This is a genomic window from Streptobacillus felis (assembly GCF_001559775.1).
Lineage (GTDB): Bacteria > Fusobacteriota > Fusobacteriia > Fusobacteriales > Leptotrichiaceae > Streptobacillus > Streptobacillus felis.
On record NZ_LOHX01000292.1, the window covers coordinates 1 to 57,671 of the forward strand.

Below are 57,671 nucleotides of genomic sequence, written 5' to 3' on the forward strand. Positions count from 1 at the left end.
TAATATTAAATGAAAAACTAGATAAATCATATATTTTTGTAAGACCTATACTACCAAATAGAAAAGCAGTTAAGAGTGTAGATGAATTACTTCCTGGAGAAGAGTTAGAAGAAGTATCTGATAAAAGAAGGTCTAGAAGAAATGAGAATTTAGATATTAATTTATCATTTCCAATAAAGAATAATAAGATATATCTAAAATATAGTAATACAAGATATTTAAGAAGTATAATTACAGATAATGAAAATATCTATGATATATCGGGACTAAGTAATAGATATGAAATAAAGGTTGATAGAAAGCTAAATAAATTTATAGATTTAATTAGTTCATATTCATATATAGATAGAAGATCATATGTAGAAGATGTATTAAGTAGAAGAGATAGTATACATAATTTTAGCATAGGGTTAGATAGTAGGATTAAAGAAGACCATAAACTATCATTAAAATTAAATAATAAGATAGAAAATGGAAGATATATACCATCCTTTAATTTAGATTATGGATATAGAGATGTATTAAGTGTTAGAAATATTATAGAGAATAAAGAAATAGATACTAGTTTAGATATAAACTTAAAGTATAAAAAACTTTATTCAAAGATAGGATTTGATACAGACTATAGGTCATTTAATCCTAGGTTAAAATTTGGAATAAATTTAGACATATCAAGATTAAATATAGATTCGTCTTTAGAATACAATAAAAGATTTAGAGCACTTTTTGCTTTGAAGTTTGATATAGTAAAATAATAGAAAATATTCAAAAAAAAGCTGTAATACACTATTTTAGTGATTACAGCCCATTTTTTATTGTAATTCAAGTTTTTTATCTATTAAATATCCTGCTAAAGTTCCGAATACTAAGTTATAAAATGAAAGTATAAATACATTTAATAGTAAAACTGAAATAGAGGGTTCAGCATCGTTAAAAGGATAAATTAAAATATTTATTTTAAACAAAGCATAAAATGATAAGACCATTATAGATACAAATATCAATACCCATAAAAAATATGTGTTTTTAGATTTAGATAAATAATGTATTAATGTAATGCTAGTATACAATATAACAGTTACATATACTATAATTAGTATTAATAGAATAATCCCTAAAAGTAGTCTTTCATTTGTAAATAAAGAAGGAAATTTTTTTATTAGTAGTATAATATCATCAAATTGGCCCTGCATTATTGCTGTTAATATTGTCATTGGTAATAGTGCAATTGAAAATAATAAATAAAATATTACTTTACCCCAGAAATATGTATAACCAGATATAGGTAATGAAAAAGTTAAATAACCTGTATCTGAGTATAAGTCTTTTGAAAAATTTTTAATGTAATAGTACATTATTGAAAATGATGTAACTGAAGTACTAAGAGCAGTTAAAATTTTGAAAAATATATAATCATCTTCTGGTGTATTATATAATAAATTTGAAATAATAACTAAAATTAATAAAGTTATTGATACTAGAATATTAAATCTCCAATTTCTTTTGAATTCATATTTTAAAAATTTAAGCATTTATATCACCTTCTCCGAATGTTTCTTTGTATAAATCTTCTATAGTTAAGCCAAGATTTTCTCTTAGTTCATCTACAGAATGAACCTTGTCTATTTTACCATCTTTTAAGAAAGCTACTTCATCAAATATTCTTTCTATATCTCTTATTAGATGTGTTGTAACTATGATAGTTGAATTTTCTAAAACATTATCTATTATTAAATTTAGTATTTGATCACGAGTAATCACATCTACTCCAGCAATAGGTTCATCTAAAATAAATATTTTTGCATTTCTTGATAATGTTAATATTAAGAATAGTTTTTCTTTCATTCCTTTAGATAGTGAAGCTATTTCAACATTACTATCAAGTTTCATTTCACCTAATAATCTAATTGCTTTATTTAAATCAAAATCAAAAAAATCATTATATAAATTTATAGCTTGATATACTTTTAGTGAGTTATCTATAAAGTTTTTATCAGATAAGTAGCTTACTATAGCTTTAGTTTTTGTTGAAGGCTTCATACCTTTAATTAATATTTCACCACTATTTTCTTTAGATAGCCCTGCTATAATTTTAAGTAGAGTAGTCTTACCACTACCATTAGGCCCAAGTATTCCAACGATTTTATTTTCTTTTAATGTTAAATTTAAATTATCAAGTACAAGTTTGTTTTTAAATTTTTTATTTAAATTTTTAATTTCTAATACGTTATTCATTTTTTTCTCCCCTTTCATGTATTATACTTATTATTTCATCTTTTTTGTATCCTAAAGAATACATTTTTGATAGAAAATCATCCACTATTTTTTCTGAATGTTTTTTTGTTAAATTATTTAATACTTCTGTATCTTCTGTTACAAAAGTTCCTAATCCCCTTTTAGTTACAGCAATTTTATGTAATTCTAATTCTTTAAAAGCGTTTGTAACTGTATTTGGATTTAAATTATATTTACTTGAAGCTTCTCTGATAGAAATAAATTTATCGCCTGGTTTTAATTTTCCGTTTATTATATCAGATAATAGCATTTCAAATAATTGTCTATATATTGGATATTTATTATCAAATTCCATATAAGCACCTCCCTACTGTTATAGTTATATAATACACTATAATTAATTTTTTGTCAACAAAAAAAGTAGCAATGCTACTTTAATAGTTCTAAAATGAAGGTTTCTACGCCATCTTCTAATGGTAGAAGACCACTTTTTATCTTATTATCTGTTTCAAAAGAAAGATTTAATAATTCTAATATTCTTTTAGAATTATAGTTTTTTAAAAACTGAATTTTTTTGAAAACATAATATGGACTATAGTTTTCAAAAAGAATATGATTAGAATAATTGTTTTTAAAATTATCATAACTAATTCTATCTATACCTAATGTGCTAAGCTTATATAGTATCTCAAGATCATTGGTTAAAGATGCTAAAAGAGCCATATGTTCTTTTAGAGGGAATTCTATATTCTTTTTATTTAAAATATCTTCTGTAAGATTAAAAATAAAAAAATTAGTGTTTTTTGATAAAATAGGTTTTACATCATTAAATGAAAAGTTATCACCATTAAGATAATTTACTATTTTACTAACTTCATTTTTTAAAGCATAATAATCATTACCTATAATATCTAATAGATTATTAGCATCCATATGATTACATTTTAAATTTTCTTGTATATATTTAATTAATAAGTTTTTGTTTTTCTTTTCATCATATACTTCATATATTTCAAAATTTATTAGGCTATCCTTTATTTTTTTGTTTTCCTTATTAGTCTCAAAATCTATAATAACATCTTTATTATTAAAATTATTAGCATTGACATTTTTAATTACATTATTAATGTCCTTAATCTTATTAGCATTTTTAAGTATTAATATAGTTGGTTCACTAAAAAGGGAACCGGCATTTAATTCACTAAGAAAAGAAGAAACTGTATTCTCATCAAAAAATAGTTTGTTTTTACTACTATCATTTAATATTTTATCTATATAAATTTTTCTTGAACTTTGACCTGTAATAAAATAATTCATAATTACCTCCACATACCTAATTATATCATAAAAATAGTTAGCTTGAAAGACCAAAAATAATTGAAAAAACAACCGAAATATGATATTATTTTAAGTAGATGAAAATAAATAAGTATCAAGAAAGTAGGTTGAAAATGGTTACTAAAGAAGAAGTAGTTAAATTAGCTAAACTATCTAAATTATCATTTCAAGAAAATGAATTAGAATCTTTCCAAAAAGACTTAAATGATATATTTAAGTATATGGAAAATTTAAATGAATTAAATTTAGAAAATGTAGAACCTTTATACAATATATTAGAAAATGAAGGTAAAATATATAGACATGAACCAAAAACAGAAATGGATAAAGTAAGATTTTTAAAAAATGCTCCAAAAAGTGATGATAACTTTGTTGCTTTACCTGTAATTGTAGGTGATGGGGATGAATAAAATATATACTTTAAGTGCTACAGAAATAGCAAAATTAATACAAGAAGGTAAATTAACTTCAAAAGAAGCTACTCAAGCTATTTTAGATAGAATAGATGAAGTAGAGGATAAAATAGGTGCTTTTTCATCTGTGAATAGAGAAAATGCACTTAAATCAGCCCAAAAGGCAGATCAAAGTGAAAAAACTAGTTCGTTACATGGAGTACCTATAGCCTTAAAAGATAATATAGTATCTTTAGATGAGCTTACTACTTCAGCATCTAAAATTCTTGATGGATATTATGGGACTTATGATGCGACTGTAGTAAAAAAGTTGAAAGAAGCAAATGTTGTATTAGTTGGTAAAGCTAATATGGATGAATTTGCCATGGGATCTTCCAATGAAAATTCTGGGATCAAACCAGTATCTAATCCTTGGGATTTAGATAGAGTTCCTGGGGGTTCTAGTGGAGGATCTGCTGCAGCTGTAGCTGCACTTCAAGTACCTATAGCTTTAGGTACAGACACAGGTGGTTCTGTAAGACAACCTGCAGCATTAACAGGTACAGTAGGTTTAAAACCTACATATGGTAGAGTATCTAGATATGGTTTAATGGCATTTGGATCATCTTTAGATCAAATAGGAATAATAGCAAGAAATTCTGAAGATGTTGCAAAAACATTAGAAATAATTGCAGGGGAAGATATTTACGATCCAACTACTGCAGATGTACCTGTACCTGAATACTCTAAATTATTAGATAAAGATATAAACGGATTAAGAATAGGTATAGATAAGAAGTTTTATGAAGGTTTATCAATAGAAATTAAAGAATCTACTCAAAAAGCTTTAGAGGTTTTAGTAGGATTGGGAGCAACTATAGTTGATATTAGCCTAGATTATGCTAAATATTCTATTCCAACTTACTATATTATTTCATCAGCAGAAGCATCATCTAATCTTTCAAGATATGATGGAGTCCGTTATGGATATAGGGCAGATGCAGATAATATAGAAGATGTTTATGTAAAATCAAGAACTGAAGGATTTGGTAAGGAAGTTAAAAGAAGAATAATGATAGGTTCATATGTTTTAAGTTCAGGATTTTATGATGCTTACTACAAAAAAGCATCTCAGGTAAGAAGACTTATAAAAAATGATTATCAAAAAGCTTTAGAAAGTGTTGATGTAATAATTACACCTACTACACCTACCACAGCATTTAAAAAAGGTGAAAAATCAAACAATCCTATAGAAATGTATTTATCAGATATTTATACTGTTTCAGTTTCTTTAGCAGGATTACCAGCTATTTCTGTTCCAGTTGGTTTTGTAGATGGATTACCTGTAGGTATGCAAATTATTTCAAATTATTTCAGAGAAGATTTATTATTAAATGTTTCGCATAAATATGAAATGGAAAGAGGAAAAATAGAATATGAAAGAGTATGATATAGTAATAGGTCTAGAAGTTCACTGCCAATTAAAAACTAAAACAAAAATTTGGTGTGATGCAGATGCAAATTATGATGAAAAAGATCCTAATACTTGTATTTCACCAGTTTCAACAGGGCAACCAGGTGCTCTTCCTAGATTAAATGAAGATGTATTAGATTACGCAATTAAAGCTGCACTTGCTTTAAATTGTGATATAAATAAGGTTAGCTATTTTGATAGAAAAAATTATTTCTATCCAGATTCACCTAAAAATTACCAAATTACACAATATTTTAAACCTTATGCAGAAAATGGATATTTAGAATTTAAAAGAAATGATAAGGATGTAAAAGTATTAATAGAAAGAATACAAATAGAAGAAGATACTGCTAAAAGTATACATACAAAACACGAATCTATACTAAACTTTAATAGAGCGAGTATACCATTAATAGAAATAGTAACTAAGCCTTGTATTACTAATCCTCAAGATGCTTATGTATATTTAAATACATTAAAAGAAAGAATAAAATATACAGGAGTAAGTGATGTTAGTATGGAACTTGGTTCACTTAGATGTGATGCCAACGTATCTATTAAAGAAAAAGATTCAGATAAACTTGGAACTAGAACAGAAACAAAAAATTTAAATTCATTTAAAGCTGTTGTTAGAGCTATAGAATATGAAGCAAACAGACAAATGGAATTAATAGAAAAAGGTGAAAGAGTAGTACAGGAAACCAGACTTTGGGATGATGAAAAAGGTATTACAAGACCTATGAGAAACAAGGAAGAAGCTATGGATTATAGATACTTTCCAGAACCAGATTTACCTCCTGTAATAATTACAGAAGATAGAATTAATAATCTAAAGGAAGAAATGCCAGAATTTGCTGATGAAAAGCTTTCTAGATTTATTAAAGATTACAATATGTCAGAAGTTGATGCAGGTAATTTAGTAACATCAATAGAGCTTGCAAACTATTTTGAAGAATTAGTTAAAATATCTGGTGAACCTAAACTTTCTACTAACTGGATGTTAACTGAGGTTTTAAGAGTATTAAAAGAACAATATATTACTATAGAGAAATTTAGTATTAGTAGTGAAAATTTAGGTAAATTAATAATACTTGTAAAACAAGGAACTATTAGTTCAAAAATTGCAAAAGAAGTATTTGAAATTATGCTAAATGAAGAAAAAGATCCAAATGAAATAGTAAAAGAAAAAGGTATGTTACAAATATCTGATGAAGGGGAAATTGAAAATATTGTAAAACAAGTAATACAAGAAAATCCAGAATCAGTACAAGATTACCTAAATGGTAAAGATAGAGCTATTAAAGCTCTTATGGGACAGGCTATGAAGATATCAAAAGGTAAGGCTAATCCAAAACTTGTACAAGATTTATTAATAAAAAATATGAAATAGGGTAAATTATGAGTATTTTAAATAAAGAAAGAAATAGAAAGTTAATATATTATGGAACTTTGATAATAGTTTTAATAGCAATAATATTAAAATTATTCTTTTTCCAAATATTACATAAGGACTTTAAATTTAATGACATAAGTAAAATTAGATCATATAAAAAAGAATTAAAAGCTAAACGTGGTTCTATATTTACTAGTGATGATTTAGAATTAGCACTAGATTTGGAATATCAAGGCATAGTTATAGATCCTACATTACTAAATGATAAAGAAGAAATACATACTTTTGTAAATATAGTAAATAGTGTAATATCTAATGTTAAAGTTGATGAGACTGTAAATAAAATATTAGAATTAAAGGAAAAAAATAAGAAATATTATGAGTTTAAAGATATATTAATAACGGTAGATCAAAAAGATGAAATTAATAAACTAATTAGTGAAAAGAAAAAAGATGGTAAATTACTTTCTAAATTTGTTTACTTTACTAAAAAGTTCAAAAGAGAATATGTAAATAACTCTGTATTTGAAACTATAGTTGGTTTTTTAAATAAAGAAGATAAGGGTGTATATGGAATAGAACATAAGTATGAGGACATGCTTAAAGGTGAAAATGGATTATCTACAGGTACTGCACCATTTTCAGAAAAATATGCTGAATATACTTTACCATACTTAATAGATGAAAAAATAGTAAAAAAAGCAGTAGATGGTAATGATGTAATACTAACTATAGACTCGCTATTACAGTATTCTTTAGATGATATATTAAAAGATGCGCATGAGAAATTTGAAGCTTCAACTACTATGGGTATAGTAATGGAAAGTGATACTGGTAAAATAGTAGCTATGAGTTCATATCCTAAGGCTGCTAATAAGGCTGAGATTAAAAACCATAATATCACATCACTATTTGAGCCAGGTTCAATATTTAAACCACTTACTGTAGCTATGGCTATGAACGAAGGGATAATAAATGAAAATACTTTAATACATTCTGATGGATATATTAAAGTTAAAAATAGAATAATAAGAGATCATGACGATAGTACTAAGGGTACTTTACCTGTATCAAAGATTATGGTACATTCAGGAAACGTAGGTCTAGTTAAAATTTCACAAATGATGAAGTCTGATACTTTCTATAACTATTTACCAAAATTTGGACTAGGTAAGAAAACGGGTATAGATACTTCTTATGAAACTGCAACTGCACTTATGACACCTAAAGAATTTACAGAAGTTAGAAGATCAAATGTATCTTTCGGACAAGGTATAAATATGACACAATTACAAATGCTTGTAGCATTAAATTCAACTATTAATGGTGGAAATTTAATTAAACCACAATTAGTTGAAAAAATTGTAGATAGTGAAGGTAATATAGTTAAAGAATATGAGATACAAAATAAAGGGAAAATATTAAATGATAATGTAAGTTCTAAGATAAGAAATATACTTGAAGAAGTTGTTTCAAGTGGAACTGGACGTGGAATACAACTTGAAGGTTATAGAATAGGTGGTAAAACAGGTACTGCACAAAAAGCCGGACCAAATGGTTATGAAGCTGGAAAATATTTCTCTTCATTCTTTACATTCTTCCCTGCTGATAATCCTAAATACAGTATATTAATTACAGTGGATGAACCACACGGAGCATATTATGGAGCATCAGTTGCACTACCTTTAGCTAAAGATATCTTAGATAAAATAATTAAATACAAAAATATTTTACCTAGTGAACAAATTGTTCAAAATGTATCCGAAGTTGAAGTAGTTGAAAATAAAGAAAATAGAAATAAAAAAATTAAAGAAATAGAAAAAGAATTGAATGCAAATATTATGCCAAATTTAATAGGTATTACTAAGAAAAATCTTTTAGAACTAGGAATAGATAAATATTCAGTTTCTATGAGTGGAAATGGAAAAGTAGTAAAACAATATCCAGAAGCTGGAACAAAAATTAAACCTGGAGATAGAATTAGATTAAATTTAGAATAATTAGAAAGGGGGAAAAATGTTTTATCAAATATATGTTAAAAAACACATAAATACATATACTTATGAATCAGATTTCCCTCTAACTATTGGTTCTTTTGTTGAAATCAATTTTAAAAATAAGGATGTAGTTGGAGTAGTAATTAGAGAAAGTAAAAAAGAAGAAATAGGAAACTTCAAAATAAAAAAAATAAATAGATGTTTAGACGATATAGTTGATGTTCCAGAAAGTATATTGAAAATAGCAAAATTTATTAATTCATACTATATTACAGATTTTCATGCTAGTTTTAAATTATTAGGTCCTTATGAAAAAATGAGTAAGAAAAAATTAGAAGAAATAGAGAAAAAAGAAACTATAATAAAAAATGATGCAATATTAAATAAAGATCAACAAAAAGCATTTGATGAAATTGTAAATAGTGATGAAAAACATTTCCTTTTATATGGTATTACAGGAAGTGGAAAAACTGAAATATATATTAAATTAATAGAAGAAGCATTAATGAAAGATAAATCAAGTATATTTCTTTTACCTGAAATATCTTTAAGTTCTCAAATGGTAAAACGTATAAAAAAAGTTTTTGGAGATAATGTAAGTCTAGTACATAGTAAAATGACTAGTACAAATAAGCTTAAAGAATGGTATAATATATACTCAGGTAATGTGAAAGTAATATTAGGAACAAGGTCTGCATTATTTGCTCCTGTTAAGAATTTAGGATATATAATAATAGATGAAGAACATGAAAATGCATATAAGCAAGAGGATAATGCTAGATATCATGCAAGAAATGTAGCTATAAAAAGAGCTATGGAAGAAGGAGCTAAGGTTGTTTTAGGTAGCGCAACTCCTTCATTTGAAAGCTATTATCTTGCAAAAAATAACTTTTTTAAATTAGTAAAGATTAATAATAGGTATAATAATTCTGAATTACCAGATATAGAAATAGTAGATTTATCAAATGAGAAATCACTATTATCTGAAAAACTATTATTAAATATTAAAGAGGTAATATCAAAGGGAGAACAGGTAATATTAATATTAAATAGAAAGTCTCACTCAGTATTAGTAAAATGTAAAGATTGTTCTACGAAAATTTCTTGTCCTAGATGTAGTCTTAATCTAAGATATTCTAAGTCAAAAAATATTTTAGAATGTTCTCACTGTGAATATAGGAGAAAAATGTATGATGTTTGTCCTAATTGTAAGAGCGAGAAGTTAGAATACTTAGGTATAGGTATAGAAAAAATTGAAGAAGAATTAGCTAACCTTTTTGGAAATGAAAATATTTTAAGAATGGATTCAAGTACTATGACTAGTCAAAAAGATTTTGATAAGGCATATAAGGAATTTAGTGAAAATAAATATCAAATTGCTATAGGTACTCAAATTCTTGCAAAGGGATTTCATTTTCCTAATGTAACTTTAGTTGGAGTTATAAATACTGATCAAATATTATCTTTAAGTGATTTTAGAGTTGGGGAGAAAACTTTTCAACTTGTAACACAATCAGCTGGTAGAGCAGGTAGAGGAGATAAAAAAGGTAAAGTAATTCTACAAAGTTATGTTCCTGATTCTAAATTAATACAATCAATAGTCTCAAATAATTTTGATGAATATTTTCAATATGATTTAGAATTAAGGAGATTTTTGAATTTGCCTCCATTTAGTAGGATGATAAAGATAATAGTATCTGATAAGAAGGAAGCAAGATCATATAAGAAAATTAGTGAAATATATGAAGAATTATTAGGTAATTTTGAAAATATATCTCATATAGAGAAAGCACCTATATATAAATTAAATGATGATTATAGATACAATATATTTATTAAAACTAACAAGGCAGAGATTGATTTAAATAAAAAACTATTAATTAAAATTAAATCATTAAGCACAAGTACAACAAGAGTTTTAGTAGATGTAGACCCTATAACCCTATATTAGAAAGAGTAGTGATAATATGAAAATATATGTATATGAAGCACCTATTTTAAGAAAAAAATCTGAAAATGTAACAGAATTTAATGATGAATTAAGAAAAACTTTAGATGAAATGGTAGAAACTATGAGAAGTGCAAAAGGGATAGGACTTGCTGCCAACCAAGTTGGTATAGATAAGAGATTTTTTGTACTTGAAATTGAAGATGAAATATATAAAGTAGTTAATCCAGAAATAATAAAATTTGGTGATGATATAGTCGAATTTGAAGAAGGATGTTTAAGTATACCAGGTATATATAAGAAGGTATTAAGACCTGATACTATTTTAGTTAGATACCAAGATGAAAATGGTAATTTAATAGAAAAAGAACTAAATGATGTACCTTCTCGTGCTTTTCAACATGAATTTGATCATTTAGAAGGAGTTTTATTTATAGATAAAATAAGTCCTATGAGTAGAAATCTTATAAGAAAAAAATTAGAATTAATGAAAAAAAATAGTAGACCAAGAGAATTTTAGAGGTGATTTAATGAGAACAATTTTTATGGGTACACCAGACTTTGCCTTAGATACATTAAAATACATACATGAAAATACAGATTTATTAGCTGTATTTACAAAAGTGGATAAGGTAAATGCACGTGGAAATAAAATAATTTTTTCTCCAGTTAAACAATATGCATTAGATAACAATATAGAGATAGTCCAACCTAAGAGTCTTAGAACAGATGATGTTTATGAACTATTAAAAGAATATAATGCAGATTTAATTATAGTTGTAGCATATGGAATGATAATACCTAAAAATATTATAGATTTACCAAAATATGGAATAATTAATGTCCACTCTTCTTTATTGCCTAAATACAGAGGAGCTGCCCCTATACATGCAGCTATATTAAATGGTGATGAAAAAACTGGAGTTTCAATAATGTACATAGATGAAAAACTTGATGAAGGTGATGTAATCTGTACTTTAGAAACTGAAATTAAAAAAGAAGATAATTTAGGTACTTTACATGATAGATTAAAAGTTTTAGGTGCAGAGGGTGTAAAACAAGCAGTTGAAATGATGAAAAATGGAACAGTTAAAGCTACAAAACAAGATCATAGTTTAGCAACATTTGTTAAACCAATAAAAAAAGAAGAAACTAAGGTAGATTTTAGCAAAGATAGTTTAAGTATATTTAATAAAATAAGAGGATTAAATCCATTCCCAGAGGCTTATACAACTTTAAATGGTAAGGTGTTAAAACTATATGCTTCAGATATTACTCAATATATTGGAGATGAAGAACCAGGTACTGTAATTGATTTAACTAAAGAAGGAATAGTAGTAAAAACGGGAGATGGTGCAATAATAATAAAAGAATTGAAATTAGAAGGTAAAAAGAAACAAAGTTCATTAGATTTTATTAATGGAAGACAAATAAATAAATTAGATGTGTTGAAATAAGAAGGAGGAATATTAATGACAAAAAAATACAGTCCCAAAGATGTTTCAGGACGTATAGTAGCAAGACTTGCCCTTTATTTGGGTATATTAAAAGACTTAGAAAAGGTACAACCAGAAATTAATTCTATTGAATTAGCACAAAGAATGAATACTACTGCTGTACAAGTAAGAAAAGACTTATCTACTTTCGGTGAATTTGGAGTAAGAGGTAAAGGATATAGTGTTAGTGCATTAATTAGAGAAATAGAATCTATTTTAGGAATAGATAAAGAAAATGAAGTTATATTAATTGGTTATGGACATGTTGGTAAAATGATAGCTTGTAATACTAATGTTTTAGGCAAGGGATTTAAATTAACTGCAGTTTTTGATAAAGATTCAAGAAAGATAGGAAAAGAAATACCTAATTTAAATATAAAAGTTAGTGATGCTTCTAAATGCTTAGAATATATTGAAAAAAATAAAGTACATACAGTTATTTTAGCTATAAATGCTGAATATGCACAAGTTGTAGCTAATCAATTAATACATTCAGGAGTTGAAGCTATACTAAACATGACAGCATCTAAATTAGAATTAAATTCGAATACAGCTGTAGTAAATGCTGATATTTCAGCTAAATTAAAAGAATTAAATTTCTGGAGAATTAATCCAGAATTAAGAGGAGGAATTAATTTTGACTAAAAGTATATTAGATGGTAGATATGTATCGAATATACTGTATGAAAAATTAAAGTTTAAGTATGAAGAATTAGTTAAGATAGTAGGTAGAAAGGCAGGACTAGCTTTCATAAAAGTAGGTAATGATAAAGCTTCTACAATTTATCTTAACACTAAGACTAAAAAATGTAATGAAATTGGAATTTATCAAGAAACTTTTACATTTGACGAAAATATTACAGAAGAAGAATTGATAATAGAAATTAGAAAACTAAATGAAAATAAAAATATAGATGGTATATTAGTACAGTTACCACTGCCATCACATATTAACTATATAAAAATTATGTCAGAGATTAATCCTGATAAAGATGTAGATGGATTTCATCCTGAAAATGTAGGCAATTTATTATTTAATGATAAAGGTATATATTCATGTACACCTCAGGGTATAATGGAACTCCTTAAATTCTATAAAATTAATGTGGGGGGTAAGGATATAGTAATCATAGGAAGATCTAATATAGTTGGTAAACCTATGGCTTTAATGTTAATAAATGAGGGTGCAACAGTACAGGTATGTAACAGTAAAACTAAAGATTTGTTTCATAAAGTAAAACAGGCAGATATTTTAATCAGTGCGACAGGTGTTCCAAGATTAATAAAATCTGATTGTATTAAAGAGGGTGCTGTAATTATAGATGTAGGTATTTCTGAATTTGAAGGAAAATTATCAGGTGATGTGGATTTTGAAGATGTGTACAATAATTCTAGATTATCATACATATCACCAGTACCTGGTGGTGTTGGTCCTATGACTATATATTCGTTAATAAAAAATACTATAAGAGCTTTTGAACTTAATAATATACAATTGAAAAAAAATATGTGATATGATAAAATTAGTTTAGAAAGTTTTCTAAAAAGGAGATGTATTAAGATAAGTATTAATATAATAATTGCTCTTTTAATTAATTTAATATTTTATTATATATTGGGCGCATTTGACACAAGTTTTATGTATATAAATTATATAGAAAAAAATTATTTAAAAGAAACAGAAGAAGAAAATAAAAATAAAGTTGCTAAATTTTTGAATGGATTAATAAGATATAAAGTTACATCAAATATCATGAATCTTTTATTAATAGCAATCTATTTAAAGATATTTAATTTTAATTTTGCAATGTATTTTAAATCGAATATTTTCTCATTCGTATTATCTGTTATCATTTTAATATTATTACAAACTTTTGTTAAAGTGATTGCAAAAAAAAATATATATAAAACATTATTATTTACTATAGATTTTATAGATGTATTATCTCTATTAATATTCCCTATAGTATTAATAGTTGAATTTTTATATAAAAAATTCAATAATATTTTTAATGATGGTGATGATGTAAATGAAAGAGATATTACTGAAGAGGATATTAGAAATATTATTAACTATGCAAATAATAATGAAGTAGAAAAAGAAGAAAAAGAAATGATACATAGTATTTTTACATTTACAGATACTACGGTAAAAGAAATAATGACTCCAAGAACATCTATTATAGCTTATGATAAAGAAGAGACATTAGAAGAAGTATGGAATGATATTATAGAACATGAATTTTCACGTATACCATTATATAATGAAAGTATAGATGATATATGTGGAGTAATGTATACTAAAGATTTACTTAAATTTAAGGATAGAAAAATTAAATTAAAAGAACTGATGAAAAATATAGTATATGTTCCAGAAACAGTAACCTTAACATATATGTTAGAATTCTTTAGACAGAAACAACAACATATGGCAATAATAATTGATGAATATGGAGGTACTTTAGGATTAATAACTATAGAAGATTTACTAGAAGAAATAGTTGGAGAAATTAGAGATGAATATGATATAGAGGAGGAAAACTTTAAATCTATATCAGAAAATGTTTATGAACTATTAGGTGAAACATTAGTTGATGAAATAAATGAAAAATATGGACTATCTATTGAAGAATCTGAAGAATATGATACTATTTCAGGATATATACAATATAAACTTGAGAGAGTAGCAAATGAAAATGATAAGGTTATAAATGATGGATATATTATACAAGTATTAAAAGTTGATAATAAGAAAATAGAAAAAGTAAAACTTATTATTAAAAGATAGGAGATATGATGGAAAAATTACAAATTCAAAAATTAGACGAAATGATCAGAAGCATACCTGATTTTCCTGAACCAGGTATAATTTTTAGAGACATTACTACGGCTTTAAAAGATAAGGAAGGTTTAAAACTTATTATTGATGATTTTACGAATAGATATAAGAATAAAGGTATAGACTATGTATTAGGAGCAGATGCAAGAGGATTTATATTTGGAGCAGCAATAGCATATAACATAGGAGCAGGATTTGTTCCAGCTAGAAAATCAGGCAAATTACCAGCAGAAACTGTTAGAGCAGAATATTCATTAGAATACGGTAAAAATGCAATAGAGATTCATAAAGATGCATTTGAAAAAGATGCTAAAGTATTAATAGTTGATGATTTGTTAGCAACAGGTGGAACTGCTAAAGCTATGGTAGACTTAGTAGAAGAGCTTGGAGCTAAAGTTTATGAATTAGCATTTTTAATAGAATTATCTGATTTAAAAGGAAGAGATGTACTAAAAGGAAAAGACGTATATACGATATTACAATTTTAAATAAAAAAGAGTTTGTTTTATTAGATAAAGCAAACTCTTTTATTCTATTTTATCAATTAAATCAAGATAAGTATAAATTCTATTTTTCTTATTATTTTCTATTTTTTCAAGTATGAATTTTTCTTCTATAATATTTTCCTTTTTTATTTTTTTTATAATCAAGTCTTTTATGAATTTTTCAAAATCTAAATTGTGTATTTTTAGATAAGCCTTAATAATCTTATCATTATCTTTGGATATTTTTACAGGTATTATAATCAAAACTAACCTTTAATCAACTAATTGAGATGTTTTATATAAAGCGTAATATTGTAATATGAATATAAATAATAAAAAGAAAATACCCGTAAAAGATAAATCAATTATAAAGAAAGGTACTAAATTTAATAAAAATGTAAAAGGGAAAATGTTTAGTATTCTTTCTAAAATTTCTTCTGTTCTAATTTTATTAATAATTGCTGTAATCATAATTTCCTCCATTGTTTTATTTTTATAACACTAATATACCATATTTGTTTTAAAATTGCAACAAAAAAAATAAAAAATAAAAAAAATGTTGCTTTTTTTTAACTGTAATGCTATAATGTGTTATATAATTAAAGCTTGGAGGGAAGTTTATGATGGATTTAGGTCAAACTTTAAAAAATGCTAGAGAAAGAAAAGGGTACTCATTAAGGGAAGTTGAGAGTAAATTAAATGAAAAAGGAATAAGCTATGCACATACTAATATTAAAAGAATAGAAGATGGTGAAAGTTCTAAAACACCAATAAAAGTTTTAGCTGGACTTTGTGAAGTTTATTCTTTAGATAAAATAAATATAATGAATTTAGCAGGTGCTAAAATTGAAGAATTTGTAGAATTGAATGATTTAGTTAAAAAAGCAACATTATTTTTTGATGATAAAAGTGTAGATGAAGAAGACAAAAAGAAATTAATAGAAGTAATGAATGAGATGTTCTATAAATCAAAATTTGATAAATAAAATAAAGTCTTAAAAGGTATTATTAGCTTTTAAGACTTTTTATATTTTTATTGAAAAAAAATATAAAAAAAGGTATAATTAAATGATAGAATAATGAAAAGGAGAAGGTGATTTAATGGATAAATTAATTAGATTAAAAGAAATATTAGAAAAGAATAGAGCTTATCAACATGCTATGACTATTTTATCTTGGGATTTAGAGACTGAAGCCCCTGTAAATGCTGCATTAAGTATATCTAAAACTTTAGGAGCTCTGTCTGAGCTTTCTTATTTAACTTTAGTTAATGATGAAGTAAGAGATATAGTATATGGTGTAGATATTAATACACTAAATGAAATTGATAAAAAACTAATATTAAATTTAAGAAAAAATATATTTGATAAGATGAGTAAAATACCAGTAGATGTTTATTCTAAATATTCAGAACTTGGAACTATGTCTACACAAAAATGGGGAGAAGCAAAGAGAACTAATAATTTAGAAATTTATGCTCCTTATCTAGAAGAAGTAATAAAATATAATAAAGATTTTATTAAATATAGAGGTTATGAAGGACATCCATATAATCTATTATTAAGTGATTATGAAAATGAATTAACAGTAGAAATAGTTGATGAATTCTTCAAAAATATAAAAGATGAATTAACACCTTTTATTAAAGAAGTAATAACAAAGAAAAGAGAAGAATTAAAAGATATTAAAGCTAGATTTTTATCTAAACCTTATCCTATAGATAAGCAAAAAGAATTATCAAAAGAAATCTCTGAAATATTAAAATATGACTATAATTCAGGAGTTATAAAAGAAAGTGAACATCCATTTACTACAAGTACTAGTAATAAAGATGTAAGAATAACAACACATTATTATGAAAATGATCCGCTTTCTGCAATTTACTCTACTATACATGAAACAGGACATGCACTTTATGAGCAACAAATCTCAGATGAATATCAAGATAATTTCCTAGGAAATGGAGTATCTATGGGTATACATGAATCTCAATCAAGAATTTTTGAAAACATGTTCTGTAAAAATGATAGCTTCACTAAAGTAATATATGACTTATTAGATAAATACTTTGGTGTTGAAATTACTTTAGATGAATTTAAATTACTATTAAATGAAGTAAATACTTCATTAATAAGAGTAGAAGCTGATGAATTAACTTATCCTATACATGTAATGATAAGATATGAATTAGAAAAAGAAATATTTAGTGATTTAGAAAAAATGGAAAATGCAGAAGAAATTGCTAAAAAATGGGCAGATAAATATGAAGAATATTTAGGTGTAAGACCTAAGACTTATTCTGAAGGAATATTACAAGATGTACATTGGTCTCAAGGTTCATTTGGATATTTCTCATCTTATGCTTTAGGTTCTGCATACTCAGCACAAATATATAAAGCCATGGAAAAAGATGTAGATATAAATAAAGATTTAGCAGATAGTAATTTTGAAAACATAAATAATTGGCTAAAAGAAAAAATTCATCAGTTTGGATCATTTAAAGATCCTAAAGATGTAATTTTAAATGCAACGGGAGAAGAATTTAATTCTAAATATTATGTAGATTATTTAAAAAATAAATTTGCTAAGATTTATGGTGTAGAGGTGAAATAATGAATAATAAAAAGTTAAAAGATGAGTTTCACGATTTAGAAATTAAAAGTTTTGCAAGAGAAATGATAGAATTTATAGATGATTCACCTAGTACATATCATGTTGTAGGTAATTGTTCTACTATACTTACAGAAAATAGTTTTGAAAGACTTGAGCCTACAGAAAAATGGGAATTAAAAAAAGGTGGAAAATATTTTGTCAAAAGATCAAATTCAACTATAGTTGCATTTACTATAGGTGAAAAACTAGATGTAAGTAAAGGATTTAAAATATTTGGCTCTCATACAGATTCTCCAGGATTTAGAATCAAACCTAATCCTGTTATGACAGTAAATGGTGTAATAAGATTAAATACAGAAGTTTATGGAGGACCTATATTAAATACTTAGTTTGATAGACCTTTATCTATAGCAGGTAGAGTAGTAGTAAGAACTAATGATATTTTCAGGCCTAAAACTATGAAAATTAAAATAGATGAACCTATACTTACTATACCTAATTTAGCTATACATCAAAATAGAGAAGTTAATAACGGAGTTAAAATAGATAGACAAAATGATACTTTACCTATAGTAGGTTTAGTAAATGAAAGTTTTGAAAAAGATGAATTCTTATTAAACTTAATTTCTGAAAAATGCAAAATAAAGAAAGAAGATATATTAGATTTTGATCTTTATGTTTATGCAACAGAAAAAGGTAGTTTAGTAGGTTTAAATCAAGAATTTATTTCAGCTCCTAAACTTGATAATTTAGTTTCTGTATATTCTGGATTATTAGGACTTGTTGAAGCTGAAAATGCTGATAACCAGATTAATGTATTTGTAGGATTTGATAATGAAGAAATAGGTTCAGCTACTAAACAAGGAGCAGATTCTAATTATTTATCTAATGTATTAGAAAGAATAATTTATTCTTTAGGAATGGATAGAAATACATTCTTAACTATGCTTTCTTCATCATTTATACTTTCAGCAGATGGTGCACATGCAGCACATCCTGCATACTTAGGTAAAAGTGATCCTACAAATCTAGGAAAACTTAATGATGGAGTTCAAATAAAAATAAGTGCAAATCAAAGATATACATCAGATGGTTTCTCCATATCTGTTGTAAAACAAATTATAGAAGGTACTGATATTAAAATACAATTTTTTGTAAATCAATCAAATGAAGTTGGAGGTTCAACTATAGGACCAATATCGTCAACACACTTAGATATAGATTCAATAGATTTAGGTGTACCAATGTTAGCTATGCATTCGGTAAGAGAATTATGTGGAGTACATGATTTATTTTATCTTAAAGAATTAGCTAAAGAATTTTTCAGTAAAAATTAATATGTAAAGGAGAACGATAATTGGAAAGAAATGATATAATAATAAAAAATGTCTCAAAAAGTTTTGGGGGAGATAAAATATTAAAAGATGTAAGTTTAGAAATTAAAAAGGGAGAATTTTTCTCTATACTTGGACCAAGTGGATGTGGAAAAACTACACTTTTGAGAATGATAGCTGGATTCATATATCCAGATAGCGGAGAGATAATAGTAAATAATGAAAGAATTGATAAATTACCTCCTGAAAAAAGAAATGTTAATACGGTATTTCAAAATTATGCCCTATTTCCAACTATGTCAGTATTTGATAATGTTGCATTTCCTTTAAAACTAAAAGGTATTTCAAAAGAAGAAATAGAAAAAGAAGTAAATAAATATTTAGATTTAGTAGGTTTATTAGAACATAAAAATAAAATGCCTGAAAATCTTTCTGGGGGACAAAAACAAAGGGTTGCAATAGCAAGAGCCTTAATAGGTAAACCTGACGTATTATTATTAGATGAGCCACTTTCAGCATTAGATGCAAAATTAAGACAAAAACTTTTAATTGAACTTGATACTATACATGATGAAGTTGGAATAACATTCGTGTTTGTAACTCATGATCAAGAAGAAGCACTTTCAGTTTCAGATAGAATAGCTGTAATGAATAAAGGTGATATTTTACAAGTAGGAACTCCTAATGAAATATATGAAAAACCAAATGATGAATTTATAGCTGACTTTATAGGTGAAACAAATTTCTTAACTGGAGAAATTACAGAAGTATTTGAAAATTATGCTTTAGCTATTTCAGATGAAATAGGAGAATTTAAAGTTGAACTTGATAAACCAGTAAAAGTAGGAGATAAAGTTAAATTAACTTTAAGACCAGAAAAAATAAAGGTTGATGTAAAAGTTCCTCGTGAAAATCCTAAATATAAGGTACTTAGAGGGGTAGTTGATGAAGTTATTTATTCAGGGTTCCAATCAAAACTATTTATAAAAGTTGAAGGTTCAAATAGAATAATTAGAGCATTTGATCAACATAGGGAATTTTTAGAAGAAGAAGAACTATTTGAATGGAAAGAAAAGGTGTATTTCTACTGGAATTATGAAGATGCATATCTAGTGGAGGTGTTCTAATGGCACGTAAAGACATACTACAAGAAAAATCTACACTAAGATATCTATATTTTTTGCCAATAACTATATGGATGAGCATATTTTTTGCAATTCCTACTGCAATAATAGTATATTTTAGTTTCTTAAAAAAAGGTGCTTATGGAGGTATTTCTAGTTATACTAATTTTACCTTAAAGGCATATAAAGATATATTTGCATCACAAGATATATTTAAAATAGTTTTAAAAACACTAAATTTATCTGTAATTATTACTATTATAACTATACTTATTGCAATACCAACTGCATACTTTATTTCTCGTTCAAAGAGAAAAAACCTATGGTTATTATTAGTTGTAATACCATTTTGGACTAACTTTTTAGTAAGAATATTTTCTATAGTTGCCCTTATAGGTAATAATGGAATATTAAATAGATTTTTAGTTAAAATATTTTTCTTAGATAAACCTTTAGATTTATTATACAATAGAAATGCTGTAATTATTATTTCTGTATATATATTCTTACCTTATGCTATATTACCGCTATATACAGCTATAGAAAAATTCGATTTTTCACTGATAGATGCAGCAAGGGATTTAGGTGCAAGTAATTTTACTGCACATATGAAGATATTTTTACCAGGAATAAAAAATGGAATAATAACAGCTTTAGTATTAACATTTGTACCTGCAATAGGATCATATGCAGTACCAGATTTAGTTGGAGGAACAGATGGAATAATGCTTGGGAATATTATAGCTACAAGAATGTTTAGTTTAAGAGATTGGCCATCAGCATCGGCTATTTCTACTCTATTTATACTTATTACTTCAGTATTTGTATGGATAGGAATAAAAGCAGATAAGGATGGTGATGAATAATGAATGAAAAAAGAAGATTTTCTTTATTCTTTTTCGTATTAGTAATGATTTTTTTCTATTTACCAATAATAATGTTAATATTATTATCTTTTAATTCAAGTAAAGGTTATGAATTTAAATCTTTTTCATTAAGATGGTATATAGATTTATTTACAAAATCACCAAGACTGTGGCAAGCTTTTGGAAGAAGTATAATTATTGCAATATCTTCTTCTGCAGTTTCTGTTGCTATTGCAATACTTGGTGCAATAGGTATAAAATGGTATAACTTTAAAGTTAAATCATATGTTAAGGTATTAAACTATATTCCTTTAGTAATACCAGATTTAATAATAGGGGTTTCATTACTTTTATTCTTTAATATGAATTTTGCTAAAATACCTTTAGGTATGTTTACAATATTTATTGCACATACGACATTTAATATACCTTTTTCTCTATTTATATTAATGTCTAGATTATCTGAATTTGATTTTTCTATAGTAGAAGCGTCAAGAGATCTAGGTGCAACAGAGTTTCAAACTTTAAATAAAGTAATATTACCTACCATGGTTCCAGGTATAATATCAGCCTTTTTAATGTCTCTAACATTATCACTTGATGATTTCGTAATTACAAGTTTTGTTACAGGTACAAATTCTGATACTTTACCAATACAAATATATTCAATGCTTAAATTTGGTGTAAGTCCAACTATTAATGCATTGTCAACTATATTAATACTAGGAACTTTAGTTCTAGCACTTTCGTCAAGAAAATTACAAAAATATATGTTGAGTTAAATATTTAATACTCTCTTTATTGTTTAAACAGTGAAGAGAGTTCTTTATTTCTAAACTTCACTTTTTGTTTTATATAACAATTCCCTTAGAATATCCATAACCATATTGTAAATAATTTTTTCATTTAGTATAATAATCTTATACAAAATATGGAGGGAATTTTATGAAGAAAATTATGTTAACAGTATTATCAATAACAACGCTTTTTGCTTGTAGTAGTATAAAAACTTTAGAAGTTGAGGATAAAGACTTCGTACTTGAGAGCATACAATATACAGAAAATGATAAAATAAATGCTTTAGGTAAAGGAATGACTTTAGAGTTTGAAAATAAAAAACTATCAGGTAAAAGTTCAGTAAACAATTTTTTTGCAGAATATAAGGTGGAAAATAACAAGTTGATAGTAGATGGCTTAGGTATTACAAGAATGGCTGGAGATCCAAAGGATATGGAATTAGAAACAGAATATTTAAATGCTTTACAAACTAATAAACATATTAGTAAAGAAGGAGAAAAATTAGTGCTTGAATCACAAAATGGAATGAAACTTATTTATACTAAAGAAATAGATGATGATGTTTTAGAAAATAAAAGTTTTAAATTAATAAATCCTGAATTTTCAGGTGCAGAAATTACTATAGGGTTTAAAGATGATAATGTATTTGGAAAAAGTGGTGTAAATAACTATTTTACAACATATGAAATTGAAGATAATGTATTAATATTACAAACTATAGGTTCAACATTAATGGCTGGAGATCAAAAAACAATGGATCTTGAATTTAAATACCTAGCTATGTTAAATAATGTGATAGGAATTGAATATGAAAATAACAAATTAACTCTTTATACTAAAGATAATCAAAAATTAATATTTAATGAAGTAAAATAGTACCTAGGTACTATTTTATTTTATTAATAAATATAAGACAATTACAATTATTAATAATATAAATCTATAAATTATTTTTTTGAAAATTGGAAATATTAATGGAAGTCCATTAAGTACTATTAAAAAAGTGATGAAAATAATTAAATCTTTGTGTTCTTTCATGTTTACTCCTTTGAAAAAATATATATTTAATATATATCATTTTTTAATTTACAATTCAATGTTTTTCCTATTTTTTTACATTAATCTATGGTATAATTTAAATAAATCAACTTAAAGGATGTAGATATGGTTAATAAATTTGATGAATTGATTAATGAAAGAAAAGAATTTCAAAGAAAATCAGACGGTGTGTCTGAAGTTAAAATTTTACGTGAAATAGTTAAGATGGCTAAAGATTTTTATGGTGAAATGTCAAATGAGTATATATATTATCTTAATGAATTAGGTGGTTCTGCTAAATATATAGGAGAATATGAATTAGGTATAAAAAGCTTAGAAGAAGCACTTTCTTTAATAGAAAAAAGAGAGGGTAGAAGATCGGTTGCTTATGGTACCTCTCTTTTAAATATAGCTGAAGTATATAGATTTAGAGGAGATTTAGATAAAATAGAAAAAATATATTTAGAAGTTTTATCTGTTTTTGATGAAAACAAGATGCAAAAAGAATATATTTATGCTGGACTTTGTAATAACATTGGTATTTTTTATCAAAATACATCAAGGGTTAGTGAAGCTATATCTTATCATGAAAAAAGTTTAAATATATTAGTTGATATGCCAGAACATTTAGTTGAACTTGCAACTACATATAATAATCTAGTTATGCCATATAAAGAAATAGGAGAAATGAAAAAGGCATATTCAAATTTAGAAAATGCTTTAGAAATTTATGCAGCTACTTTAGGTAAGAATCATTCTATGTATGGAGCAGCATTAAATAATAAGGCTATACTTAAATTTGAAGAAGGAGATTTTGTTAGTGCTTTAAATATATTTGAAACTGCATTAGATATTACAAAAAAATCTTTTGGAGAAAATAGTTTAAATTATCAAAATCTTTTATCTAATGTTGAATATATAAGAGATTTGATTAAGAAAACACAAAAAGAAGTTGATATAGAAGTTACTAGTGATTCAAAACTTATTGATATTTCTAGAGAATATACTAAGAAATATATATTACCAAAAATTAAAGAGAAAAATGAGGAACTATTAAGTAAGATTACCATAGGCCTTATTGGTGAAGGTTCAGAAGTAATAGGATATGATGATGAATATTCAAAAGATCATGATTATACTTTTATGCCCTTATTATTATTAAATAATGAAGATTATGAAAAATATTCTAAGGAATTAGAAGACATTTTACTATCTCTACCTCAGGAATTTTTAGGAATAAAACATGTTAATAATGATGTTATTGCTGAAAGACGTGGAGTAAAAAAAATAGGAGATTATTTATATAAATTTATAGGTAAAGAAGAAGCAAACTTAACTATAGAAGATTATAGAAAAATACCAGAATATGCGTTGTTTGCATTAACTAGTGGAGAAATATTTTATGCAGGTAATGATGAATTTACATCTATAATTCAAACTTTAATATATTATCCAAATATAATTAGAGAAAATAAGATAGCTACAGTATGTACACGTATTGCACAAAGTGGACAATATAACTATTTAAGATTAATGAAAAGAGAGGATAAGATAGCTGCTAATATGGCTAAAAGTGTATTTATAGAAAATGTAATACATTTAGTATACTTATTAAATTCTAAATATATGCCTTTCTATAAATGGTCATCTCGTGGTCTTAAAGATTTACCTATTTTAGGTAAAGATATGGAAAAAAGAATACTTGAATTGATTGACAATACAGTACTTGATAAGCATCAAATGTCTAATAGAATTGAAGAAATATGCTATTTCCTTGTAGAAGAAATTAAAAAACAAGGACTTAGTAAAGAAAAAGGATATTTTATGGTAAATCATGCTGCATATATACAAAAAAATATAGATGATGAATTTTTAAAATTATGGACACCTTTTGAAGATTAGGAGAAGTTATGGAAAGAAATGATTTGATAAAAGAGATTATAGACAGAGAATGGGAAATGTTTACTGTTCTTAAGAATACAGGAGGACCTGCAGAATGTCAAAATAATAAACCTGAATTTATAGTTATGAGAAAAGGACAATGGGATAATTTGCCTATAAATATATTACAAAGTTACTTAATAGATTTAAAAAAAGCAGAAGAAATAGGTAGAAATTTACTTGAAGAAAAATATATAAGAATGATGGAATTTTCAGCTCCTGAAGAATTTGAAGGTGTAAAAGATTTGCTTCCTGCATTATCACCGGGTGTAGAAGTATTGATAAAAAAAATAGAAAAAACATATCTTGCATGGGGAGATGAATTTGAGGCAAAATTCCCTAAATTCTCTAAACTATGTAGACCTTTAAGAAGTGAAGGGGATCAACCTGAAAGAGCTTCAGTTCAAACGTATTTAAGAGGAGAACTTTGTAGTTATTCACTTAAAACAATACTTTTTTACTCAGATTATATAGAAGATTGTGTTAAAAAAGGAATAAATTTAATTTATGAAACACATAGTGAAGTTGTAAAAATGAAAGGATTTGAATCTATAGAAGCAGTAGAAGTGTCGCTTGTAATTTAATATGAAATATGTTAAAATAATACAATAAAATTAATAAATAAAGGTGATTGACATGTTGATTAATTATGAAATTTTTAAACTAAAATTAGAAAATAAAATTAAAAAAAATCAAGAATTTTACAATGAACTACTAATAAACACTTTAGATAATCCCAAAAGATATATTGGGAATTTCAGAATTAGTAGTGCAGAGACTAAATTAATTCAGAATGTCACACAGAGTAATGAAATAAAATTTGGGGATTTTTTGGAGGATATTATTACAGACTATATTTCGATTATGGGATATAATAATTTAGAAAAAAAAATTGGTTTTGGTGAAGACGGAAGTTTTCTTAGTTCAGATCAAATTTTTTTAGATAAAAATTCAATAATATATTTAATAGAACAAAAAGTTAGAGACGATCATGATAGTACAAAGAAAAGAGGGCAGATAAATAACTTTATAAATAAAATTAATACTTTAATAGAAAAGTATCCAAACAATAATATAATTGCAAGTATGTGGTTTATTGATGATATGTTGAAAAAAAATAGAAAATATTACCAAGAGGAAATAGAAAAAATAAATTTAAATAATACAGAAATAAAATTATTCTATGGGAAAGATATTTTCGAATTTTTATTTGATAGGTTGGATGTTTGGGATGAACTTATATCACATATACTTAAATTTAAATTAGAAGAAGAAATAGCTTTAAGTATACCAGATTTTGATATGAGTGAAGAAATTTTTAATGCACTTAAATTTATGAAAAAAATAAGTGAAATGAGTAAAGAAGAAATAAAAAATAATAATAGATATAAGAAGATTAAAAGATTATATAAAAATTTATTTTCAAATAAACCTGATTATGTAGAGTTAAGAAAACTATTATTTAAAAATGGATATAATTTAAATAGAATTGAAAAATTTAAAGTGGAAGTTGATTTAATAAAATAAGGTGAAAATATGAAAAAAAATACATTTCCTATAAATAAAATAAATACAGTAAAATTAGGCGATAGCATTGAAGAATTAAAATTAATTCCGGATAATTCAGTAGATTTAATTTTTGCAGATCCACCCTATAATATGCAATTAGATGGTATATTGAAAAGGGTCGATGGTTCAGAGTTTAAAGGTGTTGAAGGTTCTAAATGGGATGAGTTTGAAAGTATTGAAGATTATAAAAAATTTACATATGAATGGTTAAAAGAAGCTAAGCGTATATTGAAAAAAAATAAGTCTTCTTTATGGGTAATAGGTTCGTTTCAAAATATATATTTGGTTGGAAATATTTTACAAGAATTAGGATTTTGGATAATAAATGATGTTATTTGGTCCAAAACAAACCCAACTCCAAATTTTATGGGTACAAAATTTACTAATAAACAAGAAACATTACTATGGGCAACTCCTTCAAAAAAAACAAAATATACATTTAATTATAAGACTATGAAAGAATTAAATGGTGGGAAACAAATGACTAGTATTTGGGAAATACCAGTTTCTACAGGTAATGAACGCCTTAAGGATAATAATGGAGAAAAGTTACATCCTACACAAAAACCAGAAAAATTATTATACAACATTATTATTTCTTCAACTCAAAAAGGAGATTTAATATTAGATCCTTTTTCAGGCACTGGAACTACAGCGGCTTTAGCTAAAAGATTAGGAAGGAAATATTTTGCAATTGAGAAAGATACAAAATATTATAAATATTCAGTTGAACGTATTAATTTAGAAATAGAAAAAAGTGATGATTATATAAACGCAAAATTTGATATAAAACCACCGATTGTTAAGTTTAAGGAATTAGTAGAGAAACAATATATTTTTAATAATGAAAAAGTATATTTTAAGAAAACAGAACTTTATGCTAATATATCGGAAGAGAAAGAATTATATTATGAGGGTAAACACTATGGTATTTCTAAATTAGGAGGTATTTTGAGTGGAATTGAATCAAATGTTAATGGTTGGGAAGTGTGGTATGTAGAAAGAAATGGGGAAAAAGTATCCATTTCAGATATACGTGATGAATATAGAGATAAAGAATTAAATTTTAAATAATATAGATATGATAAAATTAAATAATTAGGAGGAAAAATGTTAAAGATTACTTTGCCAGATGGAGCGCTTAGAGAAGTAGAAAGCATGAGTGTTATAGAATTTGCAAAAACTATATCAACTAGCTTAGCTAAAAAAACAGTTGGAGCTTTCTTTAATGGCACGCAAGTAGATATTACATATAATTTAGATGAAGATGGTACTTTAGAATTAATAACAACAGATAGTCCTAAGGGATTAGAAATATTAAGACATAGTACAGCACATGTAATGGCAGAAGCTGTTATGAACCTGTTTCCAAGTACTAAAGTTACTATAGGTCCAGCAATAGAAAATGGATTCTATTATGACTTTGATACTGAAAGACCTTTTACTGAAGAGGATTTAGTAAATATAGAAAAAGAAATGAAAAAATTAATTAAACAAAATGAAAAATTCTCAAGAACAGTTTGGTCTAGAGAAGAAGCTAGAAAACATTTTGAAAATGAAGGTCAAAACTATAAAGTAGAAATACTTGATTCACTTGAAGGAGAGGAATTTAGTATATATACACAAGGGAAATTTACAGATTTATGTAGAGGAACTCATTTACCTTCGACAGGATATATTAAAGCATTTAAATTATTAAATTCAGCAGGAGCATATTGGAGAGGTGATTCTAATAATAAAATGCTTCAAAGAATTTATGGAACAGCTTTCTATAGTCAAGATGAATTAGATGCATATATCAAACAAGTTGAAGAAGCAGAAAGAAGAGATCACAGAAAATTAGGTAAACAATTAAACCTATTCTTCTTAGATGAACATGGACCAGGATTCCCTTTCTTTATGCCTAAAGGTACTAGATTATTCAACAGATTACAAGAATTATGGAGAATAGAACATAACAAACAAGGTTATGATGAAATAAAAACTCCTATTATGCTTGATAAAGAATTATGGGAAATCTCAGGACACTGGTTTAACTATAGAGAAAATATGTATACATCAGTTATAGATGAAAAAGTTTATGCGATTAAACCTATGAATTGTCCAGGATCTATAATAGCATATAAGAATAATTTACATTCATATAAAGATTTACCATTAAAATATGCTGAAATGGGACATGTACATAGACATGAATTCTCAGGAGCTTTACATGGATTAATGAGAGTTAGAGCATTTACACAAGATGATGCTCATGTATTCTGTACACCTGATCAAATTAAAGACAGTATAAAAGAAATAGTAAATCTATATGATAAATACTATAAATTATTTGGGTTTGATTTCCACGTAGAACTTTCAACTAAACCTGAAAAAGCAGTTGGAGATGACAAAGTATGGGAAATTTCTGAAAAAGCCTTAGAAGAAACATTGCAAGAATTAGGAATAGAATATAGAATAAATCCAGGAGATGGAGCTTTCTATGGTCCTAAGATAGATTTCAAAATGAAAGATTCTATAGGAAGAATTTGGCAAACAGGAACTATACAACTTGATATGAACTTACCTGCAAGATTTAATATGAGCTATATAGGTAAGGATGGAGAAAAACATGAGCCAGTAATGATACATAGAGCTATGTTTGGATCTCTTGAAAGATTTATGGGAATATTAATAGAACACTATGCTGGAGCATTCCCTGTATGGCTTGCACCAACACAAGTAAAAATAATGACTATTTCAGCTGAACAAGTTGACTATGCAACTAAATTACATAAGAGATTACTTGATTTAGGTATAGGGGCTGAACTTGATATTAGAGATGAAAAAATAGGATATAAGATCAGAGAAGCAAATGGAGATCAAAAAATACCTGTACAATTAGTAATAGGTAAAAATGAAGTATTAGAAAATACAGTAAATGTTAGAAGATTTGGTTCTACTGATAGCACAACTAAAAATGTAGATGAATTCATCAAAGAATTATTAGATGAAATAAATATACAATTTTAGTTCATAAGGAGGAGTTATATGTATAATGATAAAGAATTAAATGGTAGAATAGATTCAGGTATATTTGGTTCATATTTATGGATGGGTATAGGGCTTTTAATTACCTTCGGTATTATGTATGCTTCTATATATAATTTACAATTAGTACAAATTTCTTTTACTCTTAATAGATTTTCTATATTACTTATTCTTGCTATAGCAATAGGTATGAGATTTATAATTGTAAAAGCAAATGCATTTGTATTAAAACTGGTATTTATAGGATATTCAGCATTTTTAGGTATATTATTAATCCCTATAATGTTTGCATATGAAACAGCATCTATTATGACACTATTTGGAGCATCATCTGCAATGTTTATAGGTATGAGTGCTTATGGATATTTTACAGGTTCTAATCTACAAGGTTATTCAAAATATTTATTTGGTGGTATTTTAGGTATAATAGTAATGACATTATTAAATAACTATTTATTTAGAAACAATGCTTTAGATATAGCTATTTCAATTATAGGTTTATTAATATTTATAATTTATACTGCAGTAGATACTCAAAGAATTAAAACTATGTTACTTGAAGCATATTATGAAGGTGAAACAGAATTAGTAGAAAAAGTTAAGATTTTTGGAGCTTTAATGCTATATCTTGACTTCATAAACATGTTCCTATATCTATTATCTTTATTTGGAAAAAGAAGAAATTAATAATTTGTACATGCATCTTTTAGGATGCATGTCTTTTTATTTGTAAAAGCAATAAAAATATGTTAAAATATAGAGTAATAACAAGGGTGGAGTAAGTAATTTTAAAGAACTTTTATACAAGAGTTTTTTAATGTTATTTGCTCACTCTTAAAATAATAAATAGGAGGACATTATGTTTGATAAAAAAACTTACATTTTAAATGTATCAGGAAAAGATGTAAAAGTTGAAACAGGAGAAATTGCAAGACAAGCAGGTGGTTCAGTTGTAGTAACTATGGGTGGAACTACAGTACTTGTAACTACAACTAGAAGTAAGGAAGTAAAAGATGGACAAGATTTCTTTCCATTAACTGTAGACTATATTGAAAAATTTTACGCTACAGGTAAGTTCCCAGGAGGGTTTATTAAAAGAGAATCTAAACCTTCAACAGAAGAAATATTAATTTCAAGACTTATAGATAGACCTATAAGACCTTTATTTCCAGAAGGTTTCTTTAATGCAGTTCATGTAGTAATAAATGTAATTAGTTTTGATGGTATTAATATGCCAGAAGATATAGCTACTATAGGGGTATCTTTTGCATTAGAATTATCAGATATTCCATTTAGTGGGCCTGTAGCTGGTGTTACTGTTGGATATATGAATGGAGAATATATTATTAATCCAGAAAAAGAACAAAGAGATAACATGGATATTTACTTATCAGTTGCTGGTACAAAAAGTGCTATAACTATGGTTGAAGCTGGGGCAAATGAAGTAAGTGAAGAAGAAATGCTTAATGCAATAATGTTGGGGCATGAGGCTATAAAAAATATTTGTGAACAACAAGAAGAAATTTTAAATACTTTAGGTATAGAGAAAATGGAATTTAAAGGTATTGTATATGATGAAAGAGTAACTAATTTCTTAGATTCATATACAGGGGATTTAAAAAATGCTATCTTAGTTCCAGGGAAATTAGAAAAATATGAAGCTATAGATAATTTATGTGATAGTTTATTATCTAAATTTAAATTAGAAATAGCAAAAGAAATGTTATCTAAAGAAAAAACAGAAGAAGAAAGATTATTAGAATTAATAGGTGAAAATAAAACTAAGTCTATGGATGAATTAGTTAAAGAATTTAAAAACTATTATCATGATTTAGAAAAGAAAATTGTAAGAGAATTAATAATATTTGATAAATATAGAGCAGATGGAAGAAAAATTGATGAAATAAGACCACTAAATGCTCAAATAGATGTATTAAAGATGCCACATGGTTCAGCTTTATTTACTCGTGGAGAAACACAAGCTTTAGTTGTGGCAACACTAGGTTCTAAAGAAGATGAACAAATTATAGATGGTATGGAAGGAGAGTATAATAAAAAATTCTTCTTACACTATAACTTCCCTCCATTTTCAGTAGGTGAAGCAGGATTTATGAGAGCACCAGGAAGAAGAGAATTAGGACATGGAAACTTAGCAGAAAGAGCACTTAAAGCTGTAATGCCATCAGTAGATAATTTTCCATATACAGTAAGAGTTGTATCTGAAATAACTGAATCTAATGGTTCTTCATCTCAAGCATCAATTTGTGGAGGATCTCTTGCATTAATGGCTGCGGGTGTACCTATAAGAGGAACTGTTGCAGGTATAGCTATGGGATTAATTAAAGAAGATGAAAACTTTACTGTACTTACAGATATTCAAGGTTTAGAAGATCACTTAGGAGATATGGACTTTAAAGTTGCTGGTACTAAAAAAGGTATAACTGCTATACAAATGGATATTAAAATAGAAGGTATAAATAAAGAAATAATGGAAATAGCTCTTAGTCAAGCACTAAAAGGTAGAATGCATATAATAGAAGTTATGGAAGCTACAATACCAGAACCAAGACCAAACTTACCAGAAAATGCACCTAAGATTATTAACTTAAGAATAGATCCAAGTAAGATTGCTGCATTAATAGGACCAGCAGGTAAAGTAATTAAGTCTATTATTGAAGAAACAGGAGTTAAAATTGATGTTGAAGATGATGGAAGAGTAGCAATATTTGGTATAGATCAAGATATGATGAATAGAGCTTATGAATTAGTTACACAATATACTCTTACAGTTGAATTAGATAAGGTATATAAAGGTAGAATAACTAAACTTGCTAAATTTGGAGCATTTGTTGAATTAGCACCGGGTACTGAAGGATTATTACATATATCAGAAATATCTCATAAGAGAATAAAACAAGTAGAGGACGTACTTAAAGTTGATGATATGGTTGATGTAAAAGTAATAGCTTTAGAGGATAATAATAAATTTAGTTTAAGTATGAAAGCTTTAATTGAAAAAGAGGAAGTTAAAGAAGAAAATAATGAAGGAGAGTAATGGTATGCTTAATAAAATAAATTTACCTAACAAACTAACTTTAATAAGAATAGTATTAACACCTATCTTATTATTACTAATGATATTTAAATATGAAGCAAGTACATTAACAGTAAGTAAAGTATTATTACATATATTAGTAGTTCTACTTTTTGCTTCAATTGCATTAACAGATTTTTTTGATGGATATATTGCAAGAAGAGATAATTTAGTAACAAATTTTGGGAAATTACTTGATCCTATAGCTGATAAAGTATTTGTTTTTTCGGTTTTAATAGTTTTAGTAAAATATAATATGTTATCTATATGGATGGTAATAATACTGCTAGCAAGAGAATTTGTTGTAGTAGCTATTAGAATGTTAATTTTAGAAAATGGTGGAGAAGTTGTTGCTGCAAGTTCTTCAGCAAAACTTAAAACAGCAACTCAAATGATAGCTTTATTATTTGCTTTATTATTCCCTTTTGGTAAAGTTATTAATTCTTTAGTATTATTACCTGCTGTAGTATTTTCAATCATTTCAATGTTGGAGTACTACAACTTAGTTAAAAAATATATTGGGGAGGATATGTAAATTGGAATATAAACAAAGTATTGAGGAAGTATTAAAACAACAAAGTGTAGATAGAAATATTGGTTTAAGTGAAGAAGAAGCTAAAATAAGGCTTGAAAAATATGGAGAAAATAAATTAGAAGAAACTAAGAAAAAATCACTTGTTTCAAGATTTATAGATCAATTAAAAGATGTATTAATTTATGTTCTAATCATAGCTTCTATTTTAAATGTAATTGCACATTATCCTGATGGATTTACAGAAGCTGGAATTATACTAATGGTTGTATTAATAAATGCAGTAGTAGGTGTAGTTCAAGAAGCTAAGGCAGAAAAAACTTTAGAAGCTCTTAAAAAACTTTCTTCTCCTAAAGCATTAGTTAGAAGAGAAGGTAAAGTTTATGAAATTGATTCAAAATATATAGTTCCAGGCGATATATTAGTAATAGATGCTGGAAGATATATACCAGCAGATTTAAGATTAATAGAAACTCAAAATTTACAAGTAGAAGAATCAGCATTTACTGGTGAATCTCATGTAGTTACTAAGGATGCAAATTTCATAACTAATGAAGATAATCTTCCTATGGGGGATAAATTAAATCTAGCTTATTCATCAACTCTTGCAACTTATGGAAGAGGAGAAGGAATAGTAATAACAACAGGTATGAATACTGAAATAGGTAAAATAGCAAAAGCTTTAAATACTGATGAAGACAGTACTACGCCTTTACAAAAAAAATTAGATAAGTTAGGGAAAACTTTAGGATATATAGCTATAGTAGTATGTTTAATAATATTTGGATTAGGTGTAATGCAAGGTAGAGGTCCTGTTGAAATGATGATTACAGCCGTATCACTTGCAGTTGCAGCAATACCAGAAGGTTTAGTTGCTATAGTTGCTATAGTATTATCTACTGGTGTTACAAGAATGACTAAAAATAAGGCTATAGTTAAAAGATTACCTGCTGTTGAAACTTTAGGTTCAGTTAATGTAATATGTTCTGATAAAACGGGTACATTAACACAAAATAAGATGACTGTAGTTAAAGATTATTCTATGGATAATAAGGAATTATTAATGTCAGGTCTTTCATTATGTTCTGATGCTACAACTACTGTAGGAGATCCTACAGAAATAGCATTAGTTGTTTATGCTGAAAAACATGGATTAATGAAGGATGAATTAAATAATAAAAATAAACGTATAAATGAATTTGCATTTGATTCAGATAGAAAATTAATGTCTACACTACATGAAAATGGAGATAAATATATTTCATTTACTAAAGGTGCTATAGATAATATTATTTCATTATGTAAATATATTAAAGTTGGTAATGAAGTAGTTGAAATGACTGAAGAACATAGAAAACACATATTAGAAAAAAGTATAGAGATGTCTAATGAAGCACTAAGAGTTTTAGGGCTTGGATATAAGGAAAGTGATGTATACTTAGAGTGTGAAGATTTAGAAGATAATTTAATATTAGTAGGTATAGTTGGTATGATAGATCCTCCAAGAGAAGAGGTAAAAGATTCTATTTTAACTGCACAAAAAGCAGGAATTAAAGTAGTAATGATTACAGGGGATCATAAAAATACTGCAGTAGCTATAGCTAAAGAATTAAATATAGCTAAGGACATTTCAGAAAGTATTACGGGGCCTGAAATTGATGAATTAGATAAAGAATATTTCTATGAAAATGTAGATAAATATTCTGTTTTTGCAAGAGTTTCTCCTGAACATAAAGTTAATATAGTAGAAGCTTTAAAATTAAAAGGTAACATTGTTTCTATGACAGGAGATGGAGTTAATGATGCACCATCACTTAAAAAAGCTGATATAGGGGTTGCTATGGGTATTACAGGTACTGATGTTTCAAAAGGAGCAGCAGATATGATATTACTTGATGATAATTTTACAACTATAGTTAAGGCAGTAGAGGAAGGAAGAAATATATATAATAATATTAAGAAAACTATTATGTTCTTACTTTCATGTAATTTAGGGGAAGTAATATGTATATTCTTTGCTACATTATTAGGTTTACCTATACCTTTAGTTGCAACACAACTATTATGGATTAACCTTGTTACAGATACATTACCTGCTATTTCATTAGGGTTAGATCCAGGGAATAAATTAGTAATGGATGAAAAACCACGTTCTCCAAAAGAAAGTTTCTTTGCAAGAGGTGCTGCTACACGTGCATTTGTAGGAGGGACTCTAATAGGGTTATTTACATTACTTGCATTCTACATAGGTTTAAGAGAAGAAGGATTTAAAACTATTACTGAAATAAGAAGTTTAACAGAAGGTCATCCAGCTCTTATGCATGCAAGAACTATGGCTTTCATAGTTTTAACTGTTTCTCAGTTATTCTATTCATATACTATGAGGGTAGAGGATACTACTTCATTTAAAATTGGAATATTTAGTAATAAATATTTAAATATTTCTTTTGTTATAGGATTGGTATTACAAATATTATTAATAAATATACCTTTTGTTGCTAAAATATTTAGAGTACAAAGTTTAGGTATATTTGATTGGGATGTTGTAATAATATTAGCACTAATTCCATTTATAGTTAATGAATTAATTAAAGTATTTATTAAATTTAAAAAATAATTAGAAAGGAGCTGAATTTATGAAGAAAACTATTTTACTTTTATCTTTATTATTATTTTCATGTTCAAATAAAAGTGAAGATATAATAAATCAATTAGAAACTGATAAAAATGGTATAGAAGTTGAGATAGTTTCTGTAGATTCAGCTCACTTATCTAAATTACTAGATAGTAAAAATGAGGAAATAGCTAAGTTCTTTTCTGAAACAGATTTAAAAAAGTTTGATGAAAAAAATATAGATGCAAACCAAGTTTTAATATATATTGAAGAAGCTAAAAATGGTGATGCAAATGCTATAAATTCACTTTCATATATATATTTTCTGTTAGGAGATAATTCTAAATTAAAGGAAATATTAGAGCTAGGTTTAAAAAATAATGTGAAGGAAGCAGTATTTAATTTAGCTTTATTAGAAATGGAAGCAAAACATTTTGATAAAGCTCTTTCGTATTTTGAAAGACTACCTAAGGATTATAAGCCTAAGGAAATAGAAAATATTAAGAAGAATATTTATTTAAATATTGCTTCAATTGCATTAAAAGATGAAAATTATGATGATGCGGTTTCAAGTTTAATTAAGGTCTATGAAATGGGAAAAAAAGAATTAGATTATGAAATTGCAAATATATATAGATTAAAAGGAGATAAAGCTAATCTAGAAAAGTGGTTAGTAGTTTCTTCAAAAGCAAAAAATATAAATGCAAAAAAAGATTTAGCTGAGATCTATTATCACAGAGGTGAAATAGAGAAATCACTTAAATTATTCGAAGAATTATATTATCTAGGTGAGATAGAATTTGCTCGTATGCTTTATTTTGTTAACTTACAATTATTAAATAACAATGAAGCACTTAAGTGGTATAAGGTATCAAGAAGTCTAGGTATAGTTGAAAAAAATAATGAAATGGAAAAATTAAAAGGTTTTTACAATTAAAAGAGGTGAACATGAAAAAAATAATAATATATACTATGTTTAGTATTTTGTCTTTTTCTTTTTCTGCAAAATTATCAGAAAATTTAAATGATGAAATGCTTAGTAGTTTATATACTAATCATTTAATGTATAAAAGTATGTATATTGGTGATGAAAATAAAAATACTTACTATAAATATAATGAAACAAGTACAAGACCTCTTGCATCAGTTACAAAATTAATGACAGCAACAATAATTTTTGATGAAATAGAACAAGGGAAATATAGTTTAAATACAAAAGTGAAAGTGGATAAAGAAGCATCTAAAGTTCCATATGGTGTTGTTTTAAAAGAAAATAAAGTATATACTGTAGAAGAATTATTACATTTATTATTGATTAATTCATCAAATTCTTCAGCATATCAACTTGCCTTGTTTTCTTCTAAAGGTAATGTGGATATGTTTATAAAAAAAATGAATGAAAAAGCAAAGGAATTAAACCTTAGATCATTAAGATTTAATACTCCTCATGGACTTCCACCTGTAGATACTAATAGAGGAATGGATGTTGGAAATGCAAGAGATATATATTTATTAGCGCTAAATGCTTTAAGTAATAAAAAACTTTTAGAAATATCTAGTAAATATACATATGAAACTTCTGATGGAATTAAAATTAAATCTACAAATTCATTAGTAAAACTTGATAATGTTTCAGGTTTAAAAACAGGATTTCATAGAAGAGCAGGATATAATATAGTTTATTTAATAAATAATGGCGATGAGAAAATTATACAGGTAATTTTAGGATCAAATACTTCGCAAAACAGAGAAAAATTAGGGCTTAAAACTCTAGAACTTATGAAAGAGAGTGTGGAATAATGAAACCATATTTATTTAAAATTGGTAATTTTGAAATAAGAATTTATTCTCTTATGTATATTATTGCTTTATTTACAGCAATATTTATTGCAAAAAGAGATGAAGTTGCAGAAAAAAGAGGAATAAATAAAAATATAATTGAAGATTATGCATATTTTGCTATAGTTAGTGGTCTTATAGGGGCTAGGATATACTATGTTTTATTAAAATGGGGTTATTATAGCCAAAATGTTTCTGAAATAATAAAAGTATGGCATGGTGGACTAGCAATACATGGAGGAATAATAGGTGGAATTTTAGGAACTATAATTTTTGCTAAAATGAAGAAAGTTAATCCTTTAGTATTAATGGATATGGCTGTAGGACCTTTAATTTTAGGTCAAGGTTTAGGAAGAATAGGAAATTTAGCAAACGGTGAAATACACGGTTTTCCAACTATTACACCTTTTTCTGTAATCTTAAAGGGTAATTTTAATTCTTGGTGGCAAGAATTTCAAAATATGCCTTTAATGAAGCAATTAGAATTTAAAGAATTAGTACCTTGGGGTATAAAATTTCCTTTAGATAGTCCAGCAGGTTCAGAATTTCCTAATATGAAATTACATCCTGCTATGATATATGAATTGATATTTAATTTCATTGCTTTTTATCTAATTTGGTTTGTATTTAGAAAAAAAGAATATTCAAAAGGTATATTAACTATGATATATATAATAATATATGGAATAATTAGAATAATTGTTTCTACATTTAGAGCAGAAGACTTATTAGTATATGGTATAAGAGCTCCATATATTATTAGTTTCTTAATGATAATTATTGGTGTAGTTGGTATATTTATTATTAATAATAAAAAAGAGATAAAATAGAAAGGATATATATGAGAAGTTTATCAGGAATACAACCTAGTGGTGTACTTCATCTAGGTAACTATTTTGGAGCGTTAAAGCAATTTGTAGATTTACAAGATAAATATGAAGGAATATATTTTGTAGCCGATTATCATTCACTTACAAGTCAAATAAATCCAGAAACTTTGAGAACTCAAAGTATAAATGTAGTAATGGATTACATAGCAGCAGGGTTAGATCCTAAAAAGTCAACAATATTTTTACAATCATCTGTACCTTTACATACAGAATTAATGTGGATATTATCTAACTTAACACCTATGGCATTACTTGAGAGAGGACATGCATATAAAGATAAGATAGCTAAGGGAATAAAAGCTAATGTTGGATTATTTAATTACCCAGTATTAATGGCAGCAGATATTTTACTATATGAACCTGATTTTGTACCAGTAGGAAAGGATCAAAAACAACATATAGAATTTACAAGAGATTTTGCAGTGAAATTTAATGAACTATATAACAAAGAAGTATTTAAATTACCTGAACCATTAATACTTGATAGTGTTGCAACTGTAGTAGGAACAGATGGAGAAAAAATGTCTAAGTCTTATGGTAATATAATAAATATGTATGCTCCTGAAAAAGTATTAAAGAAACAAGTTATGAGTATAGTTACTGATTCAGCAGCTTTAGAGGAATCAAAAAATCCAGACAATAATATCACTAAACTTTATTCTTTATTTGCAGATGAAAATGAAATAAAGGCAATGAAGGAAAAATTTATGGCTGGAAATTATGGTTATGGACATGCTAAAAAAGAATTGTTAGAAAGAATACTTGATTATTTCAAAGAACAAAGAGAAAGAAGAACTAAATTAGAAAATAATTTAGATTATGTAAAAGAAGTATTAAGACAAGGTAGAACAAGAGCAAATGAAATAGCTACAGCAAAAATGATAGAAGTTAGAAAAGCAGTAGGGTTAGTGAGTGATGGAATATGAGAAAAATAATAGCAGCAATATTTATGGGGATATTTTTAATGTCGTGTTCTAGTGTAGGGATTCCAAATTCTCTAATAAAAAGTTCTTTATCAAAAAAAGTTGATGGTAAGAAAGAATTCTATTTTTTAAAGGGAGAGACTAAAGTTAATAGAGTTTTTGTGGAAGATAAAAAATTAAATATAGAGATAGAATTAAAATTAGATAATTCTGAAAAACCTATAGTAGCTTTAATAGATACAGAATTAAAATATTATCCACCAAAACTTTATGCTACTAATACTAGAATAAAAAGTATTAGTAATATTGTTTATGAAAAGGTAGCAACAGAAGTATTTACAAGGATAGTACAAACAATATTATTCAATAAAGAAATACTTAATGTAGGTGAAACTATAAATCCAGATAAAATTAAAGATATTTATGTTGGAGATAGTAACGTAGTAGTAGAATTTAAATAATATAATAATAGGAGGAAAAAATGGGATTTTTTTGTAAATTATTCGGAAAATGTAAAAAAGAAGAAGTGAAAAAAAGTGGTGAAATTAAAATAGTTTCTCCTTTAGATGGGAATGTAATAGCGTTAAAGGATGTACCAGATCCAACTTTTGCACAAGAATTATTAGGAAATGGTGTAGGTATAGAACCTTTAAAAAGTGGTGTAGTTAAATCACCTGTAGATGGAACTATTATACAACTTTTTGAAACTAAACATGCATTTGTAGTTGAAACAGAAGATGGAGTCCAAGTATTAACACATTTTGGTTTAAATACAGTAAAATTAAAAGGACAAGGATTTGAAATAATAACTAAAGAAGGTTCTAAAGTAAAAGCTGGAGATCCTATAGTTAAATTTGATTATGACTTTTTAAAAGAAAATGCAGATTCAGTTATTACTCCAGTAGTAATATTAGAAACAGAAGAATATAAAGAAGTTAAGGCAGAAGAAATTGAAACTGCAGTATCAGGTGAAACAGTAATAATTACTATTGTAAAATAAATAAAATAAGTATCTATAATCACTTTAGTATTATAGGTACTTTTTTTTGTTTAAATAATGATATATATTGATTTTTTTATCAAAAAATGATAAAATGTTAACGTAAATAACTGAGAATAATGAAACGGAGGAAACATGAAAAAGATAGCAATCTTAACTAGTGGTGGAGATTCACAAGGTATGAACACTGCTATAAGAGTAGTTGCTAAAACAGCTATGCATAAAGGCATGGAAGTTTATGGTATTAAAAGAGGGTATAAAGGTATTTTAGATAGAGATATTTTTAAAATGTCATTTCTTGATGTAGCAGGTTTAGCTGGAAAATGTGGAACTATGTTATTATCTGCAAGATTACCTGAATTTAAAGACCCTGAAGTTAGAACAAAGGCAGCTAACATTTTAAAAGAATATGGAATTGAAGGTTTAGTAGTAATAGGTGGAGATGGATCATTCCATGGTGCTCACTATCTATATGAAGAACATGGAATTAAAACTGTAGGTATACCTGGTACTATAGATAATGATATAGCGGGTACTGACTACACTATAGGTTATGATACTGCATTAAATATAGTGCTAGAATCATTTAACCAAATTAGAGATACCGCAAAATCACATGATAGAACATTCTTTATAGAAGTAATGGGAAGAAATTGTGGAGATATAGCTTTAAATGCAGGTATAGCTGCAGGAGCTAATGGAATATTAATTCCAGAAGTAGAAACTTCTATTGAAGATATAGTAAATATTATCAAAAGAAGAAGAGAAGCAGGAAAATTTTATGATGTAATAATTATGTCAGAAGGATATAAGAATAAAGACAATGTTGTTAAAGAATTAAAAGAAAGAATGCCAGAATTAGATACTAAACATGTAGTATTATCTCATATTCAAAGAGGTGGGAATCCTACAGCGGCAGACAGATTATTAGCAACAAAATTAGGAGTTAAAGCAGTAGAATTATTAATAGAAGGTCAATCAGGATTAATGGTTGGAGTAGAAAGTTCTAATGTAGTAACACATAAATTATCGTATGCATGGGAAAATTATCATAAAAAATCTCAAGCAGATTATGACATTGCAATGATGTTATCAGTATAAACATAATATATATTTAGGAGGATTTAAATGAAAATTAAAATGACTAAGGTAGTATGTACTATTGGACCAAAAAGTGAAAAGAAAGAAGTATTAAAACAATTAATCTTAAGTGGAATGAATGTTATGAGATTAAACTTCTCACATGGAGATTTTGAAGAACATGGTGCAAGAATTAAAACTATAAGAGAAATATCACAAGAAACAGGAAAACACGTAGCTATATTATTAGATACTAAAGGACCAGAAATTAGAACAGGTTCTCACGCTGAAGGAGACGTTAAATATGATTTAGTTGAAGGTCAAGACTTCGTAGTTACTACAGATTATGAATTCAAAGGAACACCTGAAAAAATTTCAGTTTCTTACCCTAACATGACTAAAGATTTAAAACCTGGAGATACTATCTTAATAGATGATGGATTAATAGGATTAGAAGTTAAAAGAATTGAAGGACAAGAAATTTTCTGTAAAGTTAAAAACTCAGGTGCTTTAGGACAAAAGAAAGGTGTTAACTTACCAGGAGTTTCAGTTTCTTTACCAGCATTAGCTGAAAAAGATAAAGGAGATTTAAAATTTGGATGTGAAGTTGGAGTTGACTTTATAGCTGCATCATTTATAAGAAAAGCTTCAGATGTTGCAGAAGTTAGAAAAGTATTAGATGAAAATGGTGGAGAACACATTAAAATAATTTCTAAGATTGAAAACCAAGAAGGTATAGATAACTTTGATGAAATCTTAGAATTATCTGACGGAATAATGGTTGCAAGAGGAGATTTAGGAGTAGAAATTCCAGTTGAAGAAGTTCCATTTGCACAAAAAATGATGATTAAAAAATGTAATGCAGCTGGTAAACCAGTAATTACAGCTACTCAAATGTTAGATTCAATGCAAAAAAATCCAAGACCTACAAGAGCAGAAGCAGGAGACGTTGCTAATGCGATCTTAGATGGAACAGATGCAGTAATGTTATCAGGAGAATCTGCAAATGGTAAATATCCAGTAGAAGCTGTTAGAACTATGGCAACTATATCAGCTAAAACAGATGCTTATGGAGTACCAAAAATCTACTACAGCCACGATGTAACAATTACAGAAGCTGTATCAAAAGGTGCTGTAGAAGCTGCTGAAAACTTAGGTGCCAAATTAATAGTTTGTTGGACAAAAACTGGAAGAGCAGCTAAGATGATAAGAAAATACAACCCAACAATGCCAATTATTGCTTTAACTGATTCAGATGTTACTGCAAGACAATTAGCATTAGTTAGAGGAGTTAGAGCAGTAGTTGCTACAGACTTAGATAACGCAGAACACTTCTTTGCTAAAGCTTTAGAAGTTGCAGCATCAAATGCATCAACAACTGAAGATGAAGCATACACAGGATTCAAAAAAGGTGATTTAGTAGTATTAGTTACAGGTATATCTGAAACAGGAACTACAAACACTTTCAAAGTTGCAAGAATAGGATAATTAAATATTAAATAGAAAAAGAACTGATATTTCAGTTCTTTTTCTATGAAAGGTAATGTTATGAAAAAAATTGACGAATTAGTGCAAGTATTATCTAATTTAAAAGGTATAGGAAAGAAAAATGCTACAAGAATAGCCTTTGATCTATTATCTAAAGATGAAGATGATGTTAATTATCTAATATATACTATTAAAAGCTCTTATGATACTATAAAACCATGTAATGTATGTCATAATCTTACTGATTTAGGTACTTGTGATATTTGTACTTCTAGTAATAGAAATAGGAGTATAATTTGTGTAGTTGAAGATACTAGGGATATTTATGCATTTAATAAAGCTAGTTCATATAACGGACTTTTTCATGTACTAGGTGGTAAAATAGATCCTTTAAATGGTATAGGAATAGATGAATTAAATATAGATAGTTTACTAAAAAGAATAGATGAAAATGTAAATGAGGTAATTCTTGCACTAAACCCCGATTTAGAAGGAGAGACTACTATATTATATTTAACTAAATTATTAAATAATATGAATGTTAAAGTAAGTAGAATAGCAAGTGGTATTCCTATAGGTGGGAATATAGAATATTCTGATAGTGCAACTCTTATTAAGTCATTAGAGGGAAGAATAATAATAAATGAAGGAGAAAAAGAATAATGGAAAAAATATATTTTACATCAGAATTTGTATCACCAGGTCATCCAGATAAAATTTGTGATCAAATTTCAGATGCTGTACTTGATGCTTGTTTAGCAGAAGATGAAAATTCTAGAGTAGCATGTGAAACATTTGCTACTACAGGCTTTGTTTTAGTAGGTGGTGAAATTACAACAAATACTTATGTAGATGTACAAAAATTAGCTAGAGATAAAATTAAAGAAATAGGATATATACCAGGATTAGGGTTTGACTATGATTGTGGAGTAGTAAATATGATACATTCACAATCACCTGACATAGCACAAGGTGTTGATGTTGGAGGAGCAGGGGATCAAGGGATTATGTTTGGTGGTGCAGTAGATGAAACACCAGAACTTATGCCTCTTGCTTTAACTTTAGCAAGAAATATAATATTCAAGTTAACAACTTTAACTAGAAATAATACTTTAGCTTGGGCAAGACCTGATGCTAAGGCTCAAGTAACTTTAGAATATGATAAAAATGGTGTAGTACAAAAAGTTAATTCAGTTGTATTATCTGTACAACATGATGAAGAAGTAACTCTTGATACTATAAAAAAAGATTTAAAAGAGTTAGTAATAAAACCTGCTTTAGAAGAATATGGAAGAGATATATCAGAAGTAGAACATTTCTATATTAATCCAACAGGACGTTTTGTTATAGGTGGTCCACATGGAGATACAGGACTTACAGGAAGAAAAATTATAGTTGATACATATGGTGGATACTTTAGACATGGTGGTGGAGCTTTCTCAGGAAAAGATAGTTCTAAAGTTGATAGATCAGCAGCTTATGCAGCAAGATGGATAGCTAAAAATATAGTAGCATCTGGTATAGCCAAAAAATGTGAAGTACAATTATCTTATGCTATAGGTGTTGTTGAACCAACTTCTATTTTAGTGGATACTTTTGGTACTTCAAATATAGATGATGTTAAAATTGCAGAAGTTGTAAAAGAAATATTTGATTTAACTCCACGTGGTATAGAAAACTCTTTATCTTTAAGAAAACCATCTTTTAGATATCAAGATTTAGCTGCATTTGGTCATATAGGTAGAAAAGATATAGATTTACCTTGGGAAAGATTAGATAAGGTAGAAGAAATAAAAAATAAATTAAAAGGTTAAGGTAAATATGAAAAAAATAGTAAGAAGTATTATATATGTTTTTGTATTTATTTCTTTCTTTATATCTTGTGGTAAAGAAAAAATAAATGATGAAGATAAGGTATTAGTATATAACCTATTTTCAGCTCCAAGAACATTAGATCCACATAAATATAATGATAATATATCTATGCAGATATCTAATTCAATTTATGAAGGATTATTAAGATTTGATGATAAAGGCGAAATAATAGGAGGATTAGCAAAAAGCTATCTTAAAGAAGGTAATAAATATTCATTTGAATTAAGAGATAATTTAAAATATTCAGATGGTAGTGATATAAAAGTAGAAGATGTAGAAGCGTCTTTATTAAGAGCACTTGATAAAGAATTTCTTTCTCAATTTGCCTCACAACTTTTTGTAATAAAAAATGCAAAAGAATATTATGAAGGGAAAGTCTCAAGAAAAGATTTAGGTATTAAAGTTGAAAATAATTTATTAGTAATAGAATTAGAAAAAGACTATAACTATTTCCCATATTTAATGACTTTACCCATTACAGCACCTTTTAAAGAAGGTAAGTATAATGGACCATATAAGTTAGAATTACAAACAGAACAAGAAGTATTAGTATCTAAAAATGATAATTATTGGAGAAGTTCAGAAGTGCATGTAGATAGAATTAAGTATGTGTATTTTAAAGATTTTTCTGTAGTAAATAATTTAATTAAAAATGAAGATATAGATATCTCAAGAGTAGATGTAGAGTTATTAAATAAGAATATTAACTCATATTTTGATGGAAGAATATGGTATTTAGATTACAATTTAATAAATAATGAAATGTTAAAAAATATACATTTAAGAAAAGCTATTTCATTGGCTATAGATAGAAATATATATATGAAGATAAAAAATGATGGTTCAAAAGTGGCACTTAATTTAATTAATGAAATTTTTGAGTATATTCCTACATATACTATAGAAGATGTTAATGTTGAACTTGCAAATTTTGAATTAGAACTTGCAAAAAAAGAATTGGGTGTAGAAAAATTTAATATAGAATTATTATCTGGAAACACGCCTATAGAAGTTAAAGAAATTCAATTTATACAAGAACAATTAAAACAAAACTTAGGTATAGAGGTTAGTGTTAAGACAGTTCCTTATAGTGATAGATTAGCATTAATTAAGGATAATAAATATGATATAGCTTTAAATACTTGGTCAGCAAAGTATAAAGATCCATTAGCTATATTAGATAGATTCCAATTTAAAAATAAGAAAATAGAGGTATTTGAATTAGAAAAATATAAGGAAATATTAGAAGAAGCAAGAATCTTTACTTTAGATAGAAAAGAAAAGATTGCCTTAGCAGAACAGATGTTACTTGAAAACTTAATAGTTTCACCACTTTATTTTTCTATAGAAAATAAGTTTGTAAGTGATAGAGTAACAAGTATAGTAAATAATCCTATAGGAAATGTAACAGACCTGTCATATGCAAGATGGAAATAAAATAACGAGTAGTTTTTTGACTACTCGTTTATATTTTTCCTCTATATTTGTCTAAAAAGTTTTGTAATATTATTTGAGCTGCGACCATGTCTACAACTTTTCTTCTTTCTTTTCCATTTTTTTTAGAAAAGTTTTTTAAATAATATTCTGCTTCTTTAGTTGTATATCTTTCATCTATATAGAATATAGGAAATTTTTCAGATATGAAAGGTTTTAATTCTTCTACAAATTTTTCTATTTTTTCAACCTGTATAGCATTTTGACCATCTTTAGTTTTTGGTTGTCCTATTACTAGGCCAACTATTTTTTCCTCATCTATAATTTTTTTTATTCTCTCAAAAGGATTAGTAATATTTCTGTCTATAACTTCATAACTAGATGCAAACATTCCTAACCCATCAGATTTTGCAACTCCTATTCTTACATCACCTATATCAAGGCCTAAGTATATTTTCATACTATATTCCTTTTATAAATTCTAAAGTTTTTTCTAATGCTTCTTTTACTTTGCTACCATCTTTTCCACCAGCTTGAGCAAAATCAGGTCTTCCTCCACCATTACCATCAGCAATAGTAGCAGCGTTCTTAACTATATTACCCGCATGATATTTAGATGTTAAATCCTTAGTTACTCCTGAAACAAATACTGCTTTTTCGTTATTTGAACCAAATAGTATTACACAAGATTTAAGTATGTCTTTAGCTCTATCCACTAAATCTTTTAATTCATTTACATCTTTATCTTTAAAAGATTTAACTAATACTTTTACTCCATTTATCTCTATAGCTTCATTAGTTAGAACATTAATTTCAAATTTAACTAATCTTCTTTGTAAATCTTTAATAGTATTTTCTTGTACTTTTACTTCTTCTCTAAATTTATTAATTGCTGGTAATAAGTTAGCTGGAGAAGTTTTAAATTTATTAGATATGTCGTTTATATCTTTTTCTAGACTATGTACATATTCTAAACTCTTATATCCAGTAATAGCTTCTATTCTTCTTACACCAGATGCCTTTCCTTGTTCTGATTTAATTTTAAATAAACCTATTTCTCCAGTTGAAGAAACATGTATTCCTCCACAAAGTTCTAAAGATACACCTGAGATATCTACAACTCTGACTACATCTCCATATTTATCACTAAATAATGCCATAGCACCTTTACTTATAGCATCATTAATATTTTCATAATTAATAAATACAGGTAAGTTTTCAAGTATTAACTCATTTACTCTATTTTCTATTTTTTCTACTTGTTCAGGACTTACTTGTTCATAATATGAGAAGTCAAATCTAAGACCTTCTTCGTTTACTAAAGATCCAGCTTGTTCTACAGTAGTTCCTAAAATTTCTCTTAATGCCTTATGTAGTAAATGTGTTGCAGTATGATTTTTCTTTATATCATTTCTAATTTTCTTATTAACCTCTAGTGTGTATTCTTTATTTAATTCTAGTTTATCACCAGAAATGTAGTGTATGAATACATCTGATTTTTTAGCTACATCTTTAACTTCTGCAACTATTTTATCATCTAATTTAATTACACCTCTATCAGCAACTTGTCCTCCACCTTCTGCATAAAATGGAGTTCTATCAAATATTACTTCATATAGTCCATTTTCTAAATCTTTGAAGTGTAAAACTTTACCATAATCGTTTAAAGTATCATAACCAGTAAATAAAGTTTTACCATTTTCTTTATAGAACTTATCTACAAATTCATCTTTAATCATATCAGAATTTTTAACTCTTGAGTCTTGAGATCTTTTTACTTGTTCTTCAAGTTTAATGTTAAATTCTTCTTCAGATACTTCCATTTGATTGTTTTCTACTATTAACTTAGTAAATTCAAATGGGAATCCATATGTATCATATAGTTTAAATGATACTTCACTAGATAATTTAGTTTTATTTTCTTTTTTACATTTTTCTATTTCTTCAAATAAGATTTCAGTACCAGATTTTAAAGTTCTAGAGAATTTATCTTCTTCAGATTTAATGATGTTTTTAATATATTCTCTTTTTTGCTCTAATTCTGGATATGCTTCCTTCATATTTTCAATAACAGCATCTACTATTTCATGTAAGAAAGTAAGAGAGTTATCAAAAATATCACGGTTTTCAACTGCACCTGCACCGTATGCTCTTCTAATTAATTTTTTAAGGATGTATCCACGTCCTTCATTTGATGGTAAAACACCATCACAAATTAAAAATGTTGATGCTCTAAGATGGTCTGCAATTATTTTTACTGATACAGAAATTTTCTCTTCTTTAATATCTAATGTTTTTTTAATATTTTCAATAATTGGAGTAAATAAGTCAGTTTCAAAGTTATTTACTTTGTTTTGTACTACAGATGCTATTCTTTCAAGTCCTGCACCAGTATCTATATTTTTTTCTGGAAGTGGAACTAAAGATCCGTCCTCTAATCTATTCCATTCAGTAAATACAAGATTCCAAATTTCTAGGAATCTATTTCCTTCATCACCAGGTTTAGAGTTAATTTCTTCATTATTTTCACCCATAATTTGAGTATCGTAATATATTTCAGAACAAGGACCACATGAACCTATAGGACCTGCTGACCACCAGTTATCGTCATCTCCTAGTCTTACCATATGATCTTCAGGTACTCCAACTTCTTTAGTCCATATGTCATATGCTTCATCATCTGTTAAATATACAGATACATATAGTCTATTAGAATCTAATTTTAATACTTCTGTAATATATTCCCATGACCATTTAATAGATTCTCTTTTGAAATAATCTCCAAATGAAAAGTTACCTAACATTTCAAAGAAAGTATGATGTCTTGGAGTAACTCCAACATTTTCTAAGTCATTAGTTCTAATACATTTTTGATATGTTGTTATTCTACTATATGGTGCTTTTTTTTCTCCTAAAAAGAAAGATTTGAAAGGTACCATTCCTGCTACTGTTAAAAGTAAAGTTTTATCATCAGGGATTAATGAAGCACTTTCAAAATGTTTATGTTCTTTAGATTTGAAAAATTCTATAAAGCTTTTTCTTAATTCATTTCCAGTCATTTTTTATCACCTTTATTTAATATTTTTATTCTAAAATTATATCATAAAAATGTATTTATTTCAATAAATTTGGAACATGTGAAATAAATAAAAATATGATAATTTCAAGACTTATATACAATGTTTAAGTATATATGAAAAAAACTATGCAATTTTTTTGCATAAATGGTATTGAAAAAAGTAATAAATGGTAGTATACTTTTTATTGAAAATGCTTGCACAAAAAAGGAGTATGTATGAAAAAGATTACAATAAAAGATGTAGCAAAAAAGGCAAATGTAAGTGAAGCAACAGTTTCAAGGGTTATGTCAAATAGTCCATTAATTAGTGATAAAACAAAAAGAAAGGTTTTAAAAGTTATTAAAGAGTTAGATTATTTTCCTAATTCAGCTGCAGTTTCTCTTACTAAGAGTAGTAGTAGAATTTTAGGTATAGTAATTGAAGATCAAAATGACAATCCTTTACAAAATGATTTCTTTACAGAAACATTATCATATATTAGTGCATATGCATTAGAAAGAGGATATTACATATTATATATTCATTCTAAGGATAATGAAGAATTACATGAAAATATTGAAAGATTAATTAAGACAAATAGGATAGATGGACTTGTATTTTTAAACTTAGTTGAAAATGATAGAAATATTAATTATTTAAAAGAGATTAAATTTCCATATGTAGTATTAGGTACACCAAAAGAGCTTGATAAAGGTTTATGGGTAGATAATGATAATATTAAAGCAACAAGAGAAGTTACAAAAAGAATGATACAAAAGGGTTATACTAATTTTACATTCCTTTCTGGACCTACAAATTTAACTGTGTCTAATTATAGGAAAGAAGGATACACTATTGCTTTAAAAGAAGCTAAAATAAAAAGTATGTATCAAATATCTTCTGATTTTGATTCTTATGAAGCTTATCATACTACTAAGGAATTACTGATGCAAAATAATCAGATAGAAGTTATAATAACTACAGATGATATTTTAGCTATAGGTGCTATAAGAGCTATAGAAGAACTTGGTAAAAAAGTTGAAGTTACTGGATTTAATAATTCTAAATTAAGAAGATACCTTAAACTTAACTTTACAACAGTAGATATTCGTTATGAAGAACTAGCGAATAAGTCTGTAAATATATTAATAGATAATATAGAAAATGTAAAAAGAGAAAAGAACTTTGTAATAGTTCAAGCTGATATTATAGAAGGAGAAAAAAATGGAACAAAACTTTGATTATAAACACATTAATAAAAATAGAAAAAGCGCAATAATAATGCATATTTCTTCTTTATGGAGCGAATATGGGATAGGTAATTTAGGTAAAGAAGCATATGAATTTGCTGATTTTTTAAAGGAATCAGGACAATTTTATTGGCAAATACTGCCTACAGGACCAACAGGTTATGGGGATTCACCTTATCAAGCGTTTTCATCATTTGCAGGTAATCCATATTTTATAGACTTTAGAATATTAAAAGAAGAAGGATTATTAAAAGAAGAAGATTATTCTAATTTAGATTATGGGAATAATCCAGATAGAGTAGACTTTGGTAAAATATATGTTACTAGAAAAGAAGTATTATCTAAAGCTTTTGAAAACTTTAAATTAATAAAAGATGAAAAATTTGAAGAATTCTTAGATGAAAATTCTGATTGGATTAATGATTATGCTTTATTTATGTCTTTAAAAGAACATTTTGGTAATATATCTTGGGAAGATTTTCCTGAAAATATTAAAAATAGGGATACAGATGAATTGGAAAAATTTGAAGTATTACTTAAAAATAAAATAGATTATCAAAAATTTATACAATATAAGTTTTTTGAACAGTATAAAAAATGGAAAGAATATGTTAATTCATTAGGAATAAAAATTATAGGTGATATGCCTATTTATGTTTCTCCAGATAGTTTGGAAGTTTGGAAAGATAGAGAGCTATTCTTAGATGACATAGTAGGAGGTTGCCCACCAGATGGATTTAGTGCAGGAGGACAAAAATGGGGAAATCCTGTATATAATTGGGAAAAACATCAAGAAACTGGATTTAAATGGTGGATAAATAGAATAGAAAAAACTATGAAATATATAGATGTATTAAGAATAGATCATTTTAGAGGTTTTGAATCATATTGGGCAGTACCAAAATTTGATGAAGATGCAAGTAATGGTAAGTGGGTTAAAGCACCTGGAATAAAACTTTTTGAAGCAGTTAAAGAAGCTTTAGGAGAAATTGATATAGTAGCTGAAGACTTAGGTTATACTACTATAGATGTTGTAGAATTTAGAGAAAAAACAGGTTTTCCAGGTATGAAGATGTTACAATTTGCATTTAATCCTGATAATGAAAGTGATTTTTTACCACATCAAACAGAAAGAAACTGGGCAGTATATACTGGTACACACGATAGTGATACAGTTAAAACATGGTTTGAAAAAGCAAATCCTGTGGAAGTTGAATTTGCTAAAAAATACTTACATTTAATAGATCCAAAAGATTATGTTAAAGGATTTATTAGAGCTGCTTGGTCATCAGTTGCAAATCTTGCAGTTGCACAAATTCAAGATTTCCTAGAATTAGGTGATGAAGGTAGAATGAATACACCTTCAACTTTAGGTAATTGGTCTTGGAGAGTAAGAAAAGAAATGTTAACTAAAGAATTAAGCGATGAAATTTATGATTTAACAAAAATATATTTTAGATTAAATAAATAAGGAAGTATATATGATAACTAGAAAAATAGATAATGATTTAAGAAATTTAGGTTTAGATTTAAGATATAGATATGATGGAAAATTAGGAATAGAATACTCAAAAGATGCTACTATTTTTAGAGTATTCGCTCCTACAGCTACTAGAGTTCAATTATTAATTAATAATGAAAATTTAGAGATGATAAAAGATGAGTCTAAAGGTATTTTTGAATTAAAAGTAGATGGAGATTTAGATAAAGTAGGATATATGTATAAAACTTTTTTTGAAGGTGAAGTTTTTGAAACAGTAGATCCTTATGCTATAGCAAGTGAAGCTAATTCAGGAAAGTCTGTAGTTGTAGATTTATCTAAAACAATTAAAGGTGAAAGAATGCCTAAATTTAATATGCTAGATTCAGTTATATATGAACTACATATTAGAGATTTTACATTAAAAGCTAAAAATAAAGGTAAATATTTAGGGGTTGTAGAGGAAGAACAATTAAATTATTTAAAAAAATTAGGAATAACACATGTACAATTACTACCTATTTATGATTATTCTACTGATTCAGTTGATGAATTAAATCCTGATTTAAGATATAACTGGGGTTATGATCCTGTAAACTATAACGTACCTGAGGGTTCATATTCATCTGACCCTAAAAATCCTTATTCAAGAATTAATGAATTAAAACAAATGATAGAAGTATTACATGAAAATGGAATAAGAGTAATTATGGACGTTGTGTATAACCATGTTTATGATGCTTTAGCACACTCTTTATCTAAAACTATACCAAACTATGCATTTAGAAAAACTGAGTATTTCCATTTTAGTAATGGAACTGGTTGTGGAAATGACGTTGCTAGTGAAAGATATATGATAAGAAAATATATAGTAGATAGCGTTAAATATTGGGCTAGTGAATTTAATTTAGATGGATTTAGATTTGATCTTATGGGTATATTAGATGTTGAAACTATGAATGAGATTAGAACTGAACTAGATAAAATTGATAAGAGTATAATAGTATTGGGAGAAGGTTGGGATCTTGCGACTTCTTTAAGTGATGATTTAAAAGCAAATCAGCTTAATGCAAATAAAATGCCTAATATAGCTTTCTTTAATGATGACATTAGAGATAGTCTAAGAGGTTCAACATTTGAGAAATTAGGAAATGGATATGTTAGTGGTGGAGAACTTGAAGAAAGATTATTGCTAAGTATACAAGGTGGTAAAGGGTTAAAAACATATATTTCACCTAATCAGTTAATACAATATATTGAAGCACATGATAACAATACTGTATATGATCATATTGAAATTACTAATAATGAAGAAAATGTAGAAAATAGAATTAGAATGCAATCTATAGCAACAAGTATAGTTATGCTTTCTCAAGGTGTACCATTTATACATGCTGGACAAGAATTTTTTAGAACTAAAGATGGTGTAGAAAATTCATATAAGTCTAGTGAAGAAATAAATAAATTTGATTTTGAAAGAGCGAAGCAATATGAGAAATATGTAAATTATTTATCAGATTTAATTAAATATAGAAAAGAAAATAAAGTGTTAAGATTAGAAACATTTGAAGAAATAAAAAATGTATTTAACTTAATACATGCAGATGATGATACTTTAGTTTACTCTTTTGATAATATATATATTTGTGCTAATGTAAGTAAAGAAGAAAAAAATATATTATTAAGTGAAGGTCAATATTGCATAAAATTTGACGATTTTTCTAAAGTTGAAGATAAAAAAATTAATATTGTAAATGAATATAAAATGAATCCATTAAATATTTTAATATTAGAAAAAATAAATAGATAATAGTAAAATAAACATGAATATAGTAAAATCGATATTTTAATATAAAGGTATGAAGTCAAGGTTAATAAAATACTAAAAAAAATATATATTTGTGTATTGACTTTATAGATTATTGAGGTATAATAATAATGTAAATTGCAAACGATTGCATAAATACAAATAAATTAAAGAAGTAGGAGTGAAAGAATTATGAATTTCAAAAAACTTGCGACAAGTGCATTTTTAATGTTCTCTTTATTGCTTTCTTGTGGAGCTAAAGAAGAAGCAAAAGCTGAAACTGGAGAAGCTTTAACTGGTCATATAGTTGTACAAGCTGAAGAAACTTGGGTACCTTATTATGAAGCTGCAATAGCTAGAGTTAAAGAAAAAAATCCTGAAGCTACAATTGATTTAAAAGTTATAGGAGCTTTCGATCATATGAAAGTTATCGAAGAAACTAATGCTGAAAATGAAGATGTTGCTGACGTATTCACTATTCCATTAGACAGAATTGAATCATTACATGGAAAAGATTTATTAGCTTCATTTGATGCAAAAGCATTAGGTGAAAAAATTGGAGGATTTGGAGATTTTGATAAAGGTCTTGGAGGACAATTAATGTTCGATGGATCATACTTTGGATTCCCTTTCAATATTGAAACTTTATTCTTAGGAATAAACACTAAAAACGTTGAAGCAAATGGTGTAGATTTAGCTAATTTAGATTTCGCTGAATTAGGACCAGAAGTTGCAATGATACCTGTATTCAATGCATGGTGGGGTGTTGCAATAACTAATGCTTTCGGTTTTGAGTTATTAGCTAAAGATGGAGATAAATTTGTTTCTGATTTAACTAAAGAATGGGCAGAATTATCACCTGAAGTTCAAAATATGTTTGCTGGATTACATAAATATTGGCAAGCTTCAAATGAGAAAAAACTTCCTATGTTTGACTCATCTGCAGTTTATGGATTTATGGATGACAACTTCAAAACTGGAAACAAAGGTTCTGTAAGAATTTCTGGACCTTGGGACTTAACTGCTTGGTCAGGATTAGTTGGAGAAGATTTAGAAGTTGCTGGATTAAATCAAGCTAAATTTGCTGGACAAGAATTAAAACACTGGAAAGGTGGATGGGCTTTAGTAGTTAATGTAAGAAATGAAGAAGCTGCTGATAAATTAGCTTTATCTGAAGCTGTTATTGCTGAAATTATGAACCCTGCATACGCAGCAGATTTCTATAAATTAACAAGTAAAATCATGCCTAACGTTTCTAAAGAAGAATATGCTAAACTTGATTTATCTGACTTAGATAAAAAAGCTATTACTTCAGTAATCGAAGGTTATGAAGGAGCAGTTTCTAGACCATTATTCCAAGAATGGGGACAAGTATGGGGAACATGGGAAAATGCTTTACTTTCATGGGAAGCTAAAAAACCTGCAACTCCAGAAGATGCATATAAAGAAATACAAGCAAGCTTTAAAGCACTGTTAACAAATTTAGGACAATAATAAAATTGAGTAAGTGTTAAAAGCACTTACTCTTTTTTTAAAAAAAGAGGTTTTATGAAACTAGATAAAGTAACATTAAATAAATATTTACTTATGGTTTTGTTTATAATGATATTTGAGAGTTTAAGCAGTATGTATGCTGTAAAAAGTATAGATATTTTTAATAAGGTACATATTGAAACAGGAATATCACTGAATGATTATATCACTATTGAAATGATAAAATATTTTAGTTCAGTATCAATATTTATTATTTTTTCAATATATACATATATTACTTATAAACATTATAAAATAAATAGTTTATATAAGGGAGTATGGACGTTATTTATTATTGCAAATATACTTTTTAAAATATTTGTATTTAAGCAAGACACGATATTTTACTATTTAAGTATAATAGTGCAATTTATCTTGGTTGTTTATATTATTAAATTTAAAGAAAAAGAAAGAGAGGAATGATCATGAATCATAAAGTCTATGATAGTTTAGATAATCCTCATGCAAGGAAAAATCTTTATTTAAAAGATGTAGCTGATGGTATTACTACAAACAAAGCTTCACATGCATATAATGTGGAAATGAAAAAGTTACTTGAAGAAGAAAAAATATACCTTTCTGCATTAAATAAATTAAAAGCATCTGAGAAAACTACTTTATTATCAAAATATGATAAAAAAGAAGCAAGTTTAAGATTAGAATTATTTGAAGCAGAAAAAATAGGTACTTTTTATGTAGGTAAAGAGGATAAAAGTTATGACTTTGAATTAGAATCAAAGAAAAACAAAATAAAAATAGATAGATTACCTAGTATAATAGAATTATACAGTGATTCAATTAGAGAAAAGAAAGACTTACAACTAAAGTTATCAACTCTTTCAAAACAAGATGACGAATTAAAAGTCAAAGAGTTTGAATCTAAAAAGTCAAAATTGACTGAAGAATTTAAATCTAATGTTGACAAATTAAAAAATAGTCATAGTGAAGGTTTAATTTCTAAAAAAGCATTAAAAACTCAAATAGAACAATTGAAAATGGAATTAAAAGATAAGCTAGAAGTATTAAAACTTGATATTCCTAGTGAAGCAATAAAAAGTAGAATAAGTGTTTTAAATTATTTATCTACTGTAGAAGTTAAATCAAGATATAAGATTATGCAACAAGATATTGCAGATTTATATAGAAAAATACCAGTAGAAATAGAATCAATTAATAAAACACCTGCACTATTATCAATATTATTCCCAGGACTAGGACAATATCATAATAAACAATACTTTAAGGCAGCATTATTCTTTATAGGATTATTATTTATATATTTTGTTGCTATTCCTTATACTCTAGGATATGGAAACTATAGAGGTGAGGGAATAAGAGGTTTAATGACACTAGCAAAAAATGGTAAAAAATTAGATAAATCTATCATATTCATGATAGAAGGTATAATTTCAATTATTTTAATATTATTTACTATAACTATTTCTTTATTATCATATAAAGATGCAAAAGATGTAATGGTAGATAAATTAAGAGGAGTTAGACCAAGAACAGCATTTGAAACTATAGAATCATTAAAAGAAGATGGATTCCCTTACATAGTTTCTATAAGTTCATTTATATTATTAATATTTGTTGTTATTTTACCTATAATGACTACAATATTACTTTCATTTGCAGGTATGGATCCTAATAATCAATCTAAATTTAGTTGGATAGGACTTGAAAACTATAAACTATTACTTACAGGAACAGGTATAGCAGGAGGACCTTTCTGGTTAATCTTAGGATGGACATTAATTTGGACATTATTTGCAACAACACTTGCAATTACTGTAGGATTTGGTCTTGCATTACTTGCAAATAACGAAAGAATTAAAGGTAAAACATTATATAGAACTATTT

52 protein-coding genes and 1 pseudogene (1 of these 53 running past the window's edge) are annotated in these 57,671 nt (G+C 26.6%); 45 read left to right on the forward strand and 8 right to left on the reverse strand.

Annotation, left to right across the window (positions count from 1 at the left end; genetic code table 11):
* A partial coding sequence (locus AYC60_RS09115) for a hypothetical protein (RefSeq protein ID WP_197416986.1) occupies positions 1–755 on the forward strand: 755 nt, incomplete at its 5' end.
* A 57-nt stretch (positions 756–812) separates the two neighbouring features.
* Here the strand turns inward: AYC60_RS09115 and AYC60_RS05515 are convergent.
* The 4 genes from AYC60_RS05515 to holA form a co-directional block, all read right to left on the reverse strand.
* Entirely contained in the window at positions 813–1,532 is a 720-nt protein-coding gene (locus AYC60_RS05515) for a hypothetical protein (protein WP_067322191.1), read from the reverse strand.
* Positions 1,525–2,235 (reverse strand): ABC transporter ATP-binding protein, encoded by a 711-nt coding sequence (locus AYC60_RS05520; RefSeq protein WP_067322194.1) that lies wholly within the window; start codon positions 2,233–2,235, stop codon positions 1,525–1,527. The genes AYC60_RS05515 and AYC60_RS05520 overlap by 8 nt, the downstream gene beginning before the upstream one ends.
* Positions 2,228–2,590 carry a GntR family transcriptional regulator gene (locus tag AYC60_RS05525; protein WP_067322197.1) on the reverse strand — a complete coding sequence of 121 codons (363 nt, stop codon included), beginning with the start codon at positions 2,588–2,590 and terminating at the stop codon, positions 2,228–2,230. Before AYC60_RS05525 ends, AYC60_RS05520 begins: the two co-directional genes overlap by 8 nt.
* Before the next feature lie 74 nt (positions 2,591–2,664).
* Complete coding sequence (gene holA / locus AYC60_RS05530) at positions 2,665–3,552, reverse strand: DNA polymerase III subunit delta (protein ID WP_067322198.1); 888 nt, start codon at positions 3,550–3,552, stop codon at positions 2,665–2,667.
* A gap of 134 nt (positions 3,553–3,686) precedes the next feature.
* Between holA and gatC the strand changes: the two genes are divergently transcribed.
* From gatC to AYC60_RS05585, 11 genes are all read left to right on the forward strand, one after another.
* Positions 3,687–3,983, forward strand: coding sequence for an Asp-tRNA(Asn)/Glu-tRNA(Gln) amidotransferase subunit GatC (gene gatC / locus AYC60_RS05535; protein ID WP_067322201.1), 297 nt, complete (start codon positions 3,687–3,689; stop codon positions 3,981–3,983).
* Positions 3,976–5,415 (forward strand): Asp-tRNA(Asn)/Glu-tRNA(Gln) amidotransferase subunit GatA, encoded by a 1,440-nt coding sequence (gene gatA / locus AYC60_RS05540; RefSeq protein ID WP_067322203.1) that lies wholly within the window; start codon positions 3,976–3,978, stop codon positions 5,413–5,415. The genes gatC and gatA overlap by 8 nt, the downstream gene beginning before the upstream one ends.
* Complete coding sequence (gene gatB, locus AYC60_RS05545; protein ID WP_067322206.1) at positions 5,402–6,829, forward strand: Asp-tRNA(Asn)/Glu-tRNA(Gln) amidotransferase subunit GatB; 1,428 nt, start codon at positions 5,402–5,404, stop codon at positions 6,827–6,829. Before gatA ends, gatB begins: the two co-directional genes overlap by 14 nt.
* 8 nt (positions 6,830–6,837) lie before the next feature.
* Positions 6,838–8,832 carry a penicillin-binding protein gene (locus AYC60_RS05550; protein WP_067322208.1) on the forward strand — a complete coding sequence of 665 codons (1,995 nt, stop codon included), beginning with the start codon at positions 6,838–6,840 and terminating at the stop codon, positions 8,830–8,832.
* A 16-nt stretch (positions 8,833–8,848) separates the two neighbouring features.
* Entirely contained in the window at positions 8,849–10,780 is a 1,932-nt protein-coding gene (gene priA, locus AYC60_RS05555; RefSeq protein WP_067322210.1) for a replication restart helicase PriA, read from the forward strand.
* Positions 10,781–10,796: 16 nt separating this feature from the next.
* A complete protein-coding gene (gene def, locus AYC60_RS05560) occupies positions 10,797–11,297 on the forward strand; it encodes a peptide deformylase (RefSeq protein WP_067322213.1) in 501 nt (166 codons plus the stop codon).
* 10 nt (positions 11,298–11,307) lie between these two features.
* Positions 11,308–12,234 carry a methionyl-tRNA formyltransferase gene (fmt, locus tag AYC60_RS05565; protein ID WP_067322216.1) on the forward strand — a complete coding sequence of 309 codons (927 nt, stop codon included), beginning with the start codon at positions 11,308–11,310 and terminating at the stop codon, positions 12,232–12,234.
* Between the two features lie 15 nt (positions 12,235–12,249).
* Positions 12,250–12,918 carry a redox-sensing transcriptional repressor Rex gene (locus AYC60_RS05570; RefSeq protein WP_067322218.1) on the forward strand — a complete coding sequence of 223 codons (669 nt, stop codon included), beginning with the start codon at positions 12,250–12,252 and terminating at the stop codon, positions 12,916–12,918.
* A complete protein-coding gene (locus AYC60_RS05575) occupies positions 12,911–13,786 on the forward strand; it encodes a bifunctional 5,10-methylenetetrahydrofolate dehydrogenase/5,10-methenyltetrahydrofolate cyclohydrolase (protein ID WP_067322220.1) in 876 nt (291 codons plus the stop codon). The genes AYC60_RS05570 and AYC60_RS05575 overlap by 8 nt, the downstream gene beginning before the upstream one ends.
* Before the next feature lie 78 nt (positions 13,787–13,864).
* Positions 13,865–15,061: a hemolysin family protein gene (locus AYC60_RS05580; protein WP_269146652.1), complete on the forward strand. Its 1,197-nt coding sequence runs from the start codon at positions 13,865–13,867 to the stop codon at positions 15,059–15,061.
* An 8-nt stretch (positions 15,062–15,069) separates the two neighbouring features.
* Positions 15,070–15,600, forward strand: coding sequence for an adenine phosphoribosyltransferase (locus AYC60_RS05585; RefSeq protein ID WP_067322224.1), 531 nt, complete (start codon positions 15,070–15,072; stop codon positions 15,598–15,600).
* A 39-nt stretch (positions 15,601–15,639) separates the two neighbouring features.
* Here the strand turns inward: AYC60_RS05585 and AYC60_RS05590 are convergent, their stop codons facing one another.
* Positions 15,640–15,861 (reverse strand): hypothetical protein, encoded by a 222-nt coding sequence (locus tag AYC60_RS05590; protein WP_067322227.1) that lies wholly within the window; start codon positions 15,859–15,861, stop codon positions 15,640–15,642.
* A 9-nt stretch (positions 15,862–15,870) separates the two neighbouring features.
* The gene (locus AYC60_RS05595; protein WP_067322231.1) at positions 15,871–16,068 is read right to left on the reverse strand and encodes a hypothetical protein; all 198 of its coding nucleotides are present in this window, start codon (positions 16,066–16,068) and stop codon (positions 15,871–15,873) included.
* Positions 16,069–16,217: 149 nt separating this feature from the next.
* On the opposite strand from AYC60_RS05595, the gene AYC60_RS05600 reads away from it, so the two are divergent.
* The 27 genes and pseudogenes from AYC60_RS05600 (at position 16,218) to AYC60_RS05730 (ending at position 46,682) form a co-directional block, all read left to right on the forward strand.
* Entirely contained in the window at positions 16,218–16,583 is a 366-nt protein-coding gene (locus tag AYC60_RS05600) for a helix-turn-helix domain-containing protein (protein ID WP_067322234.1), read from the forward strand.
* Positions 16,584–16,698: 115 nt separating this feature from the next.
* A complete protein-coding gene (locus AYC60_RS05605) occupies positions 16,699–18,210 on the forward strand; it encodes a carboxypeptidase M32 (RefSeq protein WP_067322237.1) in 1,512 nt (503 codons plus the stop codon).
* A 62-nt stretch (positions 18,211–18,272) separates the two neighbouring features.
* A pseudogene (locus tag AYC60_RS05610) lies at positions 18,273–19,547 on the forward strand (M18 family aminopeptidase).
* A 20-nt stretch (positions 19,548–19,567) separates the two neighbouring features.
* On the forward strand, positions 19,568–20,671 hold the full coding sequence (locus tag AYC60_RS05615) for an ABC transporter ATP-binding protein (protein WP_067322240.1): 1,104 nt from the start codon (positions 19,568–19,570) through the stop codon (positions 20,669–20,671).
* Positions 20,671–21,534, forward strand: coding sequence for an ABC transporter permease (locus AYC60_RS05620; RefSeq protein WP_067322242.1), 864 nt, complete (start codon positions 20,671–20,673; stop codon positions 21,532–21,534). The genes AYC60_RS05615 and AYC60_RS05620 overlap by 1 nt, the downstream gene beginning before the upstream one ends.
* Positions 21,534–22,316: an ABC transporter permease gene (locus AYC60_RS05625; RefSeq protein ID WP_067322244.1), complete on the forward strand. Its 783-nt coding sequence runs from the start codon at positions 21,534–21,536 to the stop codon at positions 22,314–22,316. Before AYC60_RS05620 ends, AYC60_RS05625 begins: the two co-directional genes overlap by 1 nt.
* Positions 22,317–22,479: 163 nt before the next feature.
* Positions 22,480–23,208, forward strand: a complete 729-nt coding sequence (locus tag AYC60_RS05630) for an META domain-containing protein (protein WP_067322247.1) — start codon at positions 22,480–22,482, stop codon at positions 23,206–23,208.
* A gap of 288 nt (positions 23,209–23,496) precedes the next feature.
* The gene (locus tag AYC60_RS05635; protein WP_067322250.1) at positions 23,497–25,272 is read left to right on the forward strand and encodes a DUF4037 domain-containing protein; all 1,776 of its coding nucleotides are present in this window, start codon (positions 23,497–23,499) and stop codon (positions 25,270–25,272) included.
* Between the two features lie 8 nt (positions 25,273–25,280).
* Complete coding sequence (locus tag AYC60_RS05640) at positions 25,281–25,895, forward strand: DUF4125 family protein (RefSeq protein ID WP_067322253.1); 615 nt, start codon at positions 25,281–25,283, stop codon at positions 25,893–25,895.
* 52 nt (positions 25,896–25,947) lie between these two features.
* The gene (locus tag AYC60_RS05645) at positions 25,948–26,838 is read left to right on the forward strand and encodes an HpyAIV family type II restriction enzyme (RefSeq protein ID WP_197416987.1); all 891 of its coding nucleotides are present in this window, start codon (positions 25,948–25,950) and stop codon (positions 26,836–26,838) included.
* A 9-nt stretch (positions 26,839–26,847) separates the two neighbouring features.
* Positions 26,848–27,954 (forward strand): DNA-methyltransferase, encoded by a 1,107-nt coding sequence (locus tag AYC60_RS05650; protein WP_067322255.1) that lies wholly within the window; start codon positions 26,848–26,850, stop codon positions 27,952–27,954.
* Positions 27,955–27,990: 36 nt separating this feature from the next.
* Positions 27,991–29,892, forward strand: coding sequence for a threonine--tRNA ligase (gene thrS / locus AYC60_RS05655; protein ID WP_067322257.1), 1,902 nt, complete (start codon positions 27,991–27,993; stop codon positions 29,890–29,892).
* A gap of 18 nt (positions 29,893–29,910) precedes the next feature.
* Positions 29,911–30,597, forward strand: coding sequence for a Bax inhibitor-1/YccA family protein (locus tag AYC60_RS05660; protein WP_067322260.1), 687 nt, complete (start codon positions 29,911–29,913; stop codon positions 30,595–30,597).
* 172 nt (positions 30,598–30,769) lie between these two features.
* Positions 30,770–32,965 carry a polyribonucleotide nucleotidyltransferase gene (gene pnp, locus AYC60_RS05665; protein ID WP_067322263.1) on the forward strand — a complete coding sequence of 732 codons (2,196 nt, stop codon included), beginning with the start codon at positions 30,770–30,772 and terminating at the stop codon, positions 32,963–32,965.
* A gap of 4 nt (positions 32,966–32,969) precedes the next feature.
* Positions 32,970–33,539 (forward strand): CDP-diacylglycerol--glycerol-3-phosphate 3-phosphatidyltransferase, encoded by a 570-nt coding sequence (gene pgsA, locus AYC60_RS05670; RefSeq protein WP_197416988.1) that lies wholly within the window; start codon positions 32,970–32,972, stop codon positions 33,537–33,539.
* Between the two features lies 1 nt (position 33,540).
* Positions 33,541–36,153, forward strand: coding sequence for a cation-translocating P-type ATPase (locus AYC60_RS05675; RefSeq protein WP_067322268.1), 2,613 nt, complete (start codon positions 33,541–33,543; stop codon positions 36,151–36,153).
* Between the two features lie 19 nt (positions 36,154–36,172).
* Positions 36,173–37,087 (forward strand): tetratricopeptide repeat protein, encoded by a 915-nt coding sequence (locus AYC60_RS05680; protein ID WP_067322271.1) that lies wholly within the window; start codon positions 36,173–36,175, stop codon positions 37,085–37,087.
* Between the two features lie 11 nt (positions 37,088–37,098).
* The gene (locus AYC60_RS05685; protein ID WP_067322273.1) at positions 37,099–37,950 is read left to right on the forward strand and encodes a D-alanyl-D-alanine carboxypeptidase family protein; all 852 of its coding nucleotides are present in this window, start codon (positions 37,099–37,101) and stop codon (positions 37,948–37,950) included.
* Positions 37,950–38,819 carry a prolipoprotein diacylglyceryl transferase gene (gene lgt, locus AYC60_RS05690; protein ID WP_067322275.1) on the forward strand — a complete coding sequence of 290 codons (870 nt, stop codon included), beginning with the start codon at positions 37,950–37,952 and terminating at the stop codon, positions 38,817–38,819. The genes AYC60_RS05685 and lgt overlap by 1 nt, the downstream gene beginning before the upstream one ends.
* Positions 38,820–38,830: 11 nt before the next feature.
* On the forward strand, positions 38,831–39,805 hold the full coding sequence (gene trpS, locus AYC60_RS05695; RefSeq protein ID WP_067322278.1) for a tryptophan--tRNA ligase: 975 nt from the start codon (positions 38,831–38,833) through the stop codon (positions 39,803–39,805).
* Entirely contained in the window at positions 39,802–40,263 is a 462-nt protein-coding gene (locus AYC60_RS05700; RefSeq protein WP_067322280.1) for a hypothetical protein, read from the forward strand. The genes trpS and AYC60_RS05700 overlap by 4 nt, the downstream gene beginning before the upstream one ends.
* 20 nt (positions 40,264–40,283) lie before the next feature.
* Positions 40,284–40,802, forward strand: a complete 519-nt coding sequence (locus AYC60_RS05705; RefSeq protein ID WP_067322283.1) for a PTS sugar transporter subunit IIA — start codon at positions 40,284–40,286, stop codon at positions 40,800–40,802.
* A gap of 135 nt (positions 40,803–40,937) precedes the next feature.
* A complete protein-coding gene (pfkA, locus tag AYC60_RS05710; protein ID WP_067322286.1) occupies positions 40,938–41,903 on the forward strand; it encodes a 6-phosphofructokinase in 966 nt (321 codons plus the stop codon).
* Positions 41,904–41,930: 27 nt separating this feature from the next.
* Entirely contained in the window at positions 41,931–43,370 is a 1,440-nt protein-coding gene (pykF, locus tag AYC60_RS05715) for a pyruvate kinase PykF (RefSeq protein ID WP_197416989.1), read from the forward strand.
* A gap of 60 nt (positions 43,371–43,430) precedes the next feature.
* Complete coding sequence (gene recR / locus AYC60_RS05720; RefSeq protein ID WP_067322289.1) at positions 43,431–44,033, forward strand: recombination mediator RecR; 603 nt, start codon at positions 43,431–43,433, stop codon at positions 44,031–44,033.
* Positions 44,033–45,184 (forward strand): methionine adenosyltransferase, encoded by a 1,152-nt coding sequence (metK, locus tag AYC60_RS05725; protein ID WP_067322290.1) that lies wholly within the window; start codon positions 44,033–44,035, stop codon positions 45,182–45,184. The genes recR and metK overlap by 1 nt, the downstream gene beginning before the upstream one ends.
* A 7-nt stretch (positions 45,185–45,191) precedes the next feature.
* Positions 45,192–46,682: a peptide ABC transporter substrate-binding protein gene (locus tag AYC60_RS05730; protein ID WP_067322292.1), complete on the forward strand. Its 1,491-nt coding sequence runs from the start codon at positions 45,192–45,194 to the stop codon at positions 46,680–46,682.
* Between the two features lie 28 nt (positions 46,683–46,710).
* Here the strand turns inward: AYC60_RS05730 and ruvX are convergent, their stop codons facing one another.
* On the reverse strand, positions 46,711–47,139 hold the full coding sequence (gene ruvX / locus AYC60_RS05735) for a Holliday junction resolvase RuvX (RefSeq protein ID WP_067322294.1): 429 nt from the start codon (positions 47,137–47,139) through the stop codon (positions 46,711–46,713).
* A 1-nt stretch (position 47,140) separates the two neighbouring features.
* A complete protein-coding gene (gene alaS / locus AYC60_RS05740; protein WP_067322297.1) occupies positions 47,141–49,738 on the reverse strand; it encodes an alanine--tRNA ligase in 2,598 nt (865 codons plus the stop codon).
* 236 nt (positions 49,739–49,974) lie between these two features.
* Here alaS and AYC60_RS05745 point away from each other — a divergent pair, with 236 nt between their 5' ends.
* From AYC60_RS05745 to AYC60_RS08405, 6 genes are all read left to right on the forward strand, one after another.
* Entirely contained in the window at positions 49,975–50,979 is a 1,005-nt protein-coding gene (locus tag AYC60_RS05745; protein ID WP_067322300.1) for a LacI family DNA-binding transcriptional regulator, read from the forward strand.
* Positions 50,963–52,459 (forward strand): 4-alpha-glucanotransferase, encoded by a 1,497-nt coding sequence (gene malQ / locus AYC60_RS05750; protein WP_067322302.1) that lies wholly within the window; start codon positions 50,963–50,965, stop codon positions 52,457–52,459. The genes AYC60_RS05745 and malQ overlap by 17 nt, the downstream gene beginning before the upstream one ends.
* Before the next feature lie 10 nt (positions 52,460–52,469).
* A complete protein-coding gene (gene pulA / locus AYC60_RS05755) occupies positions 52,470–54,278 on the forward strand; it encodes a type I pullulanase (RefSeq protein ID WP_067322304.1) in 1,809 nt (602 codons plus the stop codon).
* Between the two features lie 189 nt (positions 54,279–54,467).
* Positions 54,468–55,769: a sugar ABC transporter substrate-binding protein gene (locus AYC60_RS05760; RefSeq protein ID WP_067322306.1), complete on the forward strand. Its 1,302-nt coding sequence runs from the start codon at positions 54,468–54,470 to the stop codon at positions 55,767–55,769.
* Between the two features lie 54 nt (positions 55,770–55,823).
* Entirely contained in the window at positions 55,824–56,231 is a 408-nt protein-coding gene (locus AYC60_RS05765; protein WP_067322309.1) for a hypothetical protein, read from the forward strand.
* 2 nt (positions 56,232–56,233) lie between these two features.
* Positions 56,234–57,671, forward strand: the 5' portion of a protein-coding gene (locus AYC60_RS08405) for an ABC transporter permease subunit (protein ID WP_197416990.1). It continues 581 nt past the right edge of the window; only the first 1,438 of its 2,019 coding nucleotides appear in the window; its start codon is at positions 56,234–56,236; its stop codon lies off the right edge, out of view.

Bases quoted from the DNA above. Each gene is read 5' to 3' on its own strand.
- malQ (WP_067322302.1), top strand. From the start codon at position 50,963: ATGGAACAAAACTTTGATTATAAACACATTAATAAAAATAGAAAAAGC.
- AYC60_RS05585 (WP_067322224.1), top strand. From the start codon at position 15,070: ATGGAAAAATTACAAATTCAAAAATTAGACGAAATGATCAGAAGCATA.
- AYC60_RS05630 (WP_067322247.1), top strand. From the start codon at position 22,480: ATGAAGAAAATTATGTTAACAGTATTATCAATAACAACGCTTTTTGCT.
- AYC60_RS05680 (WP_067322271.1), top strand. From the start codon at position 36,173: ATGAAGAAAACTATTTTACTTTTATCTTTATTATTATTTTCATGTTCA.
- gatB (WP_067322206.1), top strand. From the start codon at position 5,402: ATGAAAGAGTATGATATAGTAATAGGTCTAGAAGTTCACTGCCAATTA.
- AYC60_RS05625 (WP_067322244.1), top strand. From the start codon at position 21,534: ATGAATGAAAAAAGAAGATTTTCTTTATTCTTTTTCGTATTAGTAATG.
- lgt (WP_067322275.1), top strand. From the start codon at position 37,950: ATGAAACCATATTTATTTAAAATTGGTAATTTTGAAATAAGAATTTAT.
- AYC60_RS05650 (WP_067322255.1), top strand. From the start codon at position 26,848: ATGAAAAAAAATACATTTCCTATAAATAAAATAAATACAGTAAAATTA.
- AYC60_RS05645 (WP_197416987.1), top strand. From the start codon at position 25,948: ATGTTGATTAATTATGAAATTTTTAAACTAAAATTAGAAAATAAAATT.
- ruvX (WP_067322294.1), bottom strand. From the start codon at position 47,139: ATGAAAATATACTTAGGCCTTGATATAGGTGATGTAAGAATAGGAGTT.
- gatC (WP_067322201.1), top strand. From the start codon at position 3,687: ATGGTTACTAAAGAAGAAGTAGTTAAATTAGCTAAACTATCTAAATTA.
- pnp (WP_067322263.1), top strand. From the start codon at position 30,770: ATGTTTGATAAAAAAACTTACATTTTAAATGTATCAGGAAAAGATGTA.
- gatA (WP_067322203.1), top strand. From the start codon at position 3,976: ATGAATAAAATATATACTTTAAGTGCTACAGAAATAGCAAAATTAATA.
- pulA (WP_067322304.1), top strand. From the start codon at position 52,470: ATGATAACTAGAAAAATAGATAATGATTTAAGAAATTTAGGTTTAGAT.
- AYC60_RS05685 (WP_067322273.1), top strand. From the start codon at position 37,099: ATGAAAAAAATAATAATATATACTATGTTTAGTATTTTGTCTTTTTCT.
- AYC60_RS05600 (WP_067322234.1), top strand. From the start codon at position 16,218: ATGATGGATTTAGGTCAAACTTTAAAAAATGCTAGAGAAAGAAAAGGG.
- pykF (WP_197416989.1), top strand. From the start codon at position 41,931: ATGAAAATTAAAATGACTAAGGTAGTATGTACTATTGGACCAAAAAGT.
- metK (WP_067322290.1), top strand. From the start codon at position 44,033: ATGGAAAAAATATATTTTACATCAGAATTTGTATCACCAGGTCATCCA.
- fmt (WP_067322216.1), top strand. From the start codon at position 11,308: ATGAGAACAATTTTTATGGGTACACCAGACTTTGCCTTAGATACATTA.
- AYC60_RS05765 (WP_067322309.1), top strand. From the start codon at position 55,824: ATGAAACTAGATAAAGTAACATTAAATAAATATTTACTTATGGTTTTG.
- AYC60_RS05595 (WP_067322231.1), bottom strand. From the start codon at position 16,068: ATGATTACAGCAATTATTAATAAAATTAGAACAGAAGAAATTTTAGAA.
- AYC60_RS05515 (WP_067322191.1), bottom strand. From the start codon at position 1,532: ATGCTTAAATTTTTAAAATATGAATTCAAAAGAAATTGGAGATTTAAT.
- recR (WP_067322289.1), top strand. From the start codon at position 43,431: ATGAAAAAAATTGACGAATTAGTGCAAGTATTATCTAATTTAAAAGGT.
- AYC60_RS05635 (WP_067322250.1), top strand. From the start codon at position 23,497: ATGGTTAATAAATTTGATGAATTGATTAATGAAAGAAAAGAATTTCAA.
- AYC60_RS05760 (WP_067322306.1), top strand. From the start codon at position 54,468: ATGAATTTCAAAAAACTTGCGACAAGTGCATTTTTAATGTTCTCTTTA.
- trpS (WP_067322278.1), top strand. From the start codon at position 38,831: ATGAGAAGTTTATCAGGAATACAACCTAGTGGTGTACTTCATCTAGGT.
- priA (WP_067322210.1), top strand. From the start codon at position 8,849: ATGTTTTATCAAATATATGTTAAAAAACACATAAATACATATACTTAT.
- thrS (WP_067322257.1), top strand. From the start codon at position 27,991: ATGTTAAAGATTACTTTGCCAGATGGAGCGCTTAGAGAAGTAGAAAGC.
- AYC60_RS05620 (WP_067322242.1), top strand. From the start codon at position 20,671: ATGGCACGTAAAGACATACTACAAGAAAAATCTACACTAAGATATCTA.
- pfkA (WP_067322286.1), top strand. From the start codon at position 40,938: ATGAAAAAGATAGCAATCTTAACTAGTGGTGGAGATTCACAAGGTATG.
- AYC60_RS05700 (WP_067322280.1), top strand. From the start codon at position 39,802: ATGAGAAAAATAATAGCAGCAATATTTATGGGGATATTTTTAATGTCG.
- AYC60_RS05730 (WP_067322292.1), top strand. From the start codon at position 45,192: ATGAAAAAAATAGTAAGAAGTATTATATATGTTTTTGTATTTATTTCT.
- AYC60_RS05550 (WP_067322208.1), top strand. From the start codon at position 6,838: ATGAGTATTTTAAATAAAGAAAGAAATAGAAAGTTAATATATTATGGA.
- AYC60_RS05705 (WP_067322283.1), top strand. From the start codon at position 40,284: ATGGGATTTTTTTGTAAATTATTCGGAAAATGTAAAAAAGAAGAAGTG.
- AYC60_RS05570 (WP_067322218.1), top strand. From the start codon at position 12,250: ATGACAAAAAAATACAGTCCCAAAGATGTTTCAGGACGTATAGTAGCA.
- AYC60_RS05520 (WP_067322194.1), bottom strand. From the start codon at position 2,235: ATGAATAACGTATTAGAAATTAAAAATTTAAATAAAAAATTTAAAAAC.
- AYC60_RS05745 (WP_067322300.1), top strand. From the start codon at position 49,975: ATGAAAAAGATTACAATAAAAGATGTAGCAAAAAAGGCAAATGTAAGT.
- AYC60_RS05525 (WP_067322197.1), bottom strand. From the start codon at position 2,590: ATGGAATTTGATAATAAATATCCAATATATAGACAATTATTTGAAATG.
- AYC60_RS05660 (WP_067322260.1), top strand. From the start codon at position 29,911: ATGTATAATGATAAAGAATTAAATGGTAGAATAGATTCAGGTATATTT.
- pgsA (WP_197416988.1), top strand. From the start codon at position 32,970: ATGCTTAATAAAATAAATTTACCTAACAAACTAACTTTAATAAGAATA.
- def (WP_067322213.1), top strand. From the start codon at position 10,797: ATGAAAATATATGTATATGAAGCACCTATTTTAAGAAAAAAATCTGAA.
- alaS (WP_067322297.1), bottom strand. From the start codon at position 49,738: ATGACTGGAAATGAATTAAGAAAAAGCTTTATAGAATTTTTCAAATCT.
- holA (WP_067322198.1), bottom strand. From the start codon at position 3,552: ATGAATTATTTTATTACAGGTCAAAGTTCAAGAAAAATTTATATAGAT.
- AYC60_RS05640 (WP_067322253.1), top strand. From the start codon at position 25,281: ATGGAAAGAAATGATTTGATAAAAGAGATTATAGACAGAGAATGGGAA.
- AYC60_RS05605 (WP_067322237.1), top strand. From the start codon at position 16,699: ATGGATAAATTAATTAGATTAAAAGAAATATTAGAAAAGAATAGAGCT.